Origin of the sequence: Streptomyces sp. NPDC046939, from assembly GCF_040644575.1 — a bacterium.
In the GTDB taxonomy this organism is placed as follows: domain Bacteria; phylum Actinomycetota; class Actinomycetes; order Streptomycetales; family Streptomycetaceae; genus Streptomyces.
On the sequence record NZ_JBEYWV010000028.1, the window covers coordinates 57285 to 114814 of the forward strand.

47 protein-coding genes and 1 tRNA gene are annotated in these 57530 nt (G+C 71.8%); 26 read left to right on the forward strand and 22 right to left on the reverse strand.

What is annotated here, in order from left to right:
* Positions 1-94: 94 nt before the first annotated feature.
* Together ABZ877_RS27855 and ABZ877_RS27860 are read left to right on the forward strand one after the other, a co-directional pair.
* A complete protein-coding gene (locus ABZ877_RS27855; RefSeq protein WP_361076119.1) occupies positions 95-514 on the forward strand; it encodes a hypothetical protein in 420 nt (139 codons plus the stop codon).
* Between the two features lie 115 nt (positions 515-629).
* Positions 630-2030, forward strand: a complete 1401-nt coding sequence (locus tag ABZ877_RS27860; protein WP_361076122.1) for an aminopeptidase — start codon at positions 630-632, stop codon at positions 2028-2030.
* A 60-nt stretch (positions 2031-2090) separates the two neighbouring features.
* On the opposite strand, the gene ABZ877_RS27865 is transcribed toward ABZ877_RS27860, so the two are convergent.
* The 3 genes from ABZ877_RS27865 to ABZ877_RS27875 form a co-directional block, all read right to left on the reverse strand.
* Positions 2091-2714, reverse strand: a complete 624-nt coding sequence (locus tag ABZ877_RS27865) for a hypothetical protein (RefSeq protein ID WP_361076125.1) — start codon at positions 2712-2714, stop codon at positions 2091-2093.
* A gap of 149 nt (positions 2715-2863) precedes the next feature.
* Positions 2864-4711, reverse strand: coding sequence for a glycoside hydrolase family 3 protein (locus ABZ877_RS27870; RefSeq protein WP_361076128.1), 1848 nt, complete (start codon positions 4709-4711; stop codon positions 2864-2866).
* A gap of 562 nt (positions 4712-5273) precedes the next feature.
* Positions 5274-6185, reverse strand: coding sequence for a LysR family transcriptional regulator (locus ABZ877_RS27875; RefSeq protein WP_361076130.1), 912 nt, complete (start codon positions 6183-6185; stop codon positions 5274-5276).
* Positions 6186-6286: 101 nt separating this feature from the next.
* Between ABZ877_RS27875 and ABZ877_RS27880 the strand changes: the two genes are divergently transcribed.
* Complete coding sequence (locus tag ABZ877_RS27880; RefSeq protein WP_361076133.1) at positions 6287-7246, forward strand: EamA family transporter; 960 nt, start codon at positions 6287-6289, stop codon at positions 7244-7246.
* Here the strand turns inward: ABZ877_RS27880 and ABZ877_RS27885 are convergent.
* Together ABZ877_RS27885 and ABZ877_RS27890 are read right to left on the reverse strand one after the other, a co-directional pair.
* Complete coding sequence (locus ABZ877_RS27885) at positions 7230-8039, reverse strand: sugar phosphate isomerase/epimerase family protein (protein ID WP_361076136.1); 810 nt, start codon at positions 8037-8039, stop codon at positions 7230-7232. The genes ABZ877_RS27880 and ABZ877_RS27885 overlap by 17 nt on opposite strands.
* Positions 8040-8140: 101 nt before the next feature.
* Positions 8141-9085, reverse strand: a complete 945-nt coding sequence (locus ABZ877_RS27890) for a bifunctional helix-turn-helix transcriptional regulator/GNAT family N-acetyltransferase (RefSeq protein ID WP_361076139.1) — start codon at positions 9083-9085, stop codon at positions 8141-8143.
* Between the two features lie 312 nt (positions 9086-9397).
* Between ABZ877_RS27890 and ABZ877_RS27895 the strand changes: the two genes are divergently transcribed.
* A complete protein-coding gene (locus tag ABZ877_RS27895) occupies positions 9398-10822 on the forward strand; it encodes an alkaline phosphatase family protein (RefSeq protein ID WP_361076142.1) in 1425 nt (474 codons plus the stop codon).
* Positions 10823-10829: 7 nt separating this feature from the next.
* Here ABZ877_RS27895 and ABZ877_RS27900 read toward each other — a convergent pair whose 3' ends face one another.
* Together ABZ877_RS27900 and ABZ877_RS27905 are read right to left on the reverse strand one after the other, a co-directional pair.
* A complete protein-coding gene (locus ABZ877_RS27900; protein ID WP_361076145.1) occupies positions 10830-11204 on the reverse strand; it encodes a hypothetical protein in 375 nt (124 codons plus the stop codon).
* On the reverse strand, positions 11194-12243 hold the full coding sequence (locus ABZ877_RS27905; RefSeq protein ID WP_361076148.1) for a LacI family DNA-binding transcriptional regulator: 1050 nt from the start codon (positions 12241-12243) through the stop codon (positions 11194-11196). The genes ABZ877_RS27900 and ABZ877_RS27905 overlap by 11 nt, the downstream gene beginning before the upstream one ends.
* Positions 12244-12413: 170 nt before the next feature.
* On the opposite strand from ABZ877_RS27905, the gene ABZ877_RS27910 reads away from it, so the two are divergent.
* The 3 genes from ABZ877_RS27910 to ABZ877_RS27920 are packed head-to-tail and all read left to right on the forward strand — an operon-like array spanning position 12414 to position 15558.
* Positions 12414-13571 carry a Gfo/Idh/MocA family oxidoreductase gene (locus tag ABZ877_RS27910; RefSeq protein WP_361076151.1) on the forward strand — a complete coding sequence of 386 codons (1158 nt, stop codon included), beginning with the start codon at positions 12414-12416 and terminating at the stop codon, positions 13569-13571.
* Positions 13568-14725: a dihydrodipicolinate synthase family protein gene (locus ABZ877_RS27915; RefSeq protein ID WP_361076153.1), complete on the forward strand. Its 1158-nt coding sequence runs from the start codon at positions 13568-13570 to the stop codon at positions 14723-14725. The genes ABZ877_RS27910 and ABZ877_RS27915 overlap by 4 nt, the downstream gene beginning before the upstream one ends.
* The gene (locus ABZ877_RS27920) at positions 14722-15558 is read left to right on the forward strand and encodes a sugar phosphate isomerase/epimerase family protein (protein WP_361076156.1); all 837 of its coding nucleotides are present in this window, start codon (positions 14722-14724) and stop codon (positions 15556-15558) included. Before ABZ877_RS27915 ends, ABZ877_RS27920 begins: the two co-directional genes overlap by 4 nt.
* Before the next feature lie 226 nt (positions 15559-15784).
* Here the strand turns inward: ABZ877_RS27920 and rbsD are convergent, their stop codons facing one another.
* From rbsD to ABZ877_RS27945, 5 genes are all read right to left on the reverse strand, one after another.
* Complete coding sequence (gene rbsD, locus ABZ877_RS27925; RefSeq protein ID WP_361076159.1) at positions 15785-16174, reverse strand: D-ribose pyranase; 390 nt, start codon at positions 16172-16174, stop codon at positions 15785-15787.
* Positions 16171-17100: a ribokinase gene (locus ABZ877_RS27930; RefSeq protein ID WP_361076161.1), complete on the reverse strand. Its 930-nt coding sequence runs from the start codon at positions 17098-17100 to the stop codon at positions 16171-16173. Before ABZ877_RS27930 ends, rbsD begins: the two co-directional genes overlap by 4 nt.
* A gap of 61 nt (positions 17101-17161) precedes the next feature.
* Entirely contained in the window at positions 17162-19108 is a 1947-nt protein-coding gene (locus tag ABZ877_RS27935; RefSeq protein WP_361076164.1) for a substrate-binding domain-containing protein, read from the reverse strand.
* Positions 19098-20627 (reverse strand): sugar ABC transporter ATP-binding protein, encoded by a 1530-nt coding sequence (locus ABZ877_RS27940; protein ID WP_361076166.1) that lies wholly within the window; start codon positions 20625-20627, stop codon positions 19098-19100. The genes ABZ877_RS27935 and ABZ877_RS27940 overlap by 11 nt, the downstream gene beginning before the upstream one ends.
* On the reverse strand, positions 20624-21676 hold the full coding sequence (locus ABZ877_RS27945) for a LacI family DNA-binding transcriptional regulator (protein ID WP_361076169.1): 1053 nt from the start codon (positions 21674-21676) through the stop codon (positions 20624-20626). Before ABZ877_RS27945 ends, ABZ877_RS27940 begins: the two co-directional genes overlap by 4 nt.
* A 248-nt stretch (positions 21677-21924) precedes the next feature.
* On the opposite strand from ABZ877_RS27945, the gene ABZ877_RS27950 reads away from it, so the two are divergent.
* Positions 21925-22497: a hypothetical protein gene (locus ABZ877_RS27950; protein WP_361076172.1), complete on the forward strand. Its 573-nt coding sequence runs from the start codon at positions 21925-21927 to the stop codon at positions 22495-22497.
* 12 nt (positions 22498-22509) lie between these two features.
* On the opposite strand, the gene ABZ877_RS27955 is transcribed toward ABZ877_RS27950, so the two are convergent.
* Positions 22510-22722 carry a DUF4287 domain-containing protein gene (locus tag ABZ877_RS27955; RefSeq protein WP_361076175.1) on the reverse strand — a complete coding sequence of 71 codons (213 nt, stop codon included), beginning with the start codon at positions 22720-22722 and terminating at the stop codon, positions 22510-22512.
* A gap of 191 nt (positions 22723-22913) precedes the next feature.
* On the opposite strand from ABZ877_RS27955, the gene ABZ877_RS27960 reads away from it, so the two are divergent.
* The 3 genes from ABZ877_RS27960 to ABZ877_RS27970 all read left to right on the forward strand — a co-directional run bounded on the left by ABZ877_RS27960 (position 22914) and on the right by ABZ877_RS27970 (position 24663).
* Positions 22914-23177, forward strand: coding sequence for a CopG family transcriptional regulator (locus tag ABZ877_RS27960; protein ID WP_361076178.1), 264 nt, complete (start codon positions 22914-22916; stop codon positions 23175-23177).
* On the forward strand, positions 23174-23587 hold the full coding sequence (locus tag ABZ877_RS27965; RefSeq protein WP_361076181.1) for a PIN domain-containing protein: 414 nt from the start codon (positions 23174-23176) through the stop codon (positions 23585-23587). Before ABZ877_RS27960 ends, ABZ877_RS27965 begins: the two co-directional genes overlap by 4 nt.
* A gap of 320 nt (positions 23588-23907) precedes the next feature.
* Entirely contained in the window at positions 23908-24663 is a 756-nt protein-coding gene (locus tag ABZ877_RS27970; RefSeq protein ID WP_361076184.1) for a GntR family transcriptional regulator, read from the forward strand.
* Positions 24664-25128: 465 nt separating this feature from the next.
* On the opposite strand, the gene ABZ877_RS27975 is transcribed toward ABZ877_RS27970, so the two are convergent.
* A complete protein-coding gene (locus tag ABZ877_RS27975) occupies positions 25129-25971 on the reverse strand; it encodes an aminoglycoside adenylyltransferase domain-containing protein (protein WP_361076188.1) in 843 nt (280 codons plus the stop codon).
* 74 nt (positions 25972-26045) lie between these two features.
* Between ABZ877_RS27975 and ABZ877_RS27980 the strand changes: the two genes are divergently transcribed.
* Entirely contained in the window at positions 26046-28316 is a 2271-nt protein-coding gene (locus ABZ877_RS27980; RefSeq protein ID WP_361076190.1) for an ATP-dependent RecD-like DNA helicase, read from the forward strand.
* Between the two features lie 199 nt (positions 28317-28515).
* Positions 28516-29805 carry a citrate synthase gene (locus ABZ877_RS27985; RefSeq protein ID WP_361076194.1) on the forward strand — a complete coding sequence of 430 codons (1290 nt, stop codon included), beginning with the start codon at positions 28516-28518 and terminating at the stop codon, positions 29803-29805.
* Positions 29806-30302: 497 nt separating this feature from the next.
* On the opposite strand, the gene ABZ877_RS27990 is transcribed toward ABZ877_RS27985, so the two are convergent.
* The 4 genes from ABZ877_RS27990 to ABZ877_RS28005 all read right to left on the reverse strand — a co-directional run bounded on the left by ABZ877_RS27990 (position 30303) and on the right by ABZ877_RS28005 (position 34781).
* Entirely contained in the window at positions 30303-32585 is a 2283-nt protein-coding gene (locus tag ABZ877_RS27990; RefSeq protein ID WP_361076197.1) for a heavy metal translocating P-type ATPase, read from the reverse strand.
* A gap of 68 nt (positions 32586-32653) precedes the next feature.
* Entirely contained in the window at positions 32654-32986 is a 333-nt protein-coding gene (locus ABZ877_RS27995) for a cation transporter (RefSeq protein ID WP_361076200.1), read from the reverse strand.
* Between the two features lie 158 nt (positions 32987-33144).
* A complete protein-coding gene (locus ABZ877_RS28000; RefSeq protein ID WP_361076202.1) occupies positions 33145-33345 on the reverse strand; it encodes a MerR family transcriptional regulator in 201 nt (66 codons plus the stop codon).
* A 386-nt stretch (positions 33346-33731) separates the two neighbouring features.
* Entirely contained in the window at positions 33732-34781 is a 1050-nt protein-coding gene (locus tag ABZ877_RS28005; protein WP_361076205.1) for a helix-turn-helix domain-containing protein, read from the reverse strand.
* Between the two features lie 239 nt (positions 34782-35020).
* Here ABZ877_RS28005 and iolB point away from each other — a divergent pair, with 239 nt between their 5' ends.
* From iolB to ABZ877_RS28040, 7 genes are all read left to right on the forward strand, one after another.
* The gene (gene iolB, locus ABZ877_RS28010; protein WP_361076208.1) at positions 35021-35857 is read left to right on the forward strand and encodes a 5-deoxy-glucuronate isomerase; all 837 of its coding nucleotides are present in this window, start codon (positions 35021-35023) and stop codon (positions 35855-35857) included.
* Positions 35854-37857 (forward strand): 3D-(3,5/4)-trihydroxycyclohexane-1,2-dione acylhydrolase (decyclizing), encoded by a 2004-nt coding sequence (iolD, locus tag ABZ877_RS28015; RefSeq protein WP_361076210.1) that lies wholly within the window; start codon positions 35854-35856, stop codon positions 37855-37857. Before iolB ends, iolD begins: the two co-directional genes overlap by 4 nt.
* 54 nt (positions 37858-37911) lie before the next feature.
* Positions 37912-39420 (forward strand): CoA-acylating methylmalonate-semialdehyde dehydrogenase, encoded by a 1509-nt coding sequence (gene mmsA, locus ABZ877_RS28020; protein WP_361076213.1) that lies wholly within the window; start codon positions 37912-37914, stop codon positions 39418-39420.
* Positions 39421-39825: 405 nt separating this feature from the next.
* A complete protein-coding gene (locus tag ABZ877_RS28025; RefSeq protein ID WP_361076216.1) occupies positions 39826-41283 on the forward strand; it encodes an APC family permease in 1458 nt (485 codons plus the stop codon).
* Positions 41284-41451: 168 nt separating this feature from the next.
* Entirely contained in the window at positions 41452-44208 is a 2757-nt protein-coding gene (locus ABZ877_RS28030) for an alpha/beta fold hydrolase (RefSeq protein WP_361076219.1), read from the forward strand.
* Positions 44205-45137 (forward strand): ABC transporter permease subunit, encoded by a 933-nt coding sequence (locus tag ABZ877_RS28035; RefSeq protein ID WP_361076222.1) that lies wholly within the window; start codon positions 44205-44207, stop codon positions 45135-45137. The genes ABZ877_RS28030 and ABZ877_RS28035 overlap by 4 nt, the downstream gene beginning before the upstream one ends.
* A 208-nt stretch (positions 45138-45345) precedes the next feature.
* Positions 45346-46968: a von Willebrand factor type A domain-containing protein gene (locus ABZ877_RS28040; protein ID WP_361076225.1), complete on the forward strand. Its 1623-nt coding sequence runs from the start codon at positions 45346-45348 to the stop codon at positions 46966-46968.
* A 19-nt stretch (positions 46969-46987) separates the two neighbouring features.
* Here the strand turns inward: ABZ877_RS28040 and ABZ877_RS28045 are convergent, their stop codons facing one another.
* The gene (locus ABZ877_RS28045) at positions 46988-48205 is read right to left on the reverse strand and encodes an acyl-CoA dehydrogenase family protein (protein WP_361076228.1); all 1218 of its coding nucleotides are present in this window, start codon (positions 48203-48205) and stop codon (positions 46988-46990) included.
* A gap of 13 nt (positions 48206-48218) precedes the next feature.
* Positions 48219-48686, reverse strand: coding sequence for an SCP2 sterol-binding domain-containing protein (locus ABZ877_RS28050; protein ID WP_361076232.1), 468 nt, complete (start codon positions 48684-48686; stop codon positions 48219-48221).
* Between the two features lie 105 nt (positions 48687-48791).
* Here ABZ877_RS28050 and ABZ877_RS28055 point away from each other — a divergent pair, with 105 nt between their 5' ends.
* On the forward strand, positions 48792-49457 hold the full coding sequence (locus tag ABZ877_RS28055) for a TetR/AcrR family transcriptional regulator (protein WP_361076235.1): 666 nt from the start codon (positions 48792-48794) through the stop codon (positions 49455-49457).
* A gap of 186 nt (positions 49458-49643) precedes the next feature.
* On the forward strand, positions 49644-51644 hold the full coding sequence (locus tag ABZ877_RS28060) for an AMP-binding protein (protein WP_361076236.1): 2001 nt from the start codon (positions 49644-49646) through the stop codon (positions 51642-51644).
* 33 nt (positions 51645-51677) lie between these two features.
* Here ABZ877_RS28060 and ABZ877_RS28065 read toward each other — a convergent pair whose 3' ends face one another.
* The gene (locus ABZ877_RS28065; protein ID WP_361076239.1) at positions 51678-52100 is read right to left on the reverse strand and encodes a cytidine deaminase; all 423 of its coding nucleotides are present in this window, start codon (positions 52098-52100) and stop codon (positions 51678-51680) included.
* A 187-nt stretch (positions 52101-52287) separates the two neighbouring features.
* On the opposite strand from ABZ877_RS28065, the gene ABZ877_RS28070 reads away from it, so the two are divergent.
* A complete protein-coding gene (locus ABZ877_RS28070) occupies positions 52288-52509 on the forward strand; it encodes a hypothetical protein (RefSeq protein ID WP_361076242.1) in 222 nt (73 codons plus the stop codon).
* A gap of 109 nt (positions 52510-52618) precedes the next feature.
* On the opposite strand, the gene ABZ877_RS28075 is transcribed toward ABZ877_RS28070, so the two are convergent.
* Positions 52619-52691 (reverse strand) — tRNA-Arg (locus tag ABZ877_RS28075).
* Between the two features lie 367 nt (positions 52692-53058).
* Between ABZ877_RS28075 and ABZ877_RS28080 the strand changes: the two genes are divergently transcribed.
* From ABZ877_RS28080 to ABZ877_RS28090, 3 genes are all read left to right on the forward strand, one after another.
* Positions 53059-54705: a dynamin family protein gene (locus ABZ877_RS28080; RefSeq protein WP_361076245.1), complete on the forward strand. Its 1647-nt coding sequence runs from the start codon at positions 53059-53061 to the stop codon at positions 54703-54705.
* A gap of 8 nt (positions 54706-54713) precedes the next feature.
* Positions 54714-56690, forward strand: coding sequence for a YfjP family GTPase (locus ABZ877_RS28085; protein WP_361076247.1), 1977 nt, complete (start codon positions 54714-54716; stop codon positions 56688-56690).
* 94 nt (positions 56691-56784) lie between these two features.
* Complete coding sequence (locus tag ABZ877_RS28090) at positions 56785-57267, forward strand: single-stranded DNA-binding protein (protein ID WP_361076250.1); 483 nt, start codon at positions 56785-56787, stop codon at positions 57265-57267.
* The last annotated feature ends 263 nt before the right edge of the window (positions 57268-57530 follow it).

Consider the following 57530-nt stretch of genomic DNA (forward strand, 5'->3'; position numbering starts at 1 on the left):
CCGTGCAACCGTGCGGGCCGTCTCCCGCGTCCGTACCTCAGTACGCTGAGGCCGAGGCGACGGGAGCGGCGAAACGTGTCAGGAGGGGACAGCGATGCGAAGAGGTGACGAAAGCGATATAGCGGGGGCCCGCGGTCCCCGCCGCCTCCTCGCGCTCGCGCTGGCCGCGCTGGTCTCCGCCGCGCTGCTCGTCGTCGCCGGGCCCGGCACCGGTGGCGCGCACGCCTCCGCGCTCTGCGCCGGGCACAAGGTCCGCACCCTGTCGTTCGCCACCGGCAAGGCCGTCGTCTACCGCACCGGCGGCTACGTCTGCGCCGTCACCCTCGCCAAGCGCACCGGCGTCCGTCAGCCCATGTCGGTCAGCGTCCAGGCCCGCGGCAGCCGCGCCGTCGTCGACCGGGGCCGCTACACCCACCACGCGGGCCCGGTCACCGTCCACGCCGGACACCGCTGCGTACGGATCAAGGGCAAGGTCGGTACGAAATCGGTCGGTACAGGCTGGATTCTGTGCTGACCCGGCCGACACGGGGCCGCTGATGTCGTGCTGAGCGGACACCGTGCACCCCTGGTGGTACGCGGCACCCTCCGATAGTTTCCGGAGCGATCCGTGTAACTCCAGGGGAGGGTGTATGCGCAAAGCGCTCAGATGGCTGTTGTCGCTCGTGGTGCTCATAGGCACGGTGAGCGCCGCCGGAGTGTCCACGGCGACCGCCGCCGGCGGCACCGACGCCACCGACATCAAGGACCGGCTCCTCGCCGTACCCGGCATGAGCCTGATCGAGGAGAAGCCCTACACCGGCTACCGCTACTTCGTCCTCAACTACACCCAGCCGGTCGACCACCGGCACCCGTCCAAGGGCACCTTCCAGCAGCGCATCACCGTGCTGCACAAGGACGTGAGCCGCCCGACGGTCATGTTCACCAGCGGCTACAACGTCTCGACGAACCCGAGCCGCAGCGAGCCGACCCGTATCGTCGACGGCAACCAGGTCTCCGTCGAGTACCGCTTCTTCACGCCGTCCCGGCCGCAGCCCGCCGACTGGTCCAAGCTCGACATCTGGCAGGCCGCCAGCGACCAGCACCGCATCTACCGGGCGCTCAAGCCGATCTACGGGCAGAACTGGCTCACCACCGGCGGCTCGAAGGGCGGCATGACCGCCACCTACTACGAGCGCTTCTACCCGCGCGACATGGAAGGCGTCGTCGCCTACGTCGCCCCGAACGACGTCGTCAACGACGAGGACTCCGCGTACGACCGCTTCCTCGCCGATGTCGGCCCGAAGGACTGCCGCGTCGCCCTGCAGAAGGTGCAGCGCGAGGCGCTCGTGCGCCGCACCGCCCTGGAGAAGAAGTACAAGGAGTACCTCGCCGCGAACGACTACACCGTGAACACGGTGGGCTCGCTCGACAAGGCGTACGAGGCGACCGTCCTCGACCTCGTGTGGGGCTTCTGGCAGTACCAGCCCGAGTCGGCCTGCGCGGACGTCCCCGACGCCAAGACCGTCAGCGACCAGGCGCTCTTCGACTACGTCGACAAGATCGGCGGCTGGTCCTCCTACGCAGACCAGGGCCTGGAGCAGTACACGCCGTACTACTACCAGGCGGGCACCCAGCTCGGCTCGCCCGACATCAAGCAGCCCTGGCTCGGCAAGCTCTCCCGCTACGGCTACCAGCCGCCGCGCAACTTCGTCCCGCGCACCATCCCGATGAAGTTCCAGAAGCACGTCATGCGGGACGTCGACACGTGGGTGCGCCACCACGCCACGCGCATGCTGTACGTCTACGGCGACAACGACCCGTGGGGCGCGGAACCCTTCCGCCTCGGCGCCGGCGCCCGTGACAGCTACGTCATGACGGCACCGCACGCCAACCACGGCGCGAACGTCGCCGCTCTGAACGCCGACGACAAGGCGCTCGCCACCGAGCGGATCCTCGCCTGGGCCGGTCTGTCCGGTACGACGGCCAAGGCGCCGCACGACGCGAAGCTCGACCGGGTGGAGAACTTCCGCCAGTTCAAGCTGCGCCCGTGACACCGGTCCTCTGAGGAGGACTTTCTGAGGGGAAGGGGGCCGCGTGAGCGGCCCCCTTCGTCATGTCCGTACCGCGCAGCCCACCTGGTCCGTCCCGCTGAGCGTCACGTAGAGGACGGTCGACGCCGGGCAGTCGATACGGTCCGGCACCGCCGAGCGGACGCGGTACTGCGGCGCGTGCCCGCCCGAACCGTCACAGGCGGTCTCCCGGACCTGCCCCCGCCCGGTCGCGTACACGCAGTCGCCGACGATCGTGCGGGGCCCGCCGCCCGCGCCGGGGTCGCCGGGGTGCGGCGGCCGGAGGTTGCGCATGCAGGCGTAGCCGCGGGTGACCTTGCCGTCGCCGTTCTCGTCGGCGGCGTGCCCGTCGGGCGTCGCCCGGGTCTCGCTGACGCGCAGGACGAAGTCGGTACGGGCGGGACAGGCGGGGCCGTTCGCGGTGTCGCCCTCGTGGCGCGCGACCACCCGCGCGACGGCGTGCCCACTGCCGCACCCCGCCTCGCCGAAGCCCGTACGCCCGCGCACGGCACACTCACCGGTGGCGAGGAACACCGCCGCGTCACCGGAGGGGGACGGCTTGCCCGACGCCTTGTCGTCGCCGGACCCGGACAGCGCCTGGCACCCGGTCAGCGCGAGCGCGAGCAACGGCGCCGCGCACACCGCCCCCACCGTCCGCGCGCGCATGGCAGCCCCCCGAGACACCTGTCCAGCGTGGCCCGGGAGCCGGGCGCACGCCAGACCGCGCGGGGCGGTTTGCGACGTTCGGGGGCGGTGCGTCCCTGGTGCGCCGTACGCCCCCGTACGCCCGGCCGCGTACCGATCCCGTACCGCAGCTAGTACCGCAGGCCGTACCCGATCGGATAGAGCACCTGCGACGGGTCGTCGGCGCGCTGCACCGGCACCGGCAGCTTGCCGCGCGGCTCGGCGCGGCCCGCGAGGACCCGTACCGCCGCCCGCAGTTCGACGTCGATCCAGGAGTACGCGGCCACGTGTGCCGTGGCCGCGCCCAGGTGGGCGACGTCGTACGGGTTGCGCAGGGACAGGGTGATCACCGGTACGCCGGTCGCGGCGACGGCGTTCACCAGCCTCTGCTGGGCGCTGCCCGCGGTGACGTTGTACGTGCCGACGAGCACGGCGTCCTTGCCCGCGGCGGCGGCCACCGCCTGGTCGATGACGGCCTGGCCCGGCGCGGTGCCGGTCGCGAGGACCGTCGCCGAGAAGCCGAGTTCGGTCAGCGCGGCGCCGAGCACGGTGGTGGGCGGGCCGTCGCTGAGCGAGGGGGACGCGGGGTTGGCGCCGAGCACGAGGACGTTCTTGTGGGTGCGCCGGTTGAGGGGGAGCAGCCGGTCCTTGTTGACCAGGAGCGTCGTCGTGCGCTCGGCGATCTTGTCGGCCGCCGCCAGATGGGCGCGGGTGCCGACCGTGTGCTCGACGCCGCGCCGGGTGACGTACGGGTCCTTGAAGAGACCGAGCTTGTGCTTGAGGCGCAGGATGCGCAGGATCGATTCGTCGAGCCGCTGTTCGGTCAGCTCGCCGCTTCGTACGGCCTTCAGGACGCCGTTGTACGCCACGTCCAGGGACGGCGGGTTGAGCAGCTGGTCGACGCCCGCCTTCAGGGCGAGCACCGGCACACGGTCGTCGCCGTACTTCGTACGGACGCCCTCCATGCCGAGCGAGTCCGTGATCACGACCCCGTCGTAGCCGAGCTTCTCGCGCAGGATGCCGGTGAGGATCGGGCGCGAGAGCGTCGCCGGGTCCTCCGCCGGGTCCAGGGCCGGTACGACGAGGTGGGCCGTCATAATCGAGTCGATCCCGGCGTCGATCACCGCCTTGAACGGCGGGGCGTCCAGCTTCTCCCACTGCTCGCGGGTGTGCGTGATCACCGGGAGGCCGGTGTGGCTGTCCGTCGCCGTGTCGCCGTGGCCCGGAAAGTGCTTGGCCGTCGCGGCGACGCCCGCCGACTGGTACCCCTCGACCTGCGCCGCGGCCATCCTGGCCACCGCCGCAGGGTCCGCGCCGAAGGAGCGTACGCCGATGACGGGATTGGCCGGGTTGATGTTGACGTCCGAGTCCGGGGCGTAGTCCTGGTTGATGCCGAGCGCGCGCAGCTCGGCACCGGCGATCGCGGCGGCGCGACGGGCGTCGGAACGGGAGCCGCCCGCGCCCAGCGCCATCGCGCCGGGGAGGAGCGTGGCGGGCTTGCCGACCCGGGCCACTATGCCGTGCTCCTGGTCGGTCGAGATGATCAACGGGATCTTGGCGGGCTGGCGGCGGCCCACCTCCTGGATGCCGTTGCTGAGATCGGCGATCTGGTGCGGGTCGCGGACGTTGTGCGCCCACGCGAAGTAGATGATGCCGCCGACCTTGTACTTGTCGATCATCTCGGCGGCGGTGCGGACGCCGATCTCCTTCAGGTTGGCGTCGATGTCGGCCTGGTCCGGGGCGGTGGCCGAGTGGCCGTAGACCCGCATGACGAAGAGCTGACCGACCTTCTCCTCCAGGGACATCCCGGAGACGATCCTGAGCAGGGCTTTGTCGGTCTTGCCTTTGTCGTTTTTGCCCTTGCCTGTGGCGGCGGCCTGGGCGGGGGTGGTGCTCAGGCCTGCGGCGGCGAGGCCGGCGGTGGTGGCGGCGAGCAGGGTCCGTCTGGAGAAACCGGGGCTGGACTGGCGGTGGTGCACTTGCGCTCCTTCCGGGGGAGGGGCGGGGCACGAGCTTTGGCCTGGTTGAAGCGGTGAAAATTACTTCCGCGCGTCACGGTTACCCGGAAAGTTTCTGCCAGTCAAGACACTCAGCGCGGAATGCTCCGCATGTTGCCGGGTTGGGGCGGCGCCGGGGTTGGGGGCGGTGCGGGTGCGTGGTGGCTGGTCGCGCAGTTCCCCGCGCCCCTGAGCGTCTGCCCCCTTCGCGTCGCTTCTGGGTGCGGCTTTCGTCGTGGTTGCTCGCGCAGTTCCCCGCGCCCCTGGGGGGCATGCGGCTTCGCCGCAGCCCCATGAAATGGCGCACGGAGTGCGCCTTCCAGGGGCGCGGGGAACTGCGCGAGCGACCACGACGGGCCTGTTGGTCGCGTTCGATGGGTGGTCGGGCAGACGGGGGCGTGGTCTTTGGGGGCGCGGGGAACTGCGCGACCAGCCACGATGCACCTGCGGTCGCGTTCGACGGGTGGTCGGGCAGACGGGCGCGTGGTCTGCGGGGGCGCGGGGAACTGTGCGAGCGGTCACGACGAAAGCCGTACCCCGAGACCTAATCCGGGATCAGGCAGGCGCGGGCCCGGGTGCGTAGCGCGTTGATCGTGGTTGCGATCGCGGGGCGGCGCGACATCCCGGTCCGCCACAACGCATAGACCCGCCGCCTCGGCACAGGATCCAGCCGCACCACCCCGACCCCCGCCGGCAAGGCCCCCCGTCCGAGCCGAGGAATCACCGCCACCCCCAACCCGGCCGCGACGAGCGCGACCAGCGTCGGATTCTCGTCGGCCTGATGCACGATCTCCGGCTCGAACCCAGCGGAGCGCATCGCGCGGAGGAGCCAGTCGTGGCACACCCGCCCGGCCGGCTGCGACACCCACCGTTCCCCGCCGAGCTCCTCCCACCGCACAGCCGTCCGCCCGGCGAGCGGATGCCCGGCAGGCACGAGCAGATCGCACAGGTCGGAGCCGAGCACCGCCTGTTCCACCCCGGCGGGGACCGGCAACGGCGCGATGTCCCAGTCGTGCGCGACGGCCAGATCGACCGCCCCCTTGGCGACGAGGGGCACGGACAGATGCGGGTCGACCTCGGACAGGCGGGGGTCGAGCGCGGGGTGCTGCGAGACGAGGTCGGCGAGGGCCGCGGGCAGCAGCCCCCGCGCCGCCGAGGCGAACGCGGCGATCGTCAACCGCCCGGCCGGCACCCCGCGCCGCTCCTCGATCCCTGTCTCGGCCCGCTCCAGGATCGCCATCAACTCACTGGCCGTCGAGACGAGTTGCCGCGCTTCCTCCGTCAGCTTGACGCCCCGCCCCTCCCGTTCCAGAAGCACCGTCCTGGTCTCCCGCTCCAGCTTCGCTATCTGCTGGGACACGGCGGACGGCGTGTACCCGAGCGCGGCCGCGGCGGCGCCGACCGTGCCGTGGACGGAGACGGCGTGCAGCGCGCGCAGGCGTGGGATGTCGAGCATGACGGCCTCCGGAACCAGCCCAGTTCATTCAGCGGGGCTTCATCCAACCATGCAGCAATCATCGCTGGTGCTACATGGTCACCGCCCCTGATGCTCGACGTATGAGACCCGCGCACACCGGACTCGCCGTCCTCGTCGCCGCCCTGTGGGGCGTGAACTTCGTCGTCATCGACATCGGCCTCGCCCATTTCCCGCCGTTGCTCTTCTGTGCCCTGCGCTTCCTGCTGGCCGCGGTGCCCGCGCTCTTCCTCGTCGGCCGTCCGCGCGTGCCGTGGCGGTGGATCGTCGGGGTCGGGCTGGCGCTCGGCGTCGGCAAGTTCGGCCTGTTGTTCCTCGGCATGAACGCGGGGATGCCCGCGGGCCTTTCCTCGCTCGTGCTCCAGGTGCAGTCGGTCTTCACCGCGCTGATCGCCTTCGCGTTCCTCGGGGAGCGCCCCGGCCGCGTACGGGCGGCGGGCATGGCGGTGGCGCTCGCCGGCATCGCGGTGGCGGCGGTGGACGAGGGCGGTTCGGGCCCGCTGGGCGCGTTCGCGCTCGTTCTGGTGGCGGCGGCGTTCTGGGGCGTGTCGAACGTCCTGACCCGCAAGGCGGCGCCGGACGCCCCGTTCACCTTCATGGTGTGGTCGAGCGCGGTCCCGGTCCTGCCGCTCCTCGCGCTCTCCCTGCTCTTCGAGGGCCCGGCGCGGGACGCCCGCGCGCTCACCTCCCTCGACCTTCCGGGCGTCGGCGCGATCCTCTACGTAGCCCTGGTCACCACGCTCTTCGGCTTCAGCGCGTGGAGCCGTCTGCTGCGCCGCTACGACGCCTCGACGGTCGCCCCGTACTCCCTGCTGGTCCCGGTGTTCGGCATGTCGTCAGCGGCTTTGTTCCTGGACGAGGAGGTCAGCGCCTTGCGCTGGTGCGCGGCAGCCCTTCTGGTGACAGGCGTGGCACTGGCCTCACTGAAGGGCGCCCCGAAGAGGCGCGGGGAACGGCGCGAGCAACCACGACGGCCAGCAGTCGGCGACGACGAAGACGGGGCGGACGAGTCTCCGAACCCCGCACTCACGCCGACTCGTTGAGCAGCCGGGCCAGATACTCCCGCCCCGCGCCGAGAATCCCGGGGAGCGGCTCGGCCGACTCGTACCACCGGGCCTCGTACTCCCAGCAGAGCCACCCGTCCCAGCCCTCCCGGCTGAGCACCTCCACGCACTCGCCGAGCGGCAGCGCGCCCGCGCCGAGAGCCAGCGGTGTCGTGTCGTCCGGCCCCGCGATGTCCTTGACCTGCACATATCCGAGGTAGGGGGAGAGCGCCGCGTAGGAGACGGCGGGCTGTTCGCCGCCGAGCCAGGTGTGCATGACGTCCCAGAGCACGCCGACGTTGCGGTGGCCGACGGGGCCGACGACGCGGGAGGCGGCGGCGCCGGTGCGGTGCGAGTCGTGGGTCTCGAGGAGTACGAGTACGTCGCGGTCGGCCGCGTACTCGGCGGCGACGCCGAGGCGGCGGGCGGCCGTGGCGTCGGCCTCCTTGCGGCCGTCCTCGTCGAGGTCGTCGCCGCCGCCGGGGAAGACGCGGACGTACGGGGCGCCGAGGTCGTGGGCGAGGTCGATCAGGGCGCGTACGTCGTCGAGCACGGCGGTGTCGTCACCGGGCGCGGCCACGCGCGCGTACCCGGCGACGGCCAGGATCTCGACGCCCGCGGCCTTGAACTGACCGGCCACATCGGCGCGGGCCGCCGCGTCGAGGCCCGGGTGGACGGGCTCCTCGGGGTGGGCGCGCAGTTCCACGCCGTGGTAGCCGTGCGTGGTCGCGAGGCTGAGAACATCGGCCAGCGGCTGGCCGGGAACACCGAGAGTGGAGAACGCCAGTTTCATGGGGCGGACCATACCCGCGCTACGGCCCCTCACTCAGCCGCCGCGTACGACGCCGACGCCGGTCCTGCCTGGTCGGGTCGGTGTACGGCGCCCTCCGTCCCTCACTCGGGCACCCCCTGCAACGGCAGTCGCCAGTCCTGCCCCATCAGATCGGCGCCGAAGGAGCGGTGGGGGGTCTCGGCGGTCAGTACGAAGCCGTGGCGTCGGTAGAGGGAGCGGGCGGATTTGAGGACGTCGTTCGTCCACAGGACCAGTTCGCGGTAGCCGACGCCGCGTGCGAAGTCGACGACCGCCCGTACCAGGCGGTCCCCGATGCCGAGGCCGCGCGCTTCTGGCTCCACGAGGAGGAGGCGGAGCCGGGCCGTGCCGGGTGCCTCGTCCCGTACGCACATGACGCAGCCGACCGGGCGGCCGTCGAGCTCGGCGATCCACACGCGTTCCAGGTGCGGGTCGTGGTCCTGCGCGAAGTCGGCGACGATCCGGGCGACCAGGCCCTCGTACTCGGCGTTCCAGCCGAACTCGGCGGCGTACACCGCGCCGTTGCGCGACACGATCCAGCCGAGGTCGCCGGGGCCGGGCTCACGCAGGACGACGTCGTCCGCGCGCGGGGCGGCGCGGCCGTCGCCGAGGAGGGTGCGGACGGTGCGCAGGGCCTCCGCGAGCCGGGTGCGGTCGGGCGCGGGGACGGTGTCGAGGAGCGCCCCGACCTGTTCCCGGGAGCGTTCGTCGAGCAGCTCGGCGGTGGTGCGGCCGCGCGGGGTGAGGGTGACGCTGCGGCGCCGGGAGTCCCGCGCGGAGGCGGCGCGCTCGATGAGCCCGTCCCGCTCGAACTTGCCGAGGATGCGGCTCAAGTACCCGGCATCGAGGTGGAGTCGGGCCCGCAGGTCGGCGGCGTCGAGGCGGCGTCCGCGCCCCGGGTGCGCCAGTTCGTACAGGACGCGCGACTCGGTGAGGGTGTAGGGGGCGTAGAGATGGCGGCTGTAGTCCAGCGCGCCGATGACGTTGGTGTAGAAGCGGTTGAAGGAGCGGATGTCCTGCACGGTCATGGGCTGCCTCACCTCGCGACGTCCAGGTTCGTAGCCGTCGAATGGTTGACTGAGTCAGAGGTTCGGGGGTGTCCGTCACGGTACGCCGGACGGGCGGGGGCGTCCACGGTTCGCGTCGGCCCGACACGGCCCGACGCGGGCGGGAGGGGCGCGGCCATCGGGTGACCCTGGGGCCCCCATCTGGCGGGCGCCGGGCGCGTCCTCCCCGGGGCAGGCCCGTGCACATGGCAGGTATAGCGGTTCAAGCGCAGCTCACGGGCGGTCCGGCGCGCCCGGGACCGTCCGACCAGCCAGATGCAGGGGGCTTCCTCCATGGCCGAACTGACCCGACGCAGACTCCTCGGCTCGGCGGCGGGCGCCGTCGGGGGCGCCGGGCTCTCGCTGCTGCCGCCGAGCGTACGCAAGGCGGTGGCGGCAGGACCCCCGCGCAAGGGTTCGCTGCGCGACGTCGAGCACGTCGTCATGCTGATGCAGGAGAACCGGTCCTTCGACCACTACTTCGGCACGCTCAAGGGCGTACGCGGCTTCAACGACCCCCACGCACTGAAGCTGAGCGACGGCCGCTCGGTGTTCTTCCAGCCCGACCCGGAGAACCCGAAGGGCTACCTGCTCCCCTTCCACCTGGACACGCACGCCACCAGCGCCCAGGCCATCCCCTCCACGAGCCACGCCTGGTCGGTCCAGCACGAGGCGTGGAACAACGGGGCGATGGACCGCTGGCTCCCCGCGCACCGCAAGGCGGACGGCGTCAACGGGCCGTACGTGATGGGGTACTACACGCGCGACGACATACCGTTCCAGTTCGCGCTGGCCGAGGCGTTCACCATCTGCGACAACTACTTCTGCTCGGTCCTCGGCCCGACCTGGCCGAACCGGCTCTACTGGATGACCGCCTCGATCGACCCGTCCGGCACCCAGGGCGGCCCGGTCGTCAACAACACGGCGCCGGCCCCGTACCGCTGGACGACGTACGCCGAGCGGCTCCAGGCCGCCGGGGTGAGCTGGAAGGTGTACCAGCAGGACGACGACTACGGCTGCAACCTGCTGGAGCAGTTCGCCTCGTTCCGCGACGCGCAGCCGGGATCGGAGCTCTACGAGCGCGGCGTCCGGCCGCAGCCCGAGGGCACCTTCGAGGCCGACGCGCGGGCCGACCGGCTCCCGGCGGTGAGCTGGATCATCCCGACGGGTCACCAGTCGGAGCACCCCGACCATCTGCCCGCAGCGGGCGCCGACTTCGTGGCCCAGAAGATCGAGGCGATCGCCGCGAACCCGAAGGTGTGGGCGAAGACGGCCTTCATCCTCAACTACGACGAGAACGACGGCCTCTTCGACCACGTGCCGCCGCCGACGCCCCCGGCGGGCACGGCCGACGAGTTCGTCCAGGGCCTGCCCATCGGCGGCGGCTTCCGCGTTCCGGCGATCATCGTCTCGCCGTGGACGGTCGGCGGCTGGGTCGCCACGGAGGCGTTCGACCACACCTCGGTGCTGCAGTTCCTGGAGAAGGTCACGGGGGTGAAGGAGCCGAACATCTCCGCCTGGCGCCGCGCCACCTTCGGCGACCTCACCTCGGCGTTCCGCTTCAAGCACCACGTGCCCGGGCCGCCCCGCCTGCCCCACGACACGGCGAAGCAACTGGCGCAGGCCAAGGAGGAGGTGGCCACCCTGCCCAAGCCCACGCTGCCCGGCGCGGACCAGCAGTTCCCGCACCAGGAGCGGGGGCGGCGGCCGCACGTGTGACGCGGTGTCACATCAGCGTCCACAACACGGCGAACGGCAGCAGGACGAACGGGACGGCCCGGGTCCACACCGAGCGGCCGATGTCCGCCTTCCGCGCGAAGCCCCGGTTCGCGAGCACGACCAGGACCAGGACGAACAGGGCGGACACGGCCGTGAGCCACAGCATCGCCGGGCCGTGGTCCAGCGTGGTGTAGTCGCAGTCGCCCGCGAACCCGGGCGACGCGGCCTCCTCCGTGCTGTGGCAGTCCATCGGCAGCCACTCGCTCACCAGCCACCACGCGCACCCGAGCGGCGCCAGGGCGGGCAGCCCGAGCGCCCGGTTCACCAGGACCGGGGCCGTCCACCGCACGGGGCCCCGGTGCCCGGCGGTGTCACCGCTCACGCGGCGCCGCCGTCGACCCGCGCACCATCAGCTCACCGCGCACCACGTCCACCCCGCTGGGCGGCTCCGCCTCCCGGCCCATGGCGATGCGGCCCGCCCGCGCCGCCGCCTCGGCCAGCGGGAGGCGGACCGTCGTCAGCGCCGGGACCGCGTCCACGCTGAAGGGCAGGTCGTCGAAGCCCGCCACCGACACGTCCTCGGGGATGCGCAGGCCCGCCTCGCGCAGCGCCGCGCACGCGCCGAGCGCCATCGTGTCGTTCGCCGCGACCACGGCCGTGAGCCCCGGGTCCTGGCGCAGCAGCCGCGCCGTCGCCCCGTACCCGGCGGCGCGGTCGTACGGGCCGTGCGCCACCAGGCCGTCCGACTCCGTCACCCCGGCCTCGGCCAGCGCCTCCCGGTGGCCCTCCAGGCGGTGGCGGGTCGTCGTGCGCTCCTCGGGGCCCGCCACGTAGCCGATGCGGCGGTGGCCCAGGGTGAGCAGGTGGTGCGTGAGCTGTCGCGCGCCGCCCCGGTTGTCGAACGTGAGGGCGCAGGCGTCCGTGCCCGGCACCGGAGGACGCCCGCACAGCACGACCCGTGTGCCCGCCTCCGAGAGCCGCCGCAGCTTGTTCGCGACGGTGGCGACATGCGTCTCGTTCTCGATCGCGCCGCCCGTGAGGACGACCGCCGCCGCGCGCTGGCGCTGGAGCAGCGTCAGGTACGTCAGCTCCCGTTCGGGTGAACCGCCCGTGTTGCAGACCACCGCGAGCCGCTCCCCGCCGGCCCGCCCGCCGGGCCCGACGATCTCCGACTGCACGGCGGACGCCATGATCCCGAAGAACGGGTCCGCGATGTCGTTGACCAGAACCCCGACCAGGTCGGAGGTGGCCGCCGCGAGGGAACTGGCCGGACCGTTGAGCACGTAGTCCAGCTCGTCCACGGCCTTGAGCACCCGTTCGCGTGTGGCGGCGGCGACCGGATAGTTGCCGTTCAGCACGCGGGACACGGTGGCGGGGGACACCTGCGCGCGGGCGGCCACGTCCGCCAGGGTCACGGTCATCGGAACCATCCTCCGTCAGCGGCCGGGCCCGCGCCCGCGTCGGGCCGCCCGGTCTCGTACCCGCTCTTGTCCGAGCGGCTGTGCAGAGGCTAGCTTCTTTCTAGGTAGAAAGCGCTTGCTACATTGCTTGCGCGGCCTGCATCCCCGTAGCGAAGGACGAAGGGACTCACGTGACACGCAAGACGGTGCGCATCGCCATGAACGGCGTGACGGGGCGCATGGGCTACCGCCAGCACCTCGTCCGCTCCCTCCTCGCCCTGCGCGAGCAGGGCGGACTCGACCTCGGCGACGGTACGACGCTGTGGCCCGAGCCGGTCCTCGTCGGCCGCCGCGAACACGCCCTGCGCGCGCTCGCCGAACGGCACGGCCTGCCGCGGGAGAACGTCTCCACCGACCTCGACGCCGTCCTCGCCGACGACTCGGTCGACATCTACTTCGACGCGCAGGTCACCTCCGCCCGCGAGGAGGCGCTGAAGAAGGCCATCGCGGCGGGCAAGCACCTCTACACCGAGAAGCCCACCGCCACCGGCCTCGCCGGCGCCCTCGACCTGGCCCGCCTCGCCAAGGAGGCGGGCGTGAAGTCCGGCGTCGTCCAGGACAAGATCTTCCTGCCGGGCCTGCTCAAGCTGAAGCGCCTCATCGACGGCGGCTTCTTCGGCCGCATCCTGTCCGTGCGCGGCGAGTTCGGCTACTGGGTCTTCGAGGGCGACTGGCAGGAGGCGCAGCGCCCGTCCTGGAACTACCGCGCCGAGGACGGTGGCGGCATCGCCGTCGACATGTTCCCGCACTGGGAGTACGTGCTGCACGAGCTGTTCGGCCGCGTCACCTCCGTCCAGGCGCTGATCACCACGCACATCCCGCAGCGCTGGGACGAGCACGGCAAGCCCTACGACGCCACCGCCGACGACGCCGCGTACGGGATCTTCGAACTGGACGGCGGCGCGATCGCCCAGATCAACTCCTCCTGGGCCGTCCGCGTCAACCGCGACGAACTGGTCGAGTTCCAGGTCGACGGCACGGAGGGCTCCGCCGTCGCCGGACTGCGCACCTGCCGCGTCCAGCACCGCAGCGCGACCCCGAAGCCCGTCTGGAACCCGGACGTCCCCGCCACCTACTCCTTCCGCGACCAGTGGCAGGAGGTGCCCGACAACGCCGAGTTCGACAACGGCTTCAAGGCCCAGTGGGAACTCTTCCTCAAGCACGTCTACGCCGACGCGCCCTACCACTGGGACCTCCTCGCCGGGGCGCGCGGCGTCCAACTCGCCGAGCTGGGCCTGAAGTCGTCCGCCGAGGGCCGCCGCGTCGAGGTTCCGGAGATCACGCTGTGACGATCCGGCTTCCCGACGCGACCGGCGCCCTGCGCCTCTACGAGCCCCGCGCCACGCCCCTCGCCGTCGACACGGGCGCGCCGCTCGCCTCCCGCGTCGTCTTCTCGGCCGCGCACGTCGTCGCCGACCCGTTCGCCGACACCACCCCCGACTCCCCGGCCGCCGTCGACTGGGACGCCACCCTCGCCTTCCGCCGCCACCTGTGGTCGCACGGGCTCGGCGTCGCCGAGGCGATGGACACCGCGCAGCGCGGCATGGGCCTGGACTGGGCGGGCGCCGCCGAACTCATCCGCCGCTCGGCCGCCGAGGCGAAGGCGGTCGGGGGCCGCATCGCGTGCGGCGTCGGCACCGACCAACTGCCTTCGGCAGCAACTGACTTGGCGACCGTGCGCGCCGCCTACGAGGAACAGCTCGCCCTCGTCGAGAGCACGGGCGCGCAGGCCATCCTCATGGCGTCCCGCGCGCTCGCCGCCGTCGCCAAGGGCCCCGAGGACTACCTCGACGTCTACGGTCACCTCCTGCGCCAGGCCGCCGAACCCGTCGTCCTGCACTGGCTCGGCCCCATGTTCGACCCCGCGCTCGACGGCTACTGGGGCTCCGCCGACCTCGACGCCGCGACCGAGACGTTCCTGGAGGTCATCGCCGCCCACCCGGACAAGGTCGACGGCATCAAGGTGTCCCTGCTCGACGCCCGCCGCGAGGTGGAGCTGCGCCGCCGACTCCCGGACGGCGTGCGCTGCTACACCGGCGACGACTTCCACTACCCCGAACTCATCGCGGGCGACGAGCGCGGCTTCAGCCACGCCCTGCTCGGCATCTTCGACCCCCTTGGCCCACTCGCCGCACAGGCCGTCCGGGTGCTCGACACCGGCGACGAGAAGGGCTTCCGCGCCCTCCTCGACCCGACCGTCGAACTGTCCCGCCACCTCTTCCAGGCCCCGACCCGCTTCTACAAGACCGGCGTCGTCCTGCTGGCCTGGCTCGCGGGCCACCAGGACCACTTCGCGATGGTCGGCGGCCTCCAGTCGGCCCGCTCGCTCCCGCACCTCGCGCGCGCCTACGAACTCGCCGACGGGCTCGGCCTGTTCCCGGACCCGCACCTCGCGGAGGCCCGCATGAAGAACCTGCTCGCCCTGTACGGAGTGACGTCATGAGCGCCGCCGCCGACCCCCGCTTCTCCCTCAACCAGATGACGGTGAAGCAGCTCGCCCTGCCGGAACTCGTCTCCGCCTGCGCGGAGTTCGGTGTCCAGCACGTCGGCACCTGGCGCGCGCCCGTCCAGGCGTACGGCGTCGAGGCGGCGGCCAAGCTGCTCAGGGACGCCGGGCTCACCGTCTCCACGCACTGCCGGGGCGGCTTCCTCACCGGCATCGAGGAGGCCGAGCGCAAGGGCGCGATCGAGGACAACAAGCGCGCTGTTGCCGAGGCCGTGACCCTCGGCACGGACGTCCTGGTCCTCGTCTCCGGCGGCCTTCCGGCCGGTTCGTACGATCTCGCCGGCGCCCGGGAACGGATCGCCGACGCGCTCACCGAACTCGCCCCGTACGCCGCCGACCACGGGGTACGGCTCGCGATCGAGCCGCTGCACCCGATGTTCGCCGCCGACCGCTGCGTCGTCTCGACGCTCGCCCAGGCCCTGGACATCGCCGAACGCTTCCCCGCGCATCAGGTCGGCGTCTGCGTGGACACGTACCACGTCTGGTGGGACGACCGGGCGCCCGAGCAGATCGCGCGGGCCGGGGCGCAGGGCCGCATCGCCACGTTCCAGTTGGCGGACTGGACGACGCCGCTGCCCGAGGGCGTGCTCAACGGGCGCGGCCAGCTCGGCGACGGATCGGTCGACCTGCGGTACTGGCGCGGCCTCGTCGAGCAGCAGGGGTACGCCGGACCCATCGAGGTGGAGCTGTTCAACGACGGGCTGTGGGCACGGGACGGACGCGAAGTCCTCGCGGAGACGGTGCGACGGTTCACGGAACACGCCTGCTGAACAGCGCTTTTCAGGTGCTCTGAAAATCCCGGGAAGAAAACGCTCCGGATGCGTGCAACCTTTCCCGCATGTCGTGGGTCTAGCGTGCGTCGGGATTTCCGGAGGGGGATCTGGGGGGATCGAGGAAGTCCCGGCGCAGGAGGGGAAGGCCCGAGGGGCCCGGTCGTCGCACCGGGCCCCTCGGGCATTTGACCAGCTTCTGGAGCGTGGTCTCCGGAGGGCGGGGTCAGAAGAAGACGCCGCAGCGCAGCAGCACGTTCGCGTACGGCCGCGCCTCCCCGGTCCGTACGATCAGGCGCGCGCCCGCCGACAGCGACTTCAGCTCCTCGTGCGGGACGAAGCCGAGGGACGGCACCCGTTCACGGAGCAGTTCGGCCGCCGCCGGATTCGCGGTCCGCACCTCGTGCGCCGCCGTCCCCGCCTCGACCACCAGCTCGTCGAGGAGCCCGTCCACGACCTCAGCGAACGACGGCACCCCGGCCCGGAAGGCGAGGTCGACGACGCGCGGCCCGGCCGGGATCGGCATTCCGGCGTCGCATATGAGCACGCCGTCACCGTGCCCCAACTCGGCTGTGGCGCCCGCCAGATGACGGTTGAGGATGCCGGACTTCTTCACAGCGCGGCGACCTCGTCGGCCGTCGGGTAGGACACCTGCGCGCCCTCCTTGGTGACGGCGGCGGCGCCGACCCGGGCCGCGTAGGCGGCGGCCTCGGCCAGCGACGCACCGGTGCCGAGGCGCCAGGCGAGCGCGGCGGTGAAGGCGTCACCGGCGCCCGTCGTGTCCACGGCCTTCACCTTCACCGACGCCACCCGCGACGAGCCCGACGCGTCCGCGACCAGCGCACCCTCCGCGCCGAGCGTGATGACGACCGAGCGCGGGCCGAGCGCGAGGAGAGCCCGCGCCCAGTCCTCGGGCGCGCCCTCGATGTTCTCGCCCTCGGCCTCCTTGCCCTCGGTGTCCTTGCCGAGGACGACGCGGGCCTCGTGCTCGTTGACGATGAGGGGGTCGCAGGCCGCGAGGACCTCGTCGGGCAGCGGGGCGGGCGGCGACGGGTTGAGCACGAGCCGCGCCCCCTCCGCCACACTCCGCGCGACCTCCGCGACCGTCTCAAGCGGGATCTCCAGGAGCGTCGACACGACCCGGGCCCCGGCGAACAGCTCACCGGCCGCCCGTACGTCGTCCGGCGTGAGCCGCCCGTTCGCCCCCGGCGACACCACGATGCTGTTGTCCCCGGACGGGTCGACGGTGATCAGCGCGACGCCGGTCGGCGCCCCGCCGACGAGCACGCCGGACGTGTCGACGCCCGCCGACTCCATCGACTCCCGCAGCAGCGTGCCGTGCCCGTCGTCGCCGACCCGCGCGAGCAGCGCCGTGCGCGCGCCGAGCTTGGCGGCGGCGACCGCCTGGTTGGCGCCCTTGCCGCCCGGGTGGACGACCAGGTCGGAGCCGAGGACGGTCTCCCCGGCGGCCGGGCGGCGGTCGACGCCCACCACCAGGTCGGCGTTGGCCGACCCGACGACGAGCAGGTCGTACGTGTTCATGCTGTGCCTTTCTTCGTACGTCACCGCAAAGGCTACGAGAACGTCACGGGCCGTACGGACATCACTGGAAGTCGCCGATGTTCTTCGCGGTGACGACCTTCACCGGCACCTTCACCGCGTCCGCGATCTTCTTGTCCTGGGCGGCGCGGATCGCGTTCTGCACGGCCATCCTGCCCAGCTCGCGCGGCTGCTGGGCGACGGAGGCGTAGAGCGTGCCCGCCTTCACCGCCTTGAAGCCGTCCGGGGTGCCGTCGAAGCCGACGACGGCGACCGACTTGCCGGCCTTGGAGCCGAGCGCCTTGACCGCGCCGAGCGCCATCTCGTCGTTCTCGGCGAAGACACCGTCGATGTCGGGGTGCGACTGGAGCAGGTTCGTCATGACGTCCAGGCCCTTGGTGCGGTCGAAGTCCGCGGGCTGCTTGGCGGCCACCTTGATGCCCGGGAACTCCTTGAGCCCGGCGGCGAAGCCCGCGCCGCGCTCACGGCTGGCGGACGTACCGGCCTGGCCCTGGAGGATCACGATGGTGCCCTTGCCGCCGAGCTTCCCGGCGAGGGTCCGCGCGGCCTGCTTGCCGCCCGCCACGTTGTCGGAGGCGACGAGCGTCGCCGTCCTCGCCTTGTTCACGCCACGGTCGGCGGCGACGACGGGGATGTCGGCGTCGTTGGCGCCGCGCACGGCGGGGCCGATGGCGTCGGAGTCGACCGGGTTGACGATGACGGCGCCAAGGCCGGTGCTGGTGAAGTTCTGCACCTGGTTGGCCTGCTGCGAGGCGTCGTTCTGCGCGTCGGTGACGGTCAGCTTCACGCCCTGCTTCTTCGCCTCGGCCTGAGCGCCCGCCCGCATCTCGGTGAAGAACGGGTTGTTGAGCGTGGAGACGGCCATGCCCAGCTTCAGGTCCTTCTTGGAGTCGGAGGACGAGCCGTTGTTCCACAGCGCGAGCCCGCCGACGATCGCCGCCGCGACGACGGCCGCGATGAGGTACTGCATCTTCTGCTTGGGGCCACCGGCCCCGGCCCCGGCGGCGGTCGGCGTGGCCCCGGCCTTGCGGCGCACCGTGTCGAGCAGCACCGCGAGCGCGATGACGACGCCGATGACGACCTGCTGCCAGAACGCGGAGACGGAGAGCAGGTTGAGCCCGTTGCGCAGGACAGCGAGGATCAGCGCGCCGATGAACGTGCCCGACGCCTTGCCCGTACCGCCCGCGAGCGAGGCACCGCCGATGACGACGGCGGCGATGGCGTCCAGCTCGTACCCCTGCGCGGCCTGCGGCTGCGCGGAGGAGAGACGCGAGGCGAGGACGATACCGGCGACGGCCGCGAAGAGCCCGGACAGCCCGTAGATGACGAGCTTCTGCCGCTTGACGCGCAGCCCGGAGAGCCGGGCGGCTTCCTCGTTGCCGCCGATGGCGTACATGGAGCGCCCGATGAACGTACGCCCGAGAACCACGGCGGTGATCAGCCCGACGACGACCATCACGATGACCGGCACCGGCAGCCAGCCGCCGAGCGTGTCACCGAGGTGCGAGACCGAGTCGGGGAACGGGATCGGGCTGCCCTGCGAGATCACGAGCGAGAGCCCGCGCCCGACCGACAGCATCGCGAGCGTCGCGATGAACGGCGGCAGCTTCCCGTACGAGATGAGCGCGCCGTTGACGAGTCCGCAGGCCACACCGGTGACGACGGCGAGGAGCACGGCTATGACGACCGGCACGCCCTCGTTCGTGGCGGCCCAGGCGAGGACGGTCGCGGACAGCGCGGCGACCGAGCCGACGGACAGATCGATGCCCGCCGAGACGATGACGAAGGTGACACCGAACGCGAGGATGGCGGTCACGGCCGCCTGCACGCCGACGTTCAGCAGGTTGGTGGTGGTCAGGAAGTCGCCGGAGAGCAGCGACATCACGATGACGAGGACGACGAGCGCGGTCAGCGCGCCGTTGTCGAGGAGCAGCCGCAGCAGGCTCCCGCCGTTCTTGGCCTGTGTCTTCTTGAGCGTGTCAGTGGTCACGGGAGCCCTCCTCCTCGAAGGCGCTGTGCTGCTGGTTGCTGACGGCGAGCGCCATCACGGAGTCCTGGGTGGCGTCCTCGGCGGCGAGTTCACCGGCGATGCGCCCTTGAGCCATCACGAGCACCCGGTCACTCATGCCGAGCACTTCGGGCAGGTCGCTGGAGATCATCAGGACGGCGTGTCCGGCGGCGGTCAGCTCGTTGATGAGCTGGTAGATCTCGACCTTGGCGCCGACGTCGATGCCGCGCGTCGGCTCGTCGAGGATCAGCACCTTGACGTCGGCGAGCAGCCACTTGCCGATGACGACCTTCTGCTGGTTGCCGCCGGACAGGGTGCGCACGTGCTGGCCGAGCCCGGCCATGCGCACGCCGAGCTGCCCGGCGATCCGCTCGGCGGCGGCGTGCTGCCCCTTGAGGTCGACGAACCCGCCGCGGGACGCGGTCCGCATGGTGACGAGTCCGAGATTCTCCTCGACCGACTGATCGAGGACGAGCCCCTGCCCCTTGCGGTCCTCAGGCACGAGCCCGACCCCGGCGGCCATGGCGGCGTTGACGTCATGCCGGGGAAGACGGTTGCCACCGACCTCGACACTGCCCTTGTCGTACGGATCGGCCCCGAAGACGGCCCGGACGACCTCCGTCCGCCCCGCGCCGACGAGCCCGGCGATGCCGACGACCTCACCGGCCCGCACCTCGAAGCTCACGTCATGGAAGACACCGTCGCGGCTGAGCCCCTCGACCTTGAGGAGCGCGGCGCCGGTCTCCGGCCGCTCACGCGGATACTGCTGCTCGATGGAGCGCCCCACCATGAGCCGTACCAGCTCGTCCTCGGGCGTGGAGGCGGGCACCTGCCCCACACTGCGCCCGTCGCGAATGACGGTGACCCGGTCGCCGAGAGCGGCGATCTCCTCCAGGTGGTGCGTGATGAAGACGATGCCGACACCGTCCTCGCGCAGCGCCCGCACGATCGCGAAGAGCTTCTCCACCTCCTCGGAGGTGAGCACGGCGGTCGGCTCGTCCATGATCAGCACACGGGCGTCCAGGCTGAGCGCCTTCGCGATCTCCACCATCTGGAGCCGGGCGATGCCCAGTTCGCGGACACGCGCGCGTGGCGAGACATTCACGCCCACGCGCGCGAGGAGCGCCTCGGCGTCGGCGTCCATCTTCTTGCGGTCGATGAGACCGAAGCGGCGCGGCTGGCGCCCCAGGAAGATGTTCTCGGCCACGGTCAGATCAGGAACGAGATTGAACTCCTGATAGATCGTGGCGATGCCGAGCCGTTCGGCGTCCTGCGCACCATGGATACGGACCTGCTCGCCGCCGACGGTGACGCGGCCGGCGTCGGGGGTGTAGGCGCCGGAGAGCATCTTGATCAGCGTGCTCTTGCCGGCCCCGTTCTCCCCGAGCAGGACATGCACCTCGCCCCGGCGCAGATCGAAGTCGACGCTGTCGAGCGCGACCACGCCGGGGAAGGTCTTCCGTATCCCTTCGATACGCAGCAACTCGTCCGGGTTGCTCACCGGGTGCTCCTCTCCGTTGAGGTGGGCGGTTCTGGCTTGTGTGTCTTGTTCGCGGTACGCGGCTCTCCGCACGAGTGCCGTACGACGAGGTGGGCGGGGAGCGTGAGGGAGTCGGCCGCCCGCCCCTCGATGCGGTCCACGAGGGCGCGTACGGCGGCCCGCCCCAGCTCCTTGGTCGGCTGGGCGATCGCGGTGACCGGCGGATCGGTGTGCACGAACCAGGGGATGTCGTCGAACGCGGCGAGCGCGATGTCCTCGGGGACGCGCAGCCCGCGCGCGCGGACGGAGTCGAGGGCGCCGAGCGCCATGAGGTTGTCGGCGGCGAACACGACTTCCGGCGGCTCGGGCAGATCGAGGAATCCGTCGGTCACGCGGCGCCCGCTGTCCGCCTGGAAGTCGCCCTGCCCTATGTAGGCGTCCGGCAGCTCGATCGCGTACGAGGCGAGCGCGTCCCGGAACGCGGCGACGCGCTCACTGCCCGTCGTGGTGGCGGCGGGGCCCGCGATGATGGCGAGCCGACGGTGCCCGAGCCGGTACAGATGCGCGACGAGATCCCGGATGGCGCCCCGCCCGTCCGACCGCACGACGGGCACGTCGACCCCCTGGATCCACCGGTCGACGAAGACCATCGGGGTGCCGCTCCTGGCCGCGTCCAGCATCAGCGGGGAGCCGCCGTCGGTGGGGGAGACGAGCAGCCCGTCGATCCGCCGGTCGAGCAGGGTCCGTACGTGATGATCCTGCAGGTCGGGCCGCTCGTCGGCGTTGCCGATGATCACGCTGTACCCGAGGGCGCGGGCCTCCTCCTCGACGGAGCGGGCCAGCTCGGTGAAGTAAGGGTTCAGCACGTCGCTGATGACCAGGCCGAGCGTGCGGGTCTGGTCGGTGCGCAGGGAACGGGCGACGGCGTTGGGCCGGTACCCGAGCGCGTCCACGGCGGCCATGACGCGGGTCCGCGCGTCCGGGCTGACGGACGGGTGATCGTTGAGAACCCGGGACACCGTGGCAACGGAGACCCCGGCCGCAGCCGCGACATCCTTGATGCTCGCCATCGTGCCGGCCACCTCCTTGTGGCTTGCATGGAAACGTGCGTGGAATCGATTACATCGACTCACTCGGAGGATTGGAATCGATTACATGGCTGGATGGCAAGAGGGATTCCGGTTGTCGTGACCGGATCGTGACCGGGCGACGGTGGCGCGGGGCTCGCTGTCAGTGGGCCACGCTGTCAGTGGGGCATGCGAGGCTGGGGGAAGGGGTTGAGAGGTACGAGACCCTGCTACGAACGGAGACCAGGACCGTGAACCACGCGCAGCTCACCGCACTCGGCCGCGCCCTGCGCCTGCTCGGGGAGCACGGGGAAGCGCTGACCGGCGACACCTCGGACGCCAAGCTGCACGAGGTGCGCGGTGACGTGAAGAGGGCGCTCGAACTGCTCGACGACACGGTCACGGGTTCGGCGCCGACGACCCGCTGCCCCGAGCACCCGCAGGGCGCGGTCGACGAGTCGGCGCCCGACCTGTGCCTGCTCTGCGAGACACGCCGCCGCCAGGCGCGCCGCGCGGAGTACGGCGGCGGCCCTGCCCCCCGCCGCGCCGACGAGCAGCCGGTGATGTCCCGCTACGGCACCCGCGAGGACCGCCCCCAGCCCCAGCAGCGCTGGATCCCGGAGATGTGGAACGGCCAGGTCTGGCAGTTGTGCGGCACCCCGCGCCACGACCGCCGCGAGGCGGACCTCTACCTGGCGGCCCAGCGCCGCCGCCCGGACGCGGCGATGGCGTACCGCCTGGTGCACGAGTTCACGGACTACGAGGTCGTGCGGGTGTGGGGCACGCCGGTGAAGGTCGACATGAAGCCGATGGGCGGCATCTGACCGCTCGGGGTGTTACTTGCCCCGCCCCTCCGCGAGCGTGTACGCGACCAGCGCATTGGCATGCCCGTGCCCGAGCCCGTGCTCGGCCTTGAGCCAGTTGACCAGCTCCATGTGCTTGGTGAGCGGGGAGGCCCGAATGATCTCCTGCCAGTACGAGACGGGCTGCCCGTACTTCTTCTCGATGGAGGGGAAGTAGCTGGCAGGGCCCTTGGTGGTGGCGGTCATGGCGGCGTTCCTGTCGTCCGGGGTGCGGATGGTGTCACCGGGTATGACCAGCGGCCTGCGCGGAAATCATCGGGGTGAGGATGTGATCCACACCACGCCCCGAACGGGCGCCTTCGTCAGGCCGCGTCCAGGAGAGCTTGTGCTGCGACAAGCCATGTGCCTGGAGGAGGATGCGCGGTAGGGTAGGTGGCATGAGCGAGCCTACTGGCAAGTACTCGATCACGATGCCACGCGACATCGCGGAAGCCGCCCGGTCCCGCAGCGGCCCCTCCGGCCTTTCCGCCTACGTTGCTGCGGCCGTCGCCCGCCAGATCGAGCGCGACAACCTCAACGAACTCATCCAGGTCGCCGAAGCCGAACACGGAACCATCACGGACGACGAGATCCAGGCGCTGCGCGATCAGCTTCACCAGGCACGGCAGGAGCAGGATCGCAGCGGGGCCGACGCCGCATGAACCGCCCACCCGCGGCCCCCGGTGGCACCCTCGTCCTGGACAGCGAGGGGCTGGCCAAGGCCGTCATGCGCGACCGGGCGGTCACGGCGTGGCTCGCCCTGGCCCGCGCCGATGACCTCCGTGTGATCACCTCCGCCGCCACTCTCGTAGAGGTGGTCCATCCCCACATCAACCGGCCGGCTCTGAAATGGACGCTGTCCCGCCTGATCGTCGAGCCGGTGACCGAACCGATCGCCCGCCGAGCCGCCGAACTCCTGGCAGACGTAGGGCTGCAAGGGCACAAGTACGCCATTGACGCCATACTCGGCGCCACTGCCCTGGCTGCCCCCGGACCCGCCACCATCCTGACCTCGGACCCCGACGATCTCGCCGCCCTGTGCGGGGCGCGTGTCACCGTCATCAAGGTCTGAGCCCGACGCGGTCGGCGAGTCGAGTGACCGCCGCTACACCGAGAAGGTTCGCCACTTTCCCCACCACACGGGCGCTCCGTCTGCCCCGCGCCGCTTGCGTCCTGCGCCACGTCGGCGCAGCCTCCCGGAAGGGCCGGAAACGGACCAGCGTTCAGCCGTCCACTGCGCCGCCTGCGCCTTGTCTGCCAGTTCCGCCGTGGCCAGGTCGAGCCGATCCCGGAATCCAGGGCGCGCCCGAAGGATCCGCGCCTCGACAGCCGTAACTCCTCGATCCCGAATCTGTGTTTACTGGATTAGATCTAGTGGACTGGATTTGCCACATGCCTGAGCGGCCGCCCTACCTCCGCATCGCCGACGAACTGCGGCAGCGGATCGCTGAGCGCGTGTGGGAGCCCGGCGACCGCCTGCCCTCCCGCGCGCAGATCGGGCAGGAGTGCGGGGTCGGGGAGAACGTGGTCCGGCGGGCACAGGAGCTGTTGATCTCCCAGGGGGTGCTTGAGGGGCGTGCGGGCTCCGGCACTTACGTGGCGGAGCCTCGGCGGCGGGTGCGGGTCGTCCGGTCGTCGGCTCGCGAGCAGCCCGGAGGGCCGTCGTTCCGTGCCGACATGCAGGCTGTCGGCAGGCATGGTGACTGGGAGAGCCGGACCGACGCGAAGGTGCCGGCACCGGCGGACATCGCTGCCCGGCTCGGTCTTGCCGAGGGAGACCTGTGCGTCCGCACCACGTACGAGTTCCTGGCCGACGGCAAGCCGGTTCAGTTGTCGACGAGTTGGGAACCGTACGACCTCACCGGCGGCACCCTCGTCGTTCTCCCCGAGGGCGGGCCGCACGCGGGAGCGGGAGTCGTGAACCGGATGGCGGCGATCGGGGTCACGATCAGCCACGCGGTGGAGCAGCCGGAGCCACGCACAGCAACGGCCGAGGAGGCGTCGCTGCTGGGCATCCAGAAGGCCGCACTGGTGAGCCACATCCGGCGGACCTACTACAGCGACCAGGGACGCCCGGTCGAGACGGCGGACATCGTGGTGCCGACAGCGCTTTGCGAGATCGTCTACGAGATCCCGATCAATCGGTAAATGCTCGGGGTTGTTGCGGCCCCAGTGACTGGCCATCAGACCTCCCGCGTCCTGTGGTTCCACCAGAGTTCTGCGTATGAGGGCCGGGGTCAGTACCCAAGTGGTCGCTTCAACGCCCTACACCCTGTCGATCGACAGGAGTTCCAATGTGGTGACACCAATACCCAGCCTCGCTACGGCAACGGTGCGCGTCGCGACGAGGTAAGTCAGCCCTGTATATGGGGCTTTTTGTGATCTTGGTTCGCGGTACACCGGCGTCTTGGCCGCAGGTTCGAGTCCTGCCAGGGGCTCTGTCGGTCGGCTCCGCTTTGGCGGTGGCACGGGAGCCGTGCGATGGAGCACGCCACCTGGGTGCCGTGAACCATGCCCGCTCCAGGGTGGGAGTTGACCGGCCCTTGACGTATCGGGCTTACGCCGCGTCCGGCCCCCGTGTCATCGGCCCGTGCCCCCGGATGGCCGCAGACCTCAGTTACCCACTTGCCCGGTCGGCCCCGCCTGCGCCGCGCCCGCCGTCGCCGCCACCAAGTCCAGCAACTCGGCCCGCAGCACCACCAGTTCCCCCGGGACCGGCGTCTCGTCCCGTACCGCCTGCGTTCTGCGCCACGCCAGCGCCGCCTCCAGGAGCGGCCGGAAGCGGGGCCAGCGTTCGGCCGTCCATTGCGCCGCCTGCGCCTTGTCCGCCAACTCGCCCGTCGTCAGCGCCCGTAGAGCCCGGCACGCCGTCAGGATCACGTACGCGTGGCCGCCCCGGTGCCGTACCTGCGGCGCCCAGTCCCGCAACCCCGCGACGGTGTCGATCAGGGCCGTCCGCAGTTCCCCCGGGTCGGCCGCGGCCAGCGCCTCCCTTGCCGGGCGGCCCGCCAGTGTCAGGCCCGTCTCGCGGACCAGCGTCCGGGTCAGTGCCCAGCGGGGCAGCACGCGCGCGTGGTGGGGAGGTTCGCCGGGGGAGAGGATCAGGAGGGGGTCGAGCAAGCCGCCCGCCAGCGCGGCCGTCGGCGCGAACGTCAGGTCCAGCCGGTCCCGGAACGCCGGGTGTGCCCGCAAGACCCGCGACTCGACACCCCGCAACTCGCCGACACCAAAACCGAGTTCGGAGCCCTGCACCCCCACCAGCACGTCCACATCGCTCACCCCCCGCTCGAACGCCCCCGTGACCGCTGACCCGTACAGCCACACCCCCACCACCCGCTCACCCACCACAGGCGCCACCGCCGTCAACAGATCGGGCAGCAACCGCCGCACACTCACCGGCACCGGCACCGGCACCGGCCCCCCGCCCGTCACCCCGGACCCGCTCGTCTCACCCATCCCCGCACCCTAGGCCGCCCCCGAAAAAACCCGCCCGGTGCCCCGTTGTCGTACCCCACCGATACCGTCGGATCATGGCGAAGCAGCAGGCGCAGGGTGGCCAGGGCGGCGCCCGGCCCATGGCGGTACTAGAAGGGGTTCTCGAGCGCGTCACGTACGCGAACGAAGAGACGGGTTACACCGTCGCCCGCGTCGACACCGGCAGAGGCGGCGGCGATCTGCTGACCGTCGTCGGTTCGCTGCTCGGCGCGCAGGCGGGGGAGTCGTTGCGGATGGAGGGGCGCTGGGGCTCGCACCCCCAGTACGGCAAGCAGTTCACCGTGGAGAACTACACGACCGTCCTGCCCGCCACCATCCAGGGCATCCGCCGCTACCTCGGGTCAGGACTGGTCAAGGGCATCGGTCCCGTCTTCGCCGACCGCATCACCCAGCACTTCGGCCTGGACACGCTCGACATCATCGAGAAGGAGCCGAAGCGGCTCATCGAGGTGCCGGGCCTGGGCCCCAAGCGCACCAAGAAGATCGCCGACGCCTGGGAGGAGCAGAAGGCGATCAAGGAGGTGATGGTCTTTCTCCAGAGCGTCGGGGTGTCCACCTCCATCGCCGTGCGCATCTACAAGAAGTACGGGGACGCGTCGATCGGCGTCGTGAAGAACCAGCCGTACCGCCTCGCCTCCGACGTGTGGGGCATCGGCTTCCTCACCGCCGACCGCATCGCCCAGTCCGTCGGCATCCCGCACGACAGCCCCGAGCGTGTCAAAGCCGGGCTCCAGTACGCCTTGTCGCAGTCCACCGACCAAGGGCACTGCTTCCTGCCCGAGGAGCGGCTGATCGCCGACGCCGTCAAGCTGCTCCAGGTCGACACCGGCCTCGTCATCGAGTGCCTGGCCGAGCTGGCGCTCCCGGACGAGGACTCCGGCGAGCCCGGCGTCGTACGGGAACAGGTGCCCGGCGAGCACGGCGAGCCGGTCACCGCGATCTACCTCGTCCCTTTCCACCGCGCGGAAGTCTCCCTCTCCGCCCAGCTCAACCGGCTCCTGCGCACCGAGCAGGACCGGATGCCCGCCTTCCAGGACGTGGTCTGGGACAAGGCCCTGGCGTGGCTCGCCGGCCGTACGGGGGCCGACCTCGCCCCCGAGCAGGAGGAGGCCGTCAAGCTGGCGCTGACCCGCAAGGTCGCGGTGCTGACCGGCGGGCCCGGCTGCGGAAAGTCGTTCACCGTGCGGTCCATCGTCGAGCTGGCCCGCGCCAAGAAGGCGAAGGTGGTGCTCGCCGCACCGACGGGGCGGGCCGCCAAGCGCCTCGCCGAGCTGACCGGCGCCGACGCCTCCACGGTCCACCGCCTCCTGGAGCTGAAGCCGGGCGGCGACGCCGCGTACGACAAGGACCGGCCGCTCGACGCCGATCTGGTCGTGGTCGACGAGGCGTCCATGCTCGATCTGCTCCTCGCCAACAAGCTGGTCAAGGCGGTCCCGCCCGGCGCCCATCTGCTCTTCGTCGGTGACGTGGACCAGTTGCCGAGCGTCGGCGCGGGCGAGGTGCTGCGCGACATGCTGGCCGAGGGCAGCCCCGTCCCCGCCGTGCGCCTGACCCGGATCTTCCGGCAGGCGCAGGAGTCCGGCGTCGTCACCAACGCCCACCGGATCAATGCGGGCACCCCGCCGCTCACTCAGGGGCTCAAGGACTTCTTTCTCTTCGTCGAAGAGGACACGGAGGAGGCCGGGCGGCTCACCGTCGACGTCGCCGCGCGGCGCATCCCCGCCAAATTCGGCCTCGACCCGCGCCGCGACGTGCAGGTGCTCGCCCCGATGCACCGCGGCCCGGCGGGCGCGGGCACGCTCAACGGGCTGCTCCAGCAGATGATCACCCCGGGCCGTCCGGAGCTGCCCGAGAAGCGGTTCGGCGGCCGGGTCTTCCGCGTGGGTGACAAAGTCACTCAGATCCGGAACAACTACGAGAAGGGCGCCAACGGCGTCTTCAACGGCACGGTCGGCGTCGTCACCGCCCTCGACGCCGACGAGCAGCGGCTGACGGTCCTGACGGACGAGGACGAGGAGGTGCCGTACGACTTCGACGAGCTGGACGAGCTGACGCACGCGTACGCGGTCACGATCCACCGTTCGCAGGGCAGCGAGTACCCGTGTGTCGTGATCCCGGTCACCACCGGCGCCTGGATGATGCTCCAGCGGAACCTCCTCTACACGGCGGTGACCCGTGCGAAGAAGCTGGTGGTTCTCGTCGGTTCACGCAAGGCTCTAGGGCAGGCGGTGCGCACGGTTTCGGCAGGCAGACGCTGTACCGCACTCGATTTCCGGCTGTCAGGCGCACGGCATCAAGAATTTTGATCGATCAAATTCGTCGTGAAGGTCACAGAGCACTTCCGGAACCAGGGCGAAGGGGGCAGGATGAGCAGGTTGGCGGCACTCAGTGCCGTCGATGAACCCAATGGACGACCCCGAGTGCACTCTGCTGGGCCAAGTGGGGGATGGTAGAGACAGTCAGGGCACCTCGAAGAAGAGGCACTACGTCGGTGAGGGACGAGACGTGAGCGACAACTCTGTAGTACTGCGGTACGGCGATGGCGAGTACACCTACCCGGTGATCGACAGCACCGTCGGCGACAAGGGCTTCGACATCGGGAAGCTCCGGGCCCAGACAGGACTGGTGACCCTCGACAGCGGATACGGCAACACGGCCGCCTACAAATCCGCGATCACCTACCTGGACGGCGAGCAGGGCATCCTGCGCTACCGCGGCTACCCGATCGAGCAGCTGGCCGAGCGCTCCACCTTCACCGAGGTGGCGTACCTGCTGATCAACGGCGAGCTCCCCACCGTCGACGAGCTCTCCACCTTCAAGAACGAGATCACGCAGCACACCCTGCTGCACGAGGACGTCAAGCGGTTCTACGACGGGTTCCCGCGCGACGCCCACCCGATGGCCATGCTGTCGTCGGTGGTCTCCGCGCTGTCCACGTTCTACCAGGACAGCCACAACCCCTTCGACGAGACGCAGCGCAACCTCTCGACGATCCGCCTGCTCGCCAAGCTTCCGACGATCGCCGCCTACGCGTACAAGAAGTCGCAGGGCCACCCGGTCGTCTACCCGCGCAACGACCTCGGCTACGTCGAGAACTTCCTGCGCATGACGTTCTCCGTGCCGGCCCAGGAGTACGAGCTGGACCCGGTCGTCGTCTCGGCGCTGGACAAGCTGCTCATCCTGCACGCGGACCACGAGCAGAACTGCTCGACGTCGACCGTGCGTCTGGTCGGCTCCTCGCAGGCCAACATGTTCGCGTCGATCTCGGCGGGCATCTCGGCGCTGTGGGGCCCGCTGCACGGCGGCGCCAACCAGTCGGTCCTGGAGATGCTGGAGGGCATCCAGGCCGCCGGCGGCGACGTCGACACCTTCATCCGCAAGGTGAAGAACAAGGAAGACGGCGTGAAGCTCATGGGCTTCGGGCACCGCGTCTACAAGAACTTCGACCCCCGGGCGAAGATCATCAAGGCGGCGGCGCACGACGTCCTCTCGGCGCTCGGCAAGTCCGACGAGCTGCTCGACATCGCGCTGAAGCTGGAGGAGCACGCGCTGGCCGACGACTACTTCGTCGAGCGCAAGCTCTACCCGAACGTCGACTTCTACACCGGTCTGATCTACCGGGCCATGGGCTTCCCGACCGAGATGTTCACGGTCCTGTTCGCCCTCGGCCGCCTGCCGGGCTGGATCGCCCAGTGGCAGGAAATGATCAAGGAGCCGGGTTCGCGCATCGGCCGCCCGCGCCAGATCTACACCGGCGTCGTCGAGCGGGACTTCGTCCCCGTCGAGGAGCGCTGAGCCTCACCCGAGGCACCTCGGGCCCGCGGCTGTCCGCGGGCCCTCGGGCAGCAAGAGCGGACAGCAGCAGCGGACAGCGGAGAGCGCCCCCCTGTCGATCCCCCCACGGGTCGACAGTCGGGGCGCTCTCCTTTTCCCGGTTCGGATTCCCCCCACGGGATCCGGCCGGGGGTCTGTGTGTCTGCGTCGGCCGCGGTGGCCGCCGGAACACGTACGCACGGGTGGGCCGCTCAAGCTCCCCGGTGCACGTGCCCCGGCCAACGCAGTCGGTCCCGTCCCCCAAGACGGTCCCGTCGATGCCGGAACGCCCCCCAAGACGTTCCTGCATCGCCTCCTTAGACTCACGGGACCAGCAAAGGGTTACGTTCTCATCGTTGTGATCTACGTCTCTTGCTTATATCCCGTGTGTACGCAAGAGGTCCGATATGTCGATACGAACCTCACGCGTGAGAACGCTGCAATTGTGCCGTGTGGATTGTGTGGAGGTCCAGGTCTTCCTAAGTGAATCTCCGAAGTCGAAGACTATTTGTGACCACAAAGACCGAGGAGAAGGCCATCGCGGCCCCCGCGATCATCGGATTGAGCAGTCCGGCGGCGGCCAGCGGCAGCGCGGCACAGTTGTAGCCGAAGGCCCAGAAGAGGTTGCCCCTGATCGTGGCGAGGGTCCGCCGCGAGAGCCGGATCGCGTCGGCCGCCACCCGAAGATCACCCCGTACGAGCGTCAGGTCGCCCGCCTCGATCGCCGCGTCCGTACCCGTCCCCATGGCGAGACCCAGGTCGGCGGCGGCGAGCGCGGCCGCGTCGTTCACCCCGTCGCCCACCATGGCGACCCCGCGCCCCTCGCCGCGCAGCTTCCGGACCGCCTCGACCTTCTCCTCCGGCAGCACCTCGGCGATCACATCGCCGGGCGCGATCCCGACCGTCCGCGCGACGGCCTCGGCGGCGGCCCGGTTGTCCCCGGTGAGCAGCACCGGGGTGAGCCCCAGCGCCCGCAGCTCGGCGACGGCCCGCGCACTCGTCTCCTTGACGGTGTCGGCCACGGTCAGGACACCGCGTGCCACCCCGTCCCAGGCGACCAGGACGGCCGTCGCACCCTCCGCCTCGGCGCCCCGCAGCGCCGCGCCGAGCGCGTCCGGCACGGCGATCCGCGACTCGGCGAGCAGCCGCTCACGCCCTACGAGGACGACGTGCCTCTCGACGCTGCCGCGCACCCCGAGCCCGGGAACCCCGCGGAAGCCCTCCACGGGCGGCAGGTCACCCGCACGGTTGACGGCGCCCGCGGCGACGGCCCGCCCCACCGGATGCTCGGAGGCGTGCTCGACGGCGCCGGCGAGCCGCAGCAGCTCCTTCTCCTCGACGCCCTCGGCAGGATGAACGGCGAGCAGCGACATCCGCCCGGTGGTGACGGTGCCGGTCTTGTCCAGGACGATCGTGTCGACCTTGCGGGTGCTCTCAAGCACTTCCGGGCCCTTGATGAGGATGCCGAGCTGGGCGCCGCGCCCCGTGCCGACCATGAGCGCGGTCGGCGTGGCGAGCCCCAGGGCGCACGGGCAGGCGATGATCAGCACGGCGACGGCCGAACTGAAGGCGGCGGTGACCTCGCCGGTCACGGTCAGCCGCACGACGAGCGTCAGCAGGGCGATCGCCACGACGACGGGCACGAAGACGGCCGAGACCCGGTCGGCGAGCCGCTGCACCTCCGCCTTGCCGGTCTGCGCGTCCTCCACGAGCCGCGCCATGTGCGCGAGCCGTGTGTCGGCCCCGACCCGGGTCGCCTCGACGACGATCCGTCCCCCGGCGTTGACGGTCGCCCCGGTCACCGGGTCCCCCACCCCCACGTCCACGGGGGCCGACTCCCCGGTGAGCAGAGAGACATCGACGGCGCTCGCACCCTCGACGACCGTGCCGTCCGTGGCGATCTTCTCTCCGGGCCGTACGACGAACCGGTCGCCCGGCGCGAGGCGGTCCGCGGGCACCCGCACCTCGGCGCCGTCCGCCCCGAGCAGGGCGACGTCCTTCGCGCCGAGATCGAGCAGCGCCCGCAGCGCGGCACCCGCACTGCGCCGGGCCCGCGCCTCCAGATACCGGCCGACGAGGATGAACGTGACGACGCCCGACGCCACCTCCAGATAGATGGTGGAGGACGCGTCGGCGCCCTCGGTGACGAACGTGAACCCGTGCCGCATCCCCGGCATCCCCGCGTCCCCGAGGAACAGCGCCCACAGCGACCAGCCGAACGCGGCGAGCGTGCCGAGGGAGACGAGCGTGTCCATGGTCGCGGCGCCGTGGCGCAGGTTCGTCCAGGCGGCGCGGTGGAAGGGGAGTCCGCCCCAGACGACGACCGGGGCGGCCAGCGTCAGGGAGAGCCACTGCCAGTTGTCGAACTGGAGGGCGGGGATCATGGCCATGAGGACGACCGGGATCGTCAGCCAGGCGGAGATTCTCAGGCGCTGGCCGACCGGGATGCCACTCGCCGTGACCGTCTCGGCCGCGTTGTCGGCTGACGGTGTGTCGTCGCTGTTCGCGCCCCCGGGTGGCTCCGTCGCGGCCTTGCGGATGGGTTCGGCGGTGTAGCCGAGCTTGGTGACCGTGTCGATCAGGAGCTGCTCGGTGATGTCGGCGCCGGGGGCGTAGGAGACCTTCGCCTTCTCCGTGGCCAGGTTGACCGTCGCCGTCACGCCGTCGAGCCGGTTGAGCTTCTTCTCGATGCGGGCGGAGCAGGCGGCGCAGGTCATGCCGCCGATGGCGAGGTCGATGTCGGTGTGGGGCGTGTCCGTCATGGTGCTGTCGAGGGTACGGCGGCCGGGCCGGTCCGCCGGGGTCCGGCCCGGTCCGGGTCGGTCCGCTGTCAGGCCTTGCCGACGAGCTCGTAGCCGGCCTCGTCGACGGCGGCGCGGACGGCCTCCTCGTCGAGCGGGGCCGCGGAGACCACGGTGACCTGCCCGGTGGCGGCGACCGCCTGCACGGAGGAGACGCCGTCCAGCTCACCGATCTCACCGGCGACCGCGCCCTCGCAGTGGCCGCAGGTCATGCCCTTGACCTCGTAGACGGTGGTGACGGCGCCCTCGGCGGCCGGCGTGGCGGCCTCGCCGTGGCAGGCGCCACCGCAGCAGGAACCCGCCGAGGGGGTGGCGGCCGTGTCGTCCGCGCCGATCTGGTGGAGTTCGGTCTGCGCGCTCATGTCGTTCTCCTAGCTGGAAGGCCGGGGTGGGGAGGCCGGGTACCCCGACGCCTCCTGACCCACGCTGACCCCACCGACTGTATACCCCTAGGGGGTATTAGCCAAGCAAGCGAAAGCGGGGGGCGCCCGAAGGCGCCCCCCGTATTCCTTATGGGACGTCACTCTCTCGAACGGTCGCGGTTGCGTGGGCGCGCGGCCACCCAGGCGCGGACGGTGTCGGCGTACCAGTAGGGCTTGCCGTTCTCCACATGGTCGGGGGGTGGCAGCAGACCGTGCTTGCGGTAGGAGCGGACGGTGTCGGGCTGGACCCGGATGTGCGCGGCGATCTCCTTGTACGACCAGAGCCTGCGGTCGGTCATCAGTGGCTCCTCCCTGACAGGTGTCGCGACGGCGGCGCGGGGGTGGCCGCCGACGATCACCCACCTTCGACCCGAGAACGATGTGCCTTGAGGTGAAGGGAGGGCCTGTGGGACTCCTGTGACGCAGAACCTGCGTAGGGCGGACATGTGTGGCAGGAGTGGGGCGTTTGTTACGGGACTGAAGCAATCGGGGCGCCCGGCGGAGGCATATTCGGCCGCCGACCGGGAGAGGAGATAGCTCCGCGCTGTACGGAGCAGAAGGCAAGCCCCCGTTCACCCCGCAGGCCGCGCCTGGTTATACCGGTGGGCCGGGCCCCCCGCATCTGGCCCGGCCCACCGTCCCCCGCATCCCCCCGGGTGCGTGGCCCGAAGGCATAAGGGTGCCGTCAGCACGGATCGGGGGTCTTGGAGAAATGCGTACTGGCGGGGCCGGTCCGGCGCAGGACGAGGCTGGTCGCCTCGCCGGCGAGGCGGTCCGTGGCGGGCGGTCCGCCCGGGTCGGTGCGGGGGCCGCGCGCGAGGGCGAACTCGCGGGGCGTGCACCCGGTCATCGCCTTGAACTCGCCGCTCAGATGCGCCTGGTCGTAGTAGCCGCAGGCCGCGGCAGTCTCGGCCTGGGTGCTGCCGGCGCACAGCAGCCGCCTGGCCCGTTGCAACCGCAGCACCCGGGCGGCGGCCTTCGGGGTCAGGCCGATCTGTTCCCGGAAACGGTTCTCCAGGTGCCGTACGCCCCAGCCCACCTGCTCGGCGATCTGCGCGACGGGCGCGGAGCCGCCGCTGTGTGTCAGCGCGTACCAGGCGTGCACCGTGCCGCTCGCGCACCGCGGCCCGGATGCCAGCCAGTGCCCGAGCGTCTCGTCGAGCAACTGGAACCGGGCGCGCCAGGACGGCAGTTCGCCGAGCCGCTGCGCGAGGTCGTCGCAGGCCGCCGTGGCGGGAAGGGAGCCCAGCTCGTCCGGGTGCATCCGCCAGCCGGTCAGTTCGTGCAGGGGGTTGCGGAAGAGCGTGAAGGCGGCCCACGGGGTCAGCAGCACCTCGATCCCGGCGAGGCGCCCGTCGTGCTCACCGAGTACGGGCGTGGTCGTCATCCCGGACAGCACGGTGGACAGCTCGACCGTGCGCAGCCCGGCGGGCCGGGCACCGCCGCCCTTGCCCTCGCGCACCCCGACCCAGCCGCCGGTCGCCTCGGTGATGCGTACGGACCCCTCGAAGCCGAGCATCAGCGTCACCGCGCCGATCGGCGCCTCCAGGCGGGCGCGCGGCCCGGGGAAGGCGAGACGGAAGCCGCGATAGCCGATGACGCCGGGGCGCAGCCGTGGATGCGGCTGGGCGGACGCGGTCTCCCAGGTGCCGTCCGGGCTGCGGACGGGCCGGACGACGGGCCGGGCGCCGGGCGGGACGTCTGACGGTGAGGAACTCGTGGTGCGAGAACTCATCCACCGATATTGCTACACGCCGCACGACCTGAGGTAGCCCCGCGTAGGACGCGCGGACACATGTGAGGCGCGACCGCGACAAGGCTGGTCCGAATGTCTGGACAAAACGTTGACAGGGGCTGTGGCACAGGCTAGATCTGGCGGGAGGCTCACGAGGTCGCCGAGGTTCATCCGTCACGGAGGGAACAACACCGCATGGTCCGGGACGACTTCGCCCCGAGAAATGGGAGAGCGCGGAGATGACGAACACGTACCTGCGGAACGGGACCGCGTCCGACGGCCCGTACGCGCTGGCCGTCGACCCGGACAGGACGGGCCTGCCCACCTGGTCCCGCCCAGCACTCCGCATCCTCGAACTGGCGCCCGGCACCACACACGCCTTCGACACCGGTGAGAGTGAATGGATCGTGCTGCCGCTGACGGGCGGTTGCTCGGTGACGGCGGACGGGCGGATGATCGAACTCGCGGGCAGGAAGGACGTGTTCAGCGGCGCGAGCGACTTCGCCTACGTCCCGCGCGACACCCGCGCAGAGATCGCCTCCGGTGCGGGAGGCCGCTTCGCCCTGGCAGGAGCGAAGTGCGGGCGCCGACTCCCCGCCCGTCACGGCCCCGCGCCGGAGGTACCGATCGAGGAACGGGGCGCGGGCATCAGCGCCCGGACGGTCCGCAACTTCGCCGCCGCGGACACCTTCGACTGCGACCAGTTGATCGCGGTCGAGGTGATCACCCCGGGCGGCAACTGGTCCTCGTACCCCCCGCACAAGCACGACGAGCACAGGCCCGGCACGGAGACCCGCCTCGACGAGATCTACTACTACGAGATCGCCCCGCACCCCGCCACGGGCATCCCCGGCTACGGATATCAGCGCGTCTCCCCGTCCCGTCCGGGCGGCACCGACCTCCTCGCCGAGGTCCGCACCGGCGACGCGGTCCTGGTCCCGGACGGCTGGCACGGCCCGTCGATCGCCCAGCCGGGCCACACGATGTACTACCTGAACGTGATGGCGGGCCCGGGCGGCACGAGGGACTGGAAAATCACCTTCCACCCGGACCACGCGACGGAGGGCTACCGATGACACCCCGCCCGACGAGAACAACGCCGACAGAGAACGACCCGGCTCACACGAACCCGGCCCATACAAACCCGGCTCACACAAACCCCGCACGGACCACCCGCCTCACCACCGCCCAAGCCCTCATCCGCTTCCTCACCCGCCAGTACACGGACCGCGACGGCACCCGGCACCGCCTGATCTCCGCGACCTGGGGCATCTTCGGGCACGGCAACGTGGCGGGGCTGGGGCAGGCCCTGGTGCAGTACGGCGGGGACATGCCGTTCCACCAGGGCCGCAACGAGCAGGCGATGGTGCACGCGGCGGTCGGGTTCGCGCGGCAGAGCAACCGGCTGTCGACCCACGCGGTCACCACGTCGATCGGCCCGGGCGCGACGAACATGGTCACCGGCGCCGCCCTGGCCACAATCAACCACCTCCCCGTACTGCTGCTCCCCGGCGACGTGTTCGCGACCCGCCCGGCGGACCCGGTGCTGCAGCAGCTGGAGACGCCGTACGCGGGCGACGTGTCGGTCAACGACTGCCTGCGCCCGGTGTCGAAGTACTTCGACCGGATCACCCGGCCCGAGCAGTTGATCCCAGCGGCGTTGCAAGCGATGCGCGTGCTCACGGACCCGGTGGACACGGGCGCGGTGACGCTGGCGCTGCCGCAGGACGTGCAGGCGGAGGCGTACGACTGGCCGGACGACTTCTTCGCGGAGCGCACCTGGACGATCCGCCGCCCGCCCCCGGAACCGGCGCGGATCGCCGCGGCGGCCCAAGCGGTGCGCGCCTCGGAACGCCCGCTTCTCGTCGCGGGCGGCGGCGTCCACCACAGCGCGGCCGAGGACGCGCTCAGAGCGTTCGCGGACGCGACCCGCGTCCCCGTGGCGTCGACGCAGGCGGGCAAGGGCTCCTTGCGCCACGACCACCCGGCGGACGTGGGCGGCATCGGCCACACCGGCACGGCCACGGCGAACGAGCTGGCCAGGACAGCGGACCTGATCATCGGCGTGGGCACGCGCTACACGGACTTCACCACGGCGTCCGCCACCCTCTTCTCGCGCCCCGGCGTCCGCTTCCTGAACCTGAACATCGCTCCGTTCGACGCGCACAAGCTCGCCGCGCAGCCGGTCGTGGCGGACGCCCGGGAGGCGCTGACCGCACTGACGGAGGCGCTCGGGGACTACTCCGCGGACCCGGCCCACGTAGAGGCGTACACGAACGCCAAGCACGCCTGGGAGGACCGCGTCACCACCAGCTTCACCGCGACCGCGACCGCGACCGCGTCCAAGGACGGGGAGGCCGACGCCCGCCCCACCCAGACCCAGGTCCTCGGGGCCCTCGACGCCCTCGTGTCCGAGGACGACATCCTCATCAACGCGGCCGGCTCCCTCCCCGGCGACCTGCACAAACTCTGGCGCACGCGCTCACGCGACCAGTACCACGTCGAGTACGGCTACTCCTGCATGGGCTACGAGATCCCGGCCGCGATCGGCGTGTCCCTTGCCGCGCCCGGCCGCCCCGTGTGGGCGCTGGTCGGCGACGGCACGTACCTGATGCTGCCGACGGAGATCGTGACGGCGGTGCAGGAGAACGTGCCGATCAAGATGGTGCTGCTGCAGAACCACGGCTACGCCTCGATCGGCGGGCTCTCGGCATCGGTCGGCGCGGAGGGCTTCGCCACCCAGTACCGCCTCCCGGACGCGGACGGCCGCCCGTACAAGGGACCGCCGCTCCCCGTGGACCTCGCGGCGAACGCGGCGAGCCTCGGCATGGACGTACTGCGGGCGAGGACGGTGGAGGAGCTGCGCGCGGCGCTCGCCGAGGCGCGCCGGGCGACCCGCCCCACATGTGTCTATGTGGAGACAGAAACGGCAGACACAGTGTCGGGCCCGCCCCCGGCGCAGGCGTGGTGGGATGTGCCCGTGGCCGAGACGGCGGACGCCGAGGCGACACCGTCGGCGGCCGAGGCCCGCGAGGAGTACGAGAGGCACGCCACCGCCCGGCGCCACCACCTCTGAGCCGGGACACACCGGTCCGAGCCGAGACGTACCAGGACGTAACAGGAGTTGCCCATGTCTGACACGAAGTCCGTCCACCACTGGATCGGCGGCAAGACCGTCGAGGGCGTCTCGGGCAACCACGGCCCGGTGACGGACCCGGCGACGGGCGCGGTCACGACGCGCGTCGACTTCGCGAGCGTCGAGGAGGTGGACGCGGCGGTCGCGGCGGCGAAGGAGGCGTTCGCGAGCTGGGGCACGTCGTCGCTGGCCAAGCGGACGGAGATCCTGTTCCGGTTCCGGGCGCTGCTCGACGCCAACCGGGACGCGATCGCCGAGCTGATCACGGCCGAGCACGGCAAGGTGCACTCGGACGCGCTCGGCGAGGTCGCGCGCGGCCTGGAGATCGTGGACCTCGCCTGCGGCATCAACGTGCAGTTGAAGGGCGAGCTGTCGACGCAGGTCGCGAACCGGGTGGACGTGGCGTCGATCCGCCAGCCGGTCGGCGTCGTCGCGGGCATCACACCGTTCAACTTCCCGGCGATGGTGCCGATGTGGATGTTCCCGATCGCCATCGCGTGCGGCAACACGTTCGTCCTGAAGCCGTCGGAGAAGGACCCCTCGGCGTCGATCAAGCTCGCGGAGCTGCTCGCCGAGGCGGGCCTGCCGGACGGCGTCTTCAACGTCGTGCACGGCGACAAGGTGGCCGTCGACCGCCTGCTCGAACACCCGGACGTGGCGGCGGTCTCCTTCGTCGGCTCGACGCCGATCGCCCGCCACATCCACACCACCGCCTCCGCCCACGGCAAGCGCGTCCAGGCGCTCGGCGGCGCCAAGAACCACATGCTGGTGCTGCCCGACGCCGACCTCGACGCGGCGGCGGACGCGGCGGTCTCGGCGGCGTACGGCTCGGCGGGCGAGCGCTGCATGGCGATCTCGGCGGTCGTGGCCGTCGGTTCCGTCGCCGACGAGCTGGTCGCGAAGATCAAGGACCGGGCCGAGAAGATCAAGATCGGGCCCGGCAACGACCCGGCGTCCGAGATGGGCCCGCTGATCACGGCCGCCCACCGCGACAAGGTCGCCTCGTACGTGGCGGGCGCGGCGGACGAGGGCTGCGAGGTCGTCCTCGACGGCACCGGCTACACGGTCGAGGGCCACGAGAACGGCCACTGGATCGGCCTCTCCCTCCTCGACCACGTACCGACGTCGGCGAAGGCGTACCAGGACGAGATCTTCGGCCCGGTCCTGTGCGTCCTGCGCGTGGACACGTACGACGAGGGTGTCGCCCTCATCAACAGCTCGCCCTACGGCAACGGCACGGCGATCTTTACCCGGGACGGCGGTGCCGCGCGCCGCTTCCAGCTGGAGGTCGAGGCGGGCATGGTCGGCGTGAACGTCCCGATCCCGGTGCCGGTCGGCTACCACTCCTTCGGCGGCTGGAAGGACAGCCTCTTCGGCGACCACCACATCTACGGCAACGACGGCACGCACTTCTACACGCGCGGCAAGGTCGTCACGACCCGCTGGCCGGACCCGGCGGACGCCCCCGCCGGCGTCGACCTGGGCTTCCCGCGCAACCACTAGGCGCGCGGAACCTTCTACCCGGCTGAGTGCCCCGGCCCGCCGTCCCTCCCGGCGGGCCGGGGCACATTATTTTCGGCGAAGTTCGGAAGCCGGGCTGCGGTTCCCGTACGTAGGGGATGAACCGGACGCCAAAGGCCCCTGGCGCACGCCTCCTTGCAATCGAAGGCGATGTGACGCTGCCGGTGTATTGAACTCGGCCGATATGCCGAACAGCCGAAGAAGCGCCGGTGATCGGCCGACCTTGCGGCTACGGAATCCGCAGGAAAACGGGCGTTGACGTTCCGGATACGTCCGGGGTTCGATGACGCGCCAGGAGCGGATGCACACCCCCCTCGTCCAGCCTTTCGGAGGCGATAGCGCTCCCGCCCGCGAACATCTGCCGCACGAGTCGATCGGAACCACCGGATGACCGACACGCTTCGCCCACCGACCGCCGACGCCGCCGCCCCTGCGGCGACGGACCCCGCCCCGGACCCGGCTGCGGCGTCCAAGGCCCTCGGCTCTCCCCAAGCGCTGAAGCGTTCCATCGGCGTCGTCGGCGGCACCCTGCTCACGCTGTCGTGCGTGACGCCCGCGTCGACGCTGTTCGTCGTGGTCCCCGACCTGTTCGGCAGCCTGGGCACGGCGACGGCCCTCACCATCGCGATCGGCTCGCTGCTCTGTATCGGCGTGGCGTTCTGCTACTCGGAGCTGGGCACCCTCATCCCCAGCGCGGGCGGCGAGTACGCCATGGTCTCCACGCTCGCGGGCCGCCTGGCGGGCTGGCTCGTCTTCGTGCTGTCCCTCCTCGTCGTGATGATCGTGCCGCCGGTGATCGCGATGGGCACGGCGGACTACCTGGCCCCGCTGGTCCACCTGGACCCGTCGATGGCGGGCGCGGCGGTGATGCTCCTGGCCACGCTGGCGGGCCTCCTGGACCTGCGCGCGAACGCCTGGATCACCGGCGTCTTCCTGGTCCTTGAGGTCATCGCGGCGGCCGTGGTGGCGGTCCTCGGCTTCGCCCACGCCGAACGCGGCGCGGGCTCCCTTGTCTCCCTGCAGGTGGCGGGCGCCGACGGCTCAGCGAACCACCCCGACACGGTGACGGCGATGCTGATCGTCTCCGGCCTGGCCATCGCCCTCTTCGTGACCCAGGGCTTCTCGACGGCCGTCTACCTCTCCGAGGAGCTGGAGAACCCCCGTACGTCCGTCTCCCGCACGGTCCTCGCCACGCTCGCCATCTCCACGGTCATCATCCTGGTCCCGGTCGTGGCGATCACGATGGGCGCCCCGGACCTCGCCGCGCTCACCTCGGGCGACATCGGCACGATGGTCCAGGCGTGGTCGAACTCGGCGGTCGGCACGTTCGTCTCGCTGTGCGTCGCGCTCGCCATCATCAACGCGGGCATCGTCATGGTCATCCAGAACTCCCGCGTCCTGTTCGCCTCGGCCCGCGACAAGGCGTGGCCCCGCCCCGTCAACCGCGCCCTCTCCCGGCTCGGCCGCTTCGGCTCCCCGTGGGTCGCGACACTGGTCGTGGGCGTGCCCGGCGCGGCGCTGTGCTTCGTCAACCTGGACACCCTGTACGGCATCACCGGCGTCTCGGTCACCGGCATGTACATCCTCGTCGCGATCGCCGCCCTCCTGGCCCGCCGCGGCACCCACCGCCACCGCGCCGCCTGGCGCATGCCCCTGTGGCCGGCGGTCCCGGCCCTCCTCATCGTGGTCCTCGCCTACGTCCTCACCCAGCAGGAGGTTTCCTACCTCCTGTGGACGGGCGGCATCACAGCGGCGGCAACGGCGTACTGGGCCCTCTACCTGCGCCCCCGCCCGACGGAACGCTGGGTGATCTCGATCCCGGAGGACGAGGAGACGGCGGCCTGACCCGGGGGTTGCGGGTCTCCTGAGTGACGGGCTGACGGATCATCACGGCCGGGTGAAGTCGTACCACGCCTGCGGTACGCGGGTCGCGCCGCGTACTCCCGGGGGAGGGGCGCGGGTTCCGACCGGGGGGTGCGGTGACTGTCAGTGGCGGCGCTTACGGTTGGTGTCATGGAGCTGCGAGGGCGCCCAGGGCGCGGATGGCGCGAGCGGGTACGCGGGAGGCCGTGGGGGTGGGGTGCCGTCGTGGCGGCCCTGATCGTGCTCGTCGGGGCGGGGACCTGGTCCGTCGCCGCGGCCACGGGCGCCGGGGACGGCCCGGCCGTGCACCGGCAGGACCGGACGATGCCGATGGGCGGGGACGTCCGGATCCGGACCTCCTACTTCACGGCCGGTGATGAGAAGGGGAAGCGGCCTGCGGTGCTCCTCGCGCACGGGTTCGGTGGCAGCAAGGAGGACGTGCGGGGTGAGGCGGAGAAGCTGGCCCGGGACGGGTACGCGGTCCTGACCTGGTCCGCGCGCGGCTTCGGCGGATCGACCGGCAAGATCGGGCTGAACGACCCGCGCGGCGAGGTCGCCGATGTGTCGCGGCTGATCGACTGGCTGGCGACCCGGCCCGAGGTGCGGCTCGACAAGGCGGGCGACCCGCGCGTGGGCGTCACGGGCGCGTCGTACGGCGGCGCGGTCTCGCTGCTCGCGGCGGCGTACGACAAGAGGGTCGACGCGATAGCCCCGCACATCACGTACTGGAACCTGGCGGACGCGCTGTTCCCGGACGGCGTCTTCAAGAAGCTGTGGACCGGCATCTTCTTCACCACGGGCTCCGCCGACATCGGCGCCCGCACCAGTGAGGCCGGACTGCACTGCGGCCGGTTCGAGGACAAGCTGTGCGCCATGTATCAGCGGGTCGCCGTCGCCGGTGAGCCGGACGCGGAAGCCCGCAAACTGCTTGAGGCGCGCAGCCCGTCGGCCGTCGGCGACCGCATCAAGGTGCCCACGCTCATCTCGCAGGGGCAGACCGATTCCTTGTTCCCGCTGAGCCACGCCGACGCGATGGCGAAGCGGATCAAGGCGAACGGCGCCCCCGTCGACGTCGACTGGATCGCGGGCGGCCACGACGGCGGCGCCATGGAGTCGGACCGTACGCTCGGCCGCGTGACGTCGTGGTTCGACCGGTATCTGAAGGACGAGGACGTCGACACAGGGCCCGCGTTCCGCGTGACCCGCACCGGCGGCGTCGACTCCACGGACGGCGCGGCGACCCTGCGCGGCGCGAGCGGCGACACATACCCCGGCCTGCGCGGCGAGAAGCGGGTGTCGGTTCCGCTGAAGTCCGCCACGGAGACGTTCCAGAACCCGCCGGGCGGCGCCCCGCCGTCGATCTCGGCCGTGCCGGGTCTCGGCAGCGCGTCACAGCTGTCGTCGTCCCTCGGCGTCGGACTCGCGCTCGACTTCCCGGGCCAGTTCGCCCGGTTCGACTCGGCGCCGCTGAGGAAGTCCGTACGCGTCACGGGTTCGCCCACGGTCACGGCCCACGTGAAGTCCTCCACCGGCACCGCCGTCCTCTTCGCGAAGGTCTACGACGCCGGGCCGGGCGGCACCCGCCAGGTCCTGCCCTCCCAACTCGTCACGCCGGTACGGGTGACGGACGCGGGCGGCGCCGGCAAGGACGTCACGTTCACGCTCCCGGCCATCGACCACCAGGCGCAGAAGGGGCACACGCTGCGGTTCGTGCTCTCCGCGACGGACCTCGGCTACGCCTCCCCGGCACAGGCCGCGACGTACCGGGTCTCGGTCGAGGGGCCGCTGAGCCTGCCGACCGCGCCCACCGTCGAGACGGCGTCCGCGCCGCTGCCCGCCTGGGTGTGGTGGCTGCCGCTCGCCGCGGTGGTCGTGGCGGCGGCGCTGCTGCTCACGGCGCGCAGGCGGACGACGGCGCCCCCGCCCGACCCGGCCCTGGCCGAAGTCCCTCTCCAGATCACCGGCTTGAGCAAGCGGTACGCCAAGTCGACGGACCGGTACGCCGTCCGCGACCTGTCCTTCCGCGTCGACAAGGGCCAGGTCCTCGGCCTGCTCGGGCCGAACGGCGCGGGCAAGACGACCACCCTGCGCATGCTCATGGGCCTCATCCGGCCCGACGAGGGCGAGATCCGGGTCTTCGGCCACGCGATCCGCCCCGGCGCCCCGGTCCTCTCCCGGGTCGGCGCCTTCGTCGAGGGCGCCGGTTTCCTGCCGCACCTGTCCGGGCGGGAGAACCTGGAGCTGTACTGGCGGGCCACCGGCCGCCCGGCCGCCGACGCCCATGTCGAGGAGGCGCTGGAGATCGCCGGTCTCGGCGACGCGCTCGCCCGCGCGGTGCGCACGTACTCGCAGGGCATGCGGCAGCGCCTCGCCATCGCCCAGGCCATGCTCGGCCTGCCCGACCTGCTGATCCTCGACGAGCCGACGAACGGCCTCGACCCGCCGCAGATCCGCGAGATGCGCGAGGTCATGATCCGGTACGCGCGCGGTGGCCGCACCGTCATCGTCTCCAGCCATCTCCTTGCCGAGGTCGAGCAATCCTGCACGCACCTCGTCGTCATGGACCGTGGCCGTCTCGTGGAGGCGGGCCGGGTCGAGGACATCGTCGGCTCCGGCGACACGGTGCTGGTGGGCCTGGCCGCCGACATCTCCGAGCCGTTGTTCGAGAAGGTGGCGGCGCTGGAGGGCGTGGAGTCGGTGGTCAGGGCGGAAGAGGGGCTGCTGGTGCGGCTCGCACCCCGCGTCCCGGCCGCGCGTTCCGGTGGCCCGGACGCCCCCGAGGACCGGGGCGACCCCGCCGCCCGCCTCCTCGCCGACCTGGTCCGGCTCGACGTGCCCGTAAAGGCGCTCGGCCCGCACCGGCGACTCGAGGACGCGTTCCTGACGCTGATCGGAGGCTCCGCATGAGCAGCAGCACCGGGCCCGCCACGCCCCCCAAGGCCGCGCCCCCGGAGATCGCGCTCGCCGCCGGTCACACCGGTCACACCGGTCACACCGGCCACGCCGACGGCTACCAGCCCGCCCGCACCCTCCCCCTCCGCGTCGAGCTGGCCCGGCAGGTGAAGCGGCGGCGCACCCTCGTCATGGGGGCGGTGCTCGCGCTGCTGCCCTTCGTGCTGGTCGCCGCGTTCGCGATCGGCGGGCAGCCGGAGGGGCGTGACGGGCGGGTGACGCTGATGGACACGGCCACCGCGTCCGCCGCGAACTTCGCCGCCACCTGCCTGTTCGTGTCGGCCGGGTTCCTGCTTGTCATCCCCGTCGCCCTGTTCTGCGGCGACACGGTGGCCTCCGAGGCGAACTGGTCGAGCCTGCGCTATCTGCTCGCCGCCCCGGTGCCGCGCGCCCGCCTGCTCTGGTCGAAGCTGGTCGTCGCGCTCGGGTTGAGCCTCGGCGCGATGGCGCTGCTGCCGGTCGTGGCGCTCGGCGTGGGCGCGGTCGCGTACGGCTGGGGGCCGCTGGACATACCGACCGGCGGGGCCCTGCCGTCCGGTACGGCGGCGCAGCGGCTGCTCGTCGTGATCGCGTACATCTTCGTGTCGCAGCTGGTCACCGCGGGCCTGGCGTTCTGGCTGTCGACGAAGACGGACAACCCGCTGGGCGCGGTCGGCGGCGCGGTCTTCCTGACGATCGTGGGCAATGTCCTGGACGCGGTCACCGCCCTCGGCCACTGGCGCGACTTCCTGCCCGCGCACTGGCAGTTCGCCTGGGCCGACCTGTTCCAGGCGCAGCCCGAGTGGAGCGGGATGGTGCAGGGCGCGTCGGTGTCGGTCGCGTACGCGGTGGTGCTGTTCGCGCTGGCGTTCCGGGGGTTCGCGCGGAAGGACGTGGTGTCGTGACGCCCGCGTGAACGGCACGGCGGATGGCGCCCGGGTCTCCGGAGGATCACCCACCGGTCACAACCGCCGCCCGCCGTGACCCCTTTGAGGCCAAGGCGCAATCGCCCGGGACGAACACCCGGCCCCTCTCCCGCGTCAGAGTCACATGAGACGGACGCGGGGACCTGGGGACACGGGAGGGGCGATCATGCGGGGTGGCTCGGGCGGTATGCGCCGTGGCGGAGGGACGTTGCTGGCCGCGCTCCTCGCCGGGGGACTGTTGCTCACCGGGTGCGGTCCGGCCGGTACGTCGTCGGACAGCTCGCAGAAGCGGGCACCGTACGGCGGCCAGGGCTTCACGGGCGGGAACGGCTCCGGGAAGGGCCCGGCCGCCTCCGTGGCGCCGGACGGCGGCGACCCTGACAGCACCGACGGAGGCAGCCCCGACCGGGACAGCGACGCGGACTACCGCTCGACCTTCGCCCTCGACGTCGACACCGCTTCCTACGGTTACGCGCGCCGCACCCTCGCCGAGGGGCGGCTGCCGGACCCCGCGTCGGTGCGGCCCGAGGAGTTCGTCAACAGCTTCCGGCAGGCCTACCCGCGCCCGGCGGGCAACGGCTTCTCGGTGACGATGGACGGCGCCCGCACCGGCGACGACGGCTGGCGCCTGATGCGCGTGGGCCTCGCGACGGCGCAGGCCCCCGCGAACGGGGAGCGTCCGCCCGCCGCGCTGACGTTCGTCGTCGACGTCTCCGGCTCCATGGACGAGCCGGGCCGCCTCGACCTGGTCAAGCAGTCCCTGGCCACGCTCACCGACGAACTCCGCCCCGACGACTCGATCGCCCTGGTCACCTTCAGCGACGAGGCGCGGACGGTGCTGCCGATGACCCGGCTCGGGGCGCGCGGCGGCGAGGTGCGCGCCGACGTCCACGACGCCGTCGACAGCCTCGAAGCGACCGCCTCGACCAACCTGGAGGCGGGCGTCCGCACCGGCTACGCGACGGCGGTCGACGGCGCGAGGCCCGGCGCCACCAACCGCGTCGTCCTCCTCTCCGACGCCCTCGCCAACGACGGGGAGACCTCCGCCGACGCGATCCTCGAACGCGTCGCGGACGCCCGCCGCGAGCACGGCATCACCCTGTTCGGGGTGGGTGTCGGCAGCGACTACGGCGACGCGCTGATGGAACGCCTCGCCGACAAGGGCGATGGCCACACCACCTACGTCTCCTCACCCGCCGACGCCCGCAGGGTCTTCGTGCGGGAACTCCCGGCCAACGTGGAGCTGCGCGCGCGGGACGCGAAGGCGCAGGTCACCTTTGACAAGGACACGGTGGCCGGGTTCCGGCTGCTCGGCTACGACGACCGCCGCGTCGCCGACGACGACTTCCGCGACGACCGCGTGGACGGCGGCGAGATCGGCCCCGGCCACACGGTGACGGCGCTGTACGCGGTCAAGCTCCGTGAGAACGCGGAGAACGCGGAGGACGCAAAGGACGCCGGGGACGTGCAGGGTGCCGAAGGGACCGGGGGCCGGGTGGCGACCGCGACGGTCCGCTGGCTCGACCCGGAGAGCCGCGCGCCCCGCGAAGCCTCCGGCACGATCACCGCCTCGGCCCTGGCCCGCCCGCTGTGGTCGACCGAGACACCGCCCCGCCTGCGCGTGGCCGCGGTCGCGGCGTACCTCGCGCGCGCCCTGAGCGGCGGCGCCGCCGCCTCGTGGCCGGACGAGCCGAGCCCGGAGCAACTCGTGGCGCGGGTCGAGGCGTTGACGGCGGCCACGGAGGACAGCGACGTACGGGCCCTGGTCGAGGCGGTGCGCGAGGCGGCGGCGCTGCGGAACGCGGAGTAACTGCGGCGGGCGCGCGGGTTCAGCGGATCTGGCGCCCCGAGATGGCCCGCGCGATGACAAGGCGCTGGATCTCGCTGGTCCCCTCGAAGATGGTGTAGATCTTCGCGTCCCGGTACATCCGCTCGACCGGGTGTTCCCTGCTGTACCCGGCGCCCCCGAGGACCTGGATCGCCTTCTCGCTGGCGGCGACGGCGAGTTCACCGGCGCGGAGCTTCGACATCGAGCCCTGCCCGGCGTCGAACACCTTGTCGTTGCGGGCCATCCACGCCGCCTGCCAGATGAGCAGCCGGCACGCCTCGATCTCCGTACGGAGGTCGGCGAGGGCGAACGCGATGGCCTGGTTCTCGATGATCGGGCGGCCGAACGCCTCCCGGTCGCCGGCGTATTCGAGGGCGTACTCGTAGGCGGCGCGCGCGATCCCGAGCGCCTGTGCGCCCACGGTCGGCCGGCTGACCTCGAAGGTCGACATCGCGGCCTGTCCGCGACCGGTGCCCCGCGTGCCTTCGCGGGCCCGTGCGAGCCGCGCGTCGAGCTTCTCCTTTCCGCCGAGGAGGCAGTGGCCCGGCACCCGTACGTCGTCGAGGAAGACGTCGGCGGTGTGCGAGGCCCGCAGCCCCAGCTTCCGGATCTTCTTGGCGCCTTCGAGACCGGGCGTGCCCGGCGGCACGACGAAGGCGGCCTGCCCGCGCGAGCCCAGGGCGGGGTCGACGGAGGCGACGACGACGTGCACGTTCGCGATGCCGCCATTGGTGATCCAGGCCTTCTGGCCGCTGATCACCCACTCGTCCTTCGCCTCGTCGTAGCGGGCCCGCGTCCGCATCGCCGCGACGTCCGAACCGGCCTGCGGCTCCGACACGCAGAACGCCGCGACCTTCGGGTCGTCCGCGTCGCCGAAGCACTGCGGCACCCACTCGGCCAACTGGTCGGGCGTGCCGGACGAGAAGATCCCGGCGACGGCGAGTGAGGTCCCGAACAGCGCCATGCCGATGCCCGCGTCGCCCCAGAACAGCTCCTCGTTGGCGATCTGCAGTGAGATGCCGCTCGGGTCGCCGAAGAGTTCGGCCAGGGACTCGAACCCGTAGAGGCCGATCTTCGCGGCCTCCCGGATCACGGGCCAGGGCGTCTCCTCGCGCTCGTCCCACTCGGCGGCGGCGGGCCGCACCACGTCGACGGCGAACCCGTGCACCCAGTCGCGCAGATCGCGCTGGTCCTGGTCCAGTTCCAGAGAGAAAGCCATGGTGTCGCCGCCCCTACGCCTTCGGTATGTCGAAGTAGCGGGTCAGGCCCGCCGCGAGCGCGACATCGCCCGCGATCTTCACCTTGCGGAGCATGAACAGGGTGACGGGCGAGGCGTTGCCCGACACGAGCTTGAGGAAGTCGGCGTCGTTCATGATCAGCGTGACGCGCGGTTCCGCGTCCGAGCGGCCCTCCGTCACCGTGCACGTACCGTCGCCGATCCTGGTCTCGTAGACGGCGTCGGGCACCTCGCCCTGACCGGTGACCTTCCAGCGGATCAGCGCCTGGAGCGATCCGGCGACCTCCGGCTTGAACTGGCGTTCCATGCGCCCGAAGACCTCCGCGAGGACGCGGACGCGCAAGGCGCTGTCCCGCGCGATCTCGTTGATCTCCTTGGTGGACAGGCCCTTCACGAGCCGCGCGAACTCCTCGGGCGTGACGCTCGCGAAGTCGAGGGCCGCGATGTCGTCGGCACCGCTCATGCAACTCTCCCTGCCGTGACGGGGTGAACTTACTGCTGGGTGAACTTACCGCTGGGTAAGATTACTTATTGGTAAGGTTACGGCTACGTAGGTAGGCTGACAAGAGTGACGGGGACTTCGGGAGCTGCGGGGCCGACGCGCCGCAAACGCGTGCCGCGCCAGGTGCGTGAGCAGCAGATCATCGACGTGGCGGTACGGGTCTTCGCCAAGCGGGGCTACCACGCGGCGTCCGTCGACGAGATCGCCGAACTCGCCGGAATCTCCAAGCCCATGGTCTACCTCTACCTGGAGTCCAAGGAGGGCCTCTTCCTGGCCTGCCTGCGCCGCGAGGCGGAGCGGCTGGTCGTCGCGTTCCAGGAGGCGGCGCGAGGCGCGGGCGCCGCGCCCGAACTGCGCCTGTACGCGGGCCTGTCGGCGTTCTTCGCGTTCGTCGCAGAGCACCGGGACAGCTGGGTCGTCCTGCACCGGCAGGCATCCGAGCTGACCGAGACGATCGCAGGGGCGGTCGCGGAGGCGCGGCGGGCGGTCATGGCGGAGGTCGCGGGCCTGGTCAGGGACGGCATCTCGGCCAGCGGCCGGGGCGCCCGGCTCGGCGCGCAGGACGCCGACTTCGTGGCGCACGCGCTGGTCGGGGCGGCCGACTCGCTCACTGACTGGATGGAGCGCAACCCCGGCCAGAAGCCCGACGGCATGGCGTTGCGCCTGATGAACATGGTGTGGGTGGGGATGCGGGACGTCCTCGACGGCGAGGCGTGGCTGCCGGAGGCGTGAGCGCGGCGATCTCCGCGCGACCCATTGATTTTTCGTTACGCGTGAGTAAGTTGACTCTGGAGTAAGGAGAACGCCGCAGGTTCTGCCCCGCGCAGAGCCTGCCCGCACGCATCACCCCTGAACGCACCGCACCTGCACGCACCACCCCTGTACCGACCGCAAGCCGCCGCGCGACCGGGAGCCGTCATGGGCGTACGCAAGGATCTGAAACGGGCCAGGAAACGCAGCGACCTGGCCGACCGCGTGAAGCCCGAACTCCGCAGGGACGAACGGGGCGTCGTCCGCGAGGCCCGCACCCCGCCCCTCGCCGCGCCTCCGTCGGACGGTACGACGCCCGCCGACATCCCGTTCCTGAACGCGGCCGAGGCGCCGGACACCGTGGTCCTGCGACGCAGAAGCGCGGGCGCGGGGGAGTGGCGGCCGGTCACCGCGGCGGCGTTCGCGCGGGAAGTCACCGCGACCGCCAAGGGGCTGATCGCCGCCGGACTCGAACCGGGCGGCCGCGTCGCCCTGATGTCCCGCACCCGCTACGAGTGGGAGGTCCTCGACTTCGCGATCTGGGCGGCCGGCGGCCAGACCGTCCCGATCTACGCGACCTCCTCGCCCGAGCAGATCGAATGGATCGTACGGGACTCGGGCGCGCGCCTGCTGATCGTCGAGACCCCGGAGAACGCGGTCGCCGCCGAGGCCGGACTCGCCGCGCTCCCCGACGCCGACCGGCCGCGCATCCGGCAGATCACCCCGGCCCCCGCGCCCACCCCGGCGGCGGAGGCGGCGAGCGGCGCGCTGAGCGAACTCGCCGCGCTGGGCCGCGACATCCCGGACGACGAGGTCGCCAAGCGCCGCGCCGCCCTGACCCCGGACACCATCGCCACGATCTGCTACACCTCCGGCACCACCGGCCGCCCCAAGGGGTGCGTCCTCACGCACGGCAATCTGTACGCGGAGGCCGCCAACACCGTCGAACTGCTGCACCCCATCTTCAAGGCGATCACCGGCCAGACCGCCTCCACGCTCCTCTTCCTGCCCCTGGCCCACATCCTGGGCCGCACCATCCAGATCGCGTGCCTGCTCGCCCGTATCGAACTGGGCCACTGCCCCAGCATCAAGCCGGACGAGCTGCGGCCCGAACTGCGTTCGTTCCGGCCGACGTTCGTGGTCGGCGTGCCGTACCTCTTCGAGAAGATCCACGACACGGGACGGGCCACGGCCGAGAAGATCGGGCGTGGTGCGTCGTTCGACCGGGCCGACCGGATCGCCGTGAAGTTCGGCGAACGCAGCCTGGCGAAGTTCCTGGAGGGGCCGGGGGCGGCGGGCGCCCGGAGGCGGGGCGGCGGCCCCGGGCTCGGCCTCACCCTCGCCACCGGCCTCTACGACCTCCTGGTCTACCGCCGCGTACGCAAGGAGCTCGGCGGCCGTCTGCGCTACGCGATCAGCGGCGGCTCACCCCTCGACCGCGGCCTCAACCTCTTCTTCTACACCGCCGGAATCGTGATCTACGAGGGGTACGGCCTGACCGAGACGACCGCCGCCGCCACCATCACCCCGCCGCTGCGGCCCCGCCCCGGCACCGTCGGCCTGCCGGTGCCGGGCACCGCCATCCGTCTCGCGGACGATGGGGAAGTGCTGGTCAAGGGTCCGATCGTGTTCGGCTCGTACTGGCACAACGCCACCGCGACCGCCGAGGCGCTGGACCCGGACGGCTGGTTCCGCACCGGCGACCTCGGCGCGCTCGACGACGACGGCTACCTGACCATCACCGGCCGCAAGAAGGACATCCTCGTCACGAGCGGCGGCAAGAACGTCTCCCCGGCCGTCCTGGAGGACCGCCTGCGCAGCCGTCCGCCGGTCGGCCAGTGCATCGTCGTCGGCGACAACCGCTCCTACGTCGCCGCCCTGGTCACCCTCGAACCGGAGTCCGTCGCGCACTGGCTGAGCGTGCGCAAGCTGCCCGCCGACACGCCGATGTCCGAGGTGATCCGTGACCCGCGCATGATCGCGGACGTGCAGAAGGCCGTCGACTTCGCCAACGAGGCCGTCTCGCGCGCCGAGTCCATCCGCAGGTTCAAGCTGGTCGAGGGCGAGTTCACGGAGGACAACGGGCTCCTCACCCCGTCCCTGAAGATCAAGCGCCAGGCGGTCCTGGCGGCGTACGAACGGGAGATCGAGGAGCTGTACGGTGCGTGAGCCTGGGCGGCACACCTGCCCCGGCGGGCCGCGTCACTCCTCCTCGACCTGGTGATCGGCCCACACGTACGTCACGGGGAGCAGCTCGGAGACCGGGACGCTCCGCGCCTTCCCGCCCTCGTCCGCCACGATGACCCGTATCCCGGGGAAGTAGTCGAACAGCGCTTGGCGGCAGCGACCGCACGGCGGGACGACCCCGCGCCCGCGGTCCCCGACGGCGACGATGGTGTCCAGCTCGTACGCGCCCTGGGCGGCGGCCGCGCCGATGACGACCAGCTCGGCGCAAGGGCCGCCCGTGAAGTGGTACGCGTTCATGCCGGTGATGATCCGGCCGTCACGCGCGCGTGCCGCGGAGGCCACGGTGTGGTTGTCGCCGTGGCTGCGGGCGCGCGCGACCTCGCCGGCGGCGTCGATGAGCTCCTGGTCGACGGCCTCGGAGCCGATGGGCGTGGTCATGGTCCCCCCTGGAATCGGTCGATCGGTGGCCAGGCAGGTGCGCGCGCCGGTGCCTCGTTCCTCCCCAAAGATCGAGCACGGTCCCGCACGGTGTCGAGCGATTACTCGCCGCGGGGACCACATGTAGCCCCACCTGTTTCCGTGACGTGACCTGCCGGGGCTCCCGGGGGCGCATACTGACATCACGATGACGAAGCCTTCCGCGCCGCGGCGCCACCTGCCGACAAGCCCCTTCAACGCTCCGTCCGCCGCTCCTCCCAAGCACTTCGACCTCGGGGACCGCGTCACGCACGACCGGTACGGCCTGGGGAGGATCGTCGGCGTCGAGAACGGCGTCGCGATGCTGGTCGACTTCGGCTCCCGCCAGGCCCGCATCAGCAGCCCCTACACCCACATGGACAAACTCTGACGCTCGCGCGACCAGCGCCGAAAGCCCCGGGCAAGCGCCCGGGGCTTCGTCGTGCACGGCCCCGTGCGGGCAGCGAAAAGGCCCCGCCGAAGCGGAGCCGATGTGGAGGCGCCCCCGGCAGGACTCGAACCTGCGGCCAAGCGCTTAGAAGGCGCCTGCTCTATCCACTGAGCTACGGGGGCCGGTGTGTGGCCGGTGGCTTGGACGGATGAGGGGTGGGTGATCCGTGACCTTGCCGGGGACAAGGATAGGGCTCCCGACTCCCGGTCCTTGTTGCTTCGCCTCCGCGCCACGATGTGGAGGTTCGGTGAAGCGATCCCGATAATCGCAGGCAGGTGCGAATCGTGCAGCGCTTTTGGCGTCTCGCGCCCCGGGTGTTGTGCACTCGTTATGCCTGCGCCCCCTGCCTCCCCTTCCGTCCCGCTGTGTGCTTCCTGTGCGGTATCGGGCACCTTGTTCGGGGTCCCGTGCCCGCCGACGGGGGTCGTGTCGGCGCGCAGGAGTGGTCATATGCTTCAGAAAGCCACTAAAATTGGGCATTCTTCACATGTGGTGACCTTGGACGTACGGCCTCGACTGCTCGACGCACTCACCGCGCTGCGCGACCGCGTCGCCGCCGCGCGCTTTCCGCTCCCGCTCGCGGGGGCTCCACGCGCGCGTGCCAACCGCGACGAACTGCTCGCACAGCTCGACGACTATCTGGTGCCCCGGCTGCGCGCCCCCGAAGCGCCGCTGCTCGCCGTGGTGGGCGGCTCCACCGGGGCCGGGAAGTCGACCCTCGTGAACTCGCTCGTCGGGCGGGTCGTGAGCGAGGCGGGGGTGCTGCGGCCGACGACACGGACGCCCGTCCTCGTCTGCCACCCCGACGACCACCACTGGTTCGCCGGGATGCGCGTCCTGCCCGACCTCACGCGCGTGTGGGTGCCCCGCCAGGCCGACACCGAGAGCGACACCGACGAGAGCGACGAGGACGACCCGCTCACGCCCCTCCTGGAGGACGAGGAACGGGCGCTGCGCATCGAGACCGCCGACACGCTGCCGCGCGGGCTCGCGCTCCTGGACGCGCCGGACGTCGACTCGCTCATCGCCGAGAACCGGACGCTCGCCGCCCGGCTGATCAGCGCCGCCGACGTGTGGGTCATGGTCACCACCGCGTCCCGGTACGCCGACGCCGTGCCGTGGCACCTGCTGCGTACCGCCAAGGAGTACGACGCCTCCCTGGTCACCGTCCTCGACCGGGTGCCGCACCAGGTCCTCGCCGAGGTGTCCCGCCAGTACGGCGCCCTGCTCTCCAAGGCCGGGCTCGGCGACCTGCCCCGGTTCACCGTGCCCGAGCTGCCCGAGTCGACCGGCGACGGCGGCCTGCTGCCGTCCACCGCCGTCGCACCGCTGCGGGCCTGGCTCACCCACCGCGCCCAGGACCGTGACGCCCGTACGCGCGTCATGACCCGCACCGCGCGCGGCGCGCTCGACTCGCTGCGGGCCCGGATGCCGGAGCTGGCCGCCGCGCTCGCCGCCCAGTACTCCGCCGCCGTCCGGCTCACCGCCGCCGTCGAGGACGCGTACGACAGCGAGCACGCGCGCGTGGGCGCCAGGCTGGAGAGCGGCGCCGTGCTGACCGGCGACGCGCTGAAGCGGTGGCAGAGCTATCCGCTGGACTGTTCGGCGGGTGAACTGCTCGACGCCCTGGTCGAGAGCCTCGGCGCCCTCCTGCTGTGCGCGGTGACCGCCGCCGAGGAACGCATCGACGAGGCATGGCGCGAGGAACCGGCCGGCAGCGCCCCCGAACTGGCCGCCCGCACCCCCGGACCTGACCGCGCCGAGCACCGCATCGGGCTGGCCGTACGGCGATGGCGGCGCGTCCTGGAGGAGTACGCGGAGGACGAGGTACGGGTCATCGGCGAGGCACAGGGCGCCTCACCGCCCGACCCCGAGGTCGTCGCCGCCCTCGTGGCCACCGCCCTGCTCGGCGGGCGGCGGGCCAGGGCCGCCGGCGAGACCCTGGCCGAACGGATCGGCGCGCAGGGCGCCCTGCGCCTGCGCGACCGCGGCGGACGCCTCCTGGAGACCTACCTGGACACCGTCCTCGACGCGGAACGCGACCGCCGCCTCGCGCCCGTGGACGCACTCGGCATCGGCCCCGAACCACAGGCCGCACTGATCGCGGCCTTGTCGCTGCTGCAGAAGGAGAGGTGAGGAGGGCCATGACCGCCGTCACGGATCACACCGGAGGCAGGGGCCGCCACCCCGACGACACCGACCGCCGCCCCGAGGGCGACGACCGGACAGGGGACGCCCCCCGCGCGGAACACACCGCCCACGCGCGCGACGCGCACCGCCCCGAACCCGGCGAACACGCCGCCCCCTGGGACGACGGCCTCATCGCGCGCCGCGCCGCGGGCCTGCCCGCCCAGGCGCCGGAAGCCAGCCCGGGAACGTACGACAGCCACCGCACGACCGACCTGCCCGCCCTGCCACCGGCCCTGCCCGCCACTGCGCCGCCCGCACCGCGGCTCACCCCGCGCCCCGACGCGCTGACCGACCGGCAACTGCACCAGGACCTCGCCCAGCGGCTCGACGCGCTGCGCGAACTCGTCGGGCTCTCGCGCACCAGGCTCGACGCCAAGACGCTGGCCCAGGCCGGACACGTACTCGACGAGGCCGCCGCACGGCGGCGGCTCTCCGCGCGGCACACCGTGGTCGCCGTCGCCGGGGCGACCGGAAGCGGCAAGTCGACGCTGTTCAACGCCCTCGCGGGCGTGCCCCTCTCCGAGACCGGGCTGCGCCGCCCGACCACCTCGGCGCCGATCGCCTGCAGCTGGACGGACGGCGCGGCCGGGCTGCTCGACCGGCTCGGCATCCCGGGCCGCTCCCGGCGGCGCCCCCTGCAACGGCCGCACGAGGAGGCGCCCCTGGACGGGCTCGTCCTCGTCGACCTGCCCGACCACGACTCCGCGGCGCCCGCCCACCGCGCACAGGTCGACCGGGTCCTCGCCCTGGTGGACGCCGTGATCTGGGTCGTCGACCCGGAGAAGTACGCCGACGCCATGCTGCACGAGCGGTACCTGCGGCCCATGGCCGGGCACGCCGAGGTCATGTTCGTCGTCCTCAACCAGGTCGACCGGCTGCCCGGGGACGCCGCCGACCAGGTCCTCGACGATCTGCGGCGCCTCCTCGACGAGGACGGCGTCGCACTCGGCGAGCACGGGGAACTGGGCGCCACCGTGCTGCCGCTGTCGGCCCTGAGCGGCGAGGGCGTCCCGGAACTGCGCGCCGCGCTGGGCAGGTTCACCGCTGAGCGGCAGGCCGCCGCCCGCCGGATTGCCGCCGACGTCGACGCCGCCGCCGAGAGCCTGCGGCCGGTGTACGGCGCCGGACGGCAGACCGGGCTGAGCGAGGAGGCCCGCGAGGAGTTCGCCGACCGGCTCGCCGACGCGGTGGGCGCGGCCGCCGCCGGACAGGCCGCCGAACGCGCCTGGTCCCGCTCCGCGAACCGGGCCTGCGGCACCCCCTGGCTCCGGCTCTGGCGCTGGTACGAGACGCAGCGCACCCTCGCCTCGGGCCTGACCGCCGCCGACGCGCCCGGCGACGAGGAGCAGGTGACGGCGCGTCAGCGCGTCGAGCACGCCGTGCGCGCGGTCGGCGAGGCGGCGGCGACCGGCCTGCCCCCCGCCTGGGGCCAGGCCGTACGGGAGGCCGCGACGCGGGGCGCGAGCGGGCTGCCCGAGGCGCTGGACGAGATCACGATGGAGAGCGACGCGGCGTTGGACGGCGGCCGACAGGCCCCCGGCGCGCCGCACGGCAACGGCGGGAAGCCGCCCCGGCCCGGATGGTGGCCCCTCGCCGTTTTCACGCAAGCGGCCATGACGGCGCTTCAGGTCCTCGGCGTGGCATGGCTGGTGGCGCACGTGACCGGCGCGCTGCCGTCGAACTGGCTCGTGCCCGCGCTGCTGGTGCTGGCCGGGATCGTGGGCGGCCCGTGCGTCGAATGGTCCTGCCGGCTGGCGGCGAGGGGGCCCGCGCGCCGCTACGGTCAGGAGGCGGAACGGCGCCTGCGGGACGCCGCCGCGGCCTGCGGCCGGGCCCGCGTCCTGGACCCCGTGGCGGCGGAGCTGCTGCGCTACCGGGAGGTGCGCGAGCAGTACGTACGGGTGGCGGGGTTTTCCACAACCGGCCGGTAGGGCACAGGCGTCGGCACGGATCGCGGCGCCGGTGCAGTCTGGGACCGCGGTTCGGGAGGGGCCCGGGCCGCGATGCGGACGGGGGTTGTTCGAGATGAACGAGACGCTGCTGACGGTCGTGGGGAACGTGGCGACGACACCGGTCTACCGGGAGCTGCCGACGGGGCCGGTCGCCCGGTTCCGGCTCGCGGTGACGCCGCGCCGGTTCGACGCGGTGCAGAACACGTGGGTCGACGGGCACACCAACTTCTTCACGGTGTGGGCCAAGGGGGCGCTCGGGTCGAACGTGCAGGGGTCGGTGTCGATCGGCGAACCGGTCATCGTGCAGGGCCGGTTGAAGGTGCGCGACGAGGAGCGGGGCGGCCAGCACTGGACGTCGGCGGACATCCAGGCGACCTCCGTCGGGCACGACCTCGCGCGCGGGACGTCGGCGTTCCGGCGGGTCGCCGGGAGGAGGACGGCCGCACCACAGGACGGGCACAAGGGTGGTCAACAGGACGCCCAGGAGCCCTCGTTCGAGATCGAGCCGGACGTGGGGGCGGAGCGACTGGAGCCGGAGCGGGAGCCCGTGGGGTGATCCGCCGGCGAGGGAGCGAGGAGCCTCGCGAGGGCACGGGCAGGGTGCTCCTACACCGTGACCGAAGTGCGGCTTATCGACGCCTGCGTTCCGGAGATTTGTCGATAAGCCCAGCTCATGAACGGTGTTGGCGATAACGATTGCGATTCGGATCGCTTCCCGGAGGTCCGCTCGGGGGAACCGGACGGGTTGCTTCTCCTTAGGATGCCGGGCATGGCTCCGAGGGATTCAGGGAGATCCAGAGGTTCATGAGGGCCCTGAGG

Coding starts and splice junctions, on each gene's coding strand:
- ABZ877_RS27970 (WP_361076184.1), top strand. CDS start 23,908: ATGCCTGAGCGGCCGCCCTACCTCCGCATCGCCGACGAACTGCGGCAG.
- iolD (WP_361076210.1), top strand. CDS start 35,854: ATGACACCCCGCCCGACGAGAACAACGCCGACAGAGAACGACCCGGCT.
- ABZ877_RS27875 (WP_361076130.1), bottom strand. CDS start 6,185: ATGCTCGACATCCCACGCCTGCGCGCGCTGCACGCCGTCTCCGTCCAC.
- ABZ877_RS27960 (WP_361076178.1), top strand. CDS start 22,914: ATGAGCGAGCCTACTGGCAAGTACTCGATCACGATGCCACGCGACATC.
- ABZ877_RS28065 (WP_361076239.1), bottom strand. CDS start 52,100: ATGACCACGCCCATCGGCTCCGAGGCCGTCGACCAGGAGCTCATCGAC.
- ABZ877_RS27920 (WP_361076156.1), top strand. CDS start 14,722: ATGAGCGCCGCCGCCGACCCCCGCTTCTCCCTCAACCAGATGACGGTG.
- ABZ877_RS27990 (WP_361076197.1), bottom strand. CDS start 32,585: ATGACGGACACGCCCCACACCGACATCGACCTCGCCATCGGCGGCATG.
- ABZ877_RS28090 (WP_361076250.1), top strand. CDS start 56,785: ATGAACGAGACGCTGCTGACGGTCGTGGGGAACGTGGCGACGACACCG.
- ABZ877_RS28060 (WP_361076236.1), top strand. CDS start 49,644: ATGGGCGTACGCAAGGATCTGAAACGGGCCAGGAAACGCAGCGACCTG.
- ABZ877_RS28045 (WP_361076228.1), bottom strand. CDS start 48,205: ATGGCTTTCTCTCTGGAACTGGACCAGGACCAGCGCGATCTGCGCGAC.
- ABZ877_RS28030 (WP_361076219.1), top strand. CDS start 41,452: ATGGAGCTGCGAGGGCGCCCAGGGCGCGGATGGCGCGAGCGGGTACGC.
- ABZ877_RS27860 (WP_361076122.1), top strand. CDS start 630: ATGCGCAAAGCGCTCAGATGGCTGTTGTCGCTCGTGGTGCTCATAGGC.
- ABZ877_RS28050 (WP_361076232.1), bottom strand. CDS start 48,686: ATGAGCGGTGCCGACGACATCGCGGCCCTCGACTTCGCGAGCGTCACG.
- ABZ877_RS27880 (WP_361076133.1), top strand. CDS start 6,287: ATGAGACCCGCGCACACCGGACTCGCCGTCCTCGTCGCCGCCCTGTGG.
- ABZ877_RS27995 (WP_361076200.1), bottom strand. CDS start 32,986: ATGAGCGCGCAGACCGAACTCCACCAGATCGGCGCGGACGACACGGCC.
- ABZ877_RS27955 (WP_361076175.1), bottom strand. CDS start 22,722: ATGACCGCCACCACCAAGGGCCCTGCCAGCTACTTCCCCTCCATCGAG.
- ABZ877_RS28070 (WP_361076242.1), top strand. CDS start 52,288: ATGACGAAGCCTTCCGCGCCGCGGCGCCACCTGCCGACAAGCCCCTTC.
- ABZ877_RS27980 (WP_361076190.1), top strand. CDS start 26,046: ATGGCGAAGCAGCAGGCGCAGGGTGGCCAGGGCGGCGCCCGGCCCATG.
- ABZ877_RS27945 (WP_361076169.1), bottom strand. CDS start 21,676: ATGGCGAGCATCAAGGATGTCGCGGCTGCGGCCGGGGTCTCCGTTGCC.
- ABZ877_RS27930 (WP_361076161.1), bottom strand. CDS start 17,100: ATGAACACGTACGACCTGCTCGTCGTCGGGTCGGCCAACGCCGACCTG.
- ABZ877_RS27865 (WP_361076125.1), bottom strand. CDS start 2,714: ATGCGCGCGCGGACGGTGGGGGCGGTGTGCGCGGCGCCGTTGCTCGCG.
- ABZ877_RS28000 (WP_361076202.1), bottom strand. CDS start 33,345: ATGACCGACCGCAGGCTCTGGTCGTACAAGGAGATCGCCGCGCACATC.
- ABZ877_RS28040 (WP_361076225.1), top strand. CDS start 45,346: ATGCGCCGTGGCGGAGGGACGTTGCTGGCCGCGCTCCTCGCCGGGGGA.
- ABZ877_RS28035 (WP_361076222.1), top strand. CDS start 44,205: ATGAGCAGCAGCACCGGGCCCGCCACGCCCCCCAAGGCCGCGCCCCCG.
- ABZ877_RS28005 (WP_361076205.1), bottom strand. CDS start 34,781: ATGAGTTCTCGCACCACGAGTTCCTCACCGTCAGACGTCCCGCCCGGC.
- ABZ877_RS27905 (WP_361076148.1), bottom strand. CDS start 12,243: ATGACCGTGACCCTGGCGGACGTGGCCGCCCGCGCGCAGGTGTCCCCC.
- ABZ877_RS27890 (WP_361076139.1), bottom strand. CDS start 9,085: ATGACCGTGCAGGACATCCGCTCCTTCAACCGCTTCTACACCAACGTC.
- ABZ877_RS27975 (WP_361076188.1), bottom strand. CDS start 25,971: ATGGGTGAGACGAGCGGGTCCGGGGTGACGGGCGGGGGGCCGGTGCCG.
- ABZ877_RS28025 (WP_361076216.1), top strand. CDS start 39,826: ATGACCGACACGCTTCGCCCACCGACCGCCGACGCCGCCGCCCCTGCG.
- ABZ877_RS27885 (WP_361076136.1), bottom strand. CDS start 8,039: ATGAAACTGGCGTTCTCCACTCTCGGTGTTCCCGGCCAGCCGCTGGCC.
- mmsA (WP_361076213.1), top strand. CDS start 37,912: ATGTCTGACACGAAGTCCGTCCACCACTGGATCGGCGGCAAGACCGTC.
- ABZ877_RS27855 (WP_361076119.1), top strand. CDS start 95: ATGCGAAGAGGTGACGAAAGCGATATAGCGGGGGCCCGCGGTCCCCGC.
- iolB (WP_361076208.1), top strand. CDS start 35,021: ATGACGAACACGTACCTGCGGAACGGGACCGCGTCCGACGGCCCGTAC.
- ABZ877_RS27895 (WP_361076142.1), top strand. CDS start 9,398: ATGGCCGAACTGACCCGACGCAGACTCCTCGGCTCGGCGGCGGGCGCC.
- ABZ877_RS27965 (WP_361076181.1), top strand. CDS start 23,174: ATGAACCGCCCACCCGCGGCCCCCGGTGGCACCCTCGTCCTGGACAGC.
- ABZ877_RS28085 (WP_361076247.1), top strand. CDS start 54,714: ATGACCGCCGTCACGGATCACACCGGAGGCAGGGGCCGCCACCCCGAC.